General features: G+C 44.6%; 50 protein-coding genes and 3 tRNA genes (2 of these 53 cut by a window edge). 26 read left to right on the forward strand and 27 right to left on the reverse strand.

The window, feature by feature from the left end:
- Positions 1 to 135: the 3' portion of an 8-oxoguanine deaminase gene (locus GWK51_RS06815; protein WP_407925967.1), read on the forward strand. Its footprint begins 1,254 nt before the window's first position; only the last 135 of its 1,389 coding nucleotides appear in the window; its start codon lies beyond the left edge, outside the window; the stop codon is at positions 133 to 135.
- A 55-nt stretch (positions 136 to 190) separates the two neighbouring features.
- On the opposite strand, the gene GWK51_RS06820 is transcribed toward GWK51_RS06815, so the two are convergent.
- Complete coding sequence (locus GWK51_RS06820; protein WP_161933141.1) at positions 191 to 889, reverse strand: YidX family protein; 699 nt, start codon at positions 887 to 889, stop codon at positions 191 to 193.
- 333 nt (positions 890 to 1,222) lie between these two features.
- Between GWK51_RS06820 and GWK51_RS06825 the strand changes: the two genes are divergently transcribed.
- Positions 1,223 to 2,764, forward strand: coding sequence for an SIR2 family protein (locus tag GWK51_RS06825; RefSeq protein WP_161933142.1), 1,542 nt, complete (start codon positions 1,223 to 1,225; stop codon positions 2,762 to 2,764).
- A 53-nt stretch (positions 2,765 to 2,817) separates the two neighbouring features.
- Here the strand turns inward: GWK51_RS06825 and fadA are convergent, their stop codons facing one another.
- On the reverse strand, positions 2,818 to 3,990 hold the full coding sequence (gene fadA / locus GWK51_RS06830; RefSeq protein WP_142769675.1) for an acetyl-CoA C-acyltransferase FadA: 1,173 nt from the start codon (positions 3,988 to 3,990) through the stop codon (positions 2,818 to 2,820).
- A 12-nt stretch (positions 3,991 to 4,002) separates the two neighbouring features.
- Positions 4,003 to 6,156 carry a fatty acid oxidation complex subunit alpha FadB gene (gene fadB / locus GWK51_RS06835; protein ID WP_161933143.1) on the reverse strand — a complete coding sequence of 718 codons (2,154 nt, stop codon included), beginning with the start codon at positions 6,154 to 6,156 and terminating at the stop codon, positions 4,003 to 4,005.
- A gap of 669 nt (positions 6,157 to 6,825) precedes the next feature.
- Between fadB and lpxO the strand changes: the two genes are divergently transcribed.
- A complete protein-coding gene (gene lpxO, locus GWK51_RS06840) occupies positions 6,826 to 7,740 on the forward strand; it encodes a lipid A hydroxylase LpxO (protein WP_161933144.1) in 915 nt (304 codons plus the stop codon).
- Positions 7,741 to 7,854: 114 nt separating this feature from the next.
- A complete protein-coding gene (locus GWK51_RS06845) occupies positions 7,855 to 8,265 on the forward strand; it encodes a PH domain-containing protein (protein WP_161933145.1) in 411 nt (136 codons plus the stop codon).
- Between the two features lie 62 nt (positions 8,266 to 8,327).
- Here GWK51_RS06845 and GWK51_RS06850 read toward each other — a convergent pair whose 3' ends face one another.
- A complete protein-coding gene (locus GWK51_RS06850) occupies positions 8,328 to 9,329 on the reverse strand; it encodes a zinc-binding alcohol dehydrogenase family protein (RefSeq protein ID WP_161933146.1) in 1,002 nt (333 codons plus the stop codon).
- A gap of 103 nt (positions 9,330 to 9,432) precedes the next feature.
- Between GWK51_RS06850 and GWK51_RS06855 the strand changes: the two genes are divergently transcribed.
- The 4 genes from GWK51_RS06855 to pgsA all read left to right on the forward strand — a co-directional run bounded on the left by GWK51_RS06855 (position 9,433) and on the right by pgsA (position 13,314).
- Positions 9,433 to 9,822 carry a winged helix-turn-helix transcriptional regulator gene (locus GWK51_RS06855; protein WP_142769671.1) on the forward strand — a complete coding sequence of 130 codons (390 nt, stop codon included), beginning with the start codon at positions 9,433 to 9,435 and terminating at the stop codon, positions 9,820 to 9,822.
- A 93-nt stretch (positions 9,823 to 9,915) separates the two neighbouring features.
- A complete protein-coding gene (gene uvrC / locus GWK51_RS06860; protein ID WP_161933147.1) occupies positions 9,916 to 11,715 on the forward strand; it encodes an excinuclease ABC subunit UvrC in 1,800 nt (599 codons plus the stop codon).
- Between the two features lie 107 nt (positions 11,716 to 11,822).
- Entirely contained in the window at positions 11,823 to 12,617 is a 795-nt protein-coding gene (locus tag GWK51_RS06865) for a thioesterase family protein (protein WP_161933148.1), read from the forward strand.
- A gap of 109 nt (positions 12,618 to 12,726) precedes the next feature.
- The gene (pgsA, locus tag GWK51_RS06870) at positions 12,727 to 13,314 is read left to right on the forward strand and encodes a CDP-diacylglycerol--glycerol-3-phosphate 3-phosphatidyltransferase (protein ID WP_100242754.1); all 588 of its coding nucleotides are present in this window, start codon (positions 12,727 to 12,729) and stop codon (positions 13,312 to 13,314) included.
- A 263-nt stretch (positions 13,315 to 13,577) separates the two neighbouring features.
- Here pgsA and GWK51_RS06875 read toward each other — a convergent pair whose 3' ends face one another.
- Complete coding sequence (locus GWK51_RS06875; protein WP_161933149.1) at positions 13,578 to 14,351, reverse strand: IclR family transcriptional regulator; 774 nt, start codon at positions 14,349 to 14,351, stop codon at positions 13,578 to 13,580.
- Between the two features lie 436 nt (positions 14,352 to 14,787).
- Between GWK51_RS06875 and GWK51_RS06880 the strand changes: the two genes are divergently transcribed.
- The 3 genes from GWK51_RS06880 to GWK51_RS06890 are packed head-to-tail and all read left to right on the forward strand — an operon-like array spanning position 14,788 to position 18,129.
- The gene (locus GWK51_RS06880) at positions 14,788 to 16,875 is read left to right on the forward strand and encodes an FUSC family protein (RefSeq protein WP_161933150.1); all 2,088 of its coding nucleotides are present in this window, start codon (positions 14,788 to 14,790) and stop codon (positions 16,873 to 16,875) included.
- 1 nt (position 16,876) lies between these two features.
- Positions 16,877 to 17,086 (forward strand): DUF1656 domain-containing protein, encoded by a 210-nt coding sequence (locus GWK51_RS06885; protein ID WP_161933335.1) that lies wholly within the window; start codon positions 16,877 to 16,879, stop codon positions 17,084 to 17,086.
- Between the two features lie 38 nt (positions 17,087 to 17,124).
- Entirely contained in the window at positions 17,125 to 18,129 is a 1,005-nt protein-coding gene (locus tag GWK51_RS06890; protein ID WP_161933151.1) for an HlyD family secretion protein, read from the forward strand.
- Between the two features lie 40 nt (positions 18,130 to 18,169).
- On the opposite strand, the gene ruvX is transcribed toward GWK51_RS06890, so the two are convergent.
- From ruvX to recN, 3 genes are all read right to left on the reverse strand, one after another.
- A complete protein-coding gene (gene ruvX, locus GWK51_RS06895) occupies positions 18,170 to 18,613 on the reverse strand; it encodes a Holliday junction resolvase RuvX (RefSeq protein ID WP_142769665.1) in 444 nt (147 codons plus the stop codon).
- Entirely contained in the window at positions 18,606 to 19,160 is a 555-nt protein-coding gene (locus GWK51_RS06900) for a YqgE/AlgH family protein (RefSeq protein ID WP_100242748.1), read from the reverse strand. Before GWK51_RS06900 ends, ruvX begins: the two co-directional genes overlap by 8 nt.
- A gap of 111 nt (positions 19,161 to 19,271) precedes the next feature.
- Entirely contained in the window at positions 19,272 to 20,933 is a 1,662-nt protein-coding gene (gene recN, locus GWK51_RS06905; RefSeq protein WP_161933152.1) for a DNA repair protein RecN, read from the reverse strand.
- 331 nt (positions 20,934 to 21,264) lie between these two features.
- On the opposite strand from recN, the gene ppnP reads away from it, so the two are divergent.
- From ppnP to GWK51_RS06920, 3 genes are all read left to right on the forward strand, one after another.
- The gene (gene ppnP, locus GWK51_RS06910; protein WP_016168405.1) at positions 21,265 to 21,588 is read left to right on the forward strand and encodes a pyrimidine/purine nucleoside phosphorylase; all 324 of its coding nucleotides are present in this window, start codon (positions 21,265 to 21,267) and stop codon (positions 21,586 to 21,588) included.
- 138 nt (positions 21,589 to 21,726) lie between these two features.
- On the forward strand, positions 21,727 to 22,479 hold the full coding sequence (gene rlmB / locus GWK51_RS06915; RefSeq protein WP_161933153.1) for a 23S rRNA (guanosine(2251)-2'-O)-methyltransferase RlmB: 753 nt from the start codon (positions 21,727 to 21,729) through the stop codon (positions 22,477 to 22,479).
- Between the two features lie 33 nt (positions 22,480 to 22,512).
- Positions 22,513 to 23,430 (forward strand): DMT family transporter, encoded by a 918-nt coding sequence (locus GWK51_RS06920; RefSeq protein WP_161933154.1) that lies wholly within the window; start codon positions 22,513 to 22,515, stop codon positions 23,428 to 23,430.
- Here the strand turns inward: GWK51_RS06920 and coaE are convergent.
- The 4 genes from coaE to pilB are packed head-to-tail and all read right to left on the reverse strand — an operon-like array spanning position 23,427 to position 27,868.
- Positions 23,427 to 24,044, reverse strand: coding sequence for a dephospho-CoA kinase (coaE, locus tag GWK51_RS06925; protein WP_161933155.1), 618 nt, complete (start codon positions 24,042 to 24,044; stop codon positions 23,427 to 23,429). The genes GWK51_RS06920 and coaE overlap by 4 nt on opposite strands.
- 2 nt (positions 24,045 to 24,046) lie before the next feature.
- Entirely contained in the window at positions 24,047 to 24,907 is an 861-nt protein-coding gene (locus GWK51_RS06930; protein WP_161933156.1) for a prepilin peptidase, read from the reverse strand.
- The gene (locus GWK51_RS06935) at positions 24,907 to 26,133 is read right to left on the reverse strand and encodes a type II secretion system F family protein (protein ID WP_161933157.1); all 1,227 of its coding nucleotides are present in this window, start codon (positions 26,131 to 26,133) and stop codon (positions 24,907 to 24,909) included. The genes GWK51_RS06930 and GWK51_RS06935 overlap by 1 nt, the downstream gene beginning before the upstream one ends.
- 28 nt (positions 26,134 to 26,161) lie before the next feature.
- Positions 26,162 to 27,868 carry a type IV-A pilus assembly ATPase PilB gene (gene pilB, locus GWK51_RS06940; RefSeq protein ID WP_161933158.1) on the reverse strand — a complete coding sequence of 569 codons (1,707 nt, stop codon included), beginning with the start codon at positions 27,866 to 27,868 and terminating at the stop codon, positions 26,162 to 26,164.
- Positions 27,869 to 28,146: 278 nt separating this feature from the next.
- Here pilB and tpiA point away from each other — a divergent pair, with 278 nt between their 5' ends.
- The 9 genes from tpiA (at position 28,147) to GWK51_RS06985 (ending at position 35,077) form a co-directional block, all read left to right on the forward strand.
- Positions 28,147 to 28,938 carry a triose-phosphate isomerase gene (tpiA, locus tag GWK51_RS06945; RefSeq protein ID WP_161933159.1) on the forward strand — a complete coding sequence of 264 codons (792 nt, stop codon included), beginning with the start codon at positions 28,147 to 28,149 and terminating at the stop codon, positions 28,936 to 28,938.
- Between the two features lie 13 nt (positions 28,939 to 28,951).
- Entirely contained in the window at positions 28,952 to 29,281 is a 330-nt protein-coding gene (gene secG, locus GWK51_RS06950) for a preprotein translocase subunit SecG (protein WP_100242739.1), read from the forward strand.
- 53 nt (positions 29,282 to 29,334) lie between these two features.
- Positions 29,335 to 29,419 (forward strand) — tRNA-Leu (locus GWK51_RS06955).
- Between the two features lie 44 nt (positions 29,420 to 29,463).
- Positions 29,464 to 29,540 (forward strand) — tRNA-Met (locus GWK51_RS06960).
- Between the two features lie 91 nt (positions 29,541 to 29,631).
- Positions 29,632 to 29,708 (forward strand) — tRNA-Met (locus tag GWK51_RS06965).
- Between the two features lie 204 nt (positions 29,709 to 29,912).
- A complete protein-coding gene (gene rimP, locus GWK51_RS06970; protein WP_100240432.1) occupies positions 29,913 to 30,437 on the forward strand; it encodes a ribosome maturation factor RimP in 525 nt (174 codons plus the stop codon).
- Positions 30,438 to 30,472: 35 nt separating this feature from the next.
- Positions 30,473 to 31,957 (forward strand): transcription termination factor NusA, encoded by a 1,485-nt coding sequence (nusA, locus tag GWK51_RS06975; protein ID WP_100240433.1) that lies wholly within the window; start codon positions 30,473 to 30,475, stop codon positions 31,955 to 31,957.
- A 10-nt stretch (positions 31,958 to 31,967) separates the two neighbouring features.
- The gene (gene infB / locus GWK51_RS06980) at positions 31,968 to 34,670 is read left to right on the forward strand and encodes a translation initiation factor IF-2 (protein WP_161933160.1); all 2,703 of its coding nucleotides are present in this window, start codon (positions 31,968 to 31,970) and stop codon (positions 34,668 to 34,670) included.
- Positions 34,670 to 35,077 carry a ribosome-binding factor A gene (locus tag GWK51_RS06985; protein WP_100240435.1) on the forward strand — a complete coding sequence of 136 codons (408 nt, stop codon included), beginning with the start codon at positions 34,670 to 34,672 and terminating at the stop codon, positions 35,075 to 35,077. Before infB ends, GWK51_RS06985 begins: the two co-directional genes overlap by 1 nt.
- 65 nt (positions 35,078 to 35,142) lie before the next feature.
- Here GWK51_RS06985 and GWK51_RS06990 read toward each other — a convergent pair whose 3' ends face one another.
- The 14 genes from GWK51_RS06990 to GWK51_RS07055 all read right to left on the reverse strand — a co-directional run bounded on the left by GWK51_RS06990 (position 35,143) and on the right by GWK51_RS07055 (position 50,920).
- Positions 35,143 to 35,505, reverse strand: coding sequence for a Na+/H+ antiporter subunit G (locus GWK51_RS06990; RefSeq protein ID WP_100240436.1), 363 nt, complete (start codon positions 35,503 to 35,505; stop codon positions 35,143 to 35,145).
- Between the two features lie 12 nt (positions 35,506 to 35,517).
- Positions 35,518 to 35,793, reverse strand: coding sequence for a monovalent cation/H+ antiporter subunit F (locus GWK51_RS06995; protein WP_100240437.1), 276 nt, complete (start codon positions 35,791 to 35,793; stop codon positions 35,518 to 35,520).
- Positions 35,790 to 36,311 carry a Na+/H+ antiporter subunit E gene (locus GWK51_RS07000; protein WP_142769652.1) on the reverse strand — a complete coding sequence of 174 codons (522 nt, stop codon included), beginning with the start codon at positions 36,309 to 36,311 and terminating at the stop codon, positions 35,790 to 35,792. The genes GWK51_RS06995 and GWK51_RS07000 overlap by 4 nt, the downstream gene beginning before the upstream one ends.
- 2 nt (positions 36,312 to 36,313) lie before the next feature.
- Positions 36,314 to 38,125 carry a monovalent cation/H+ antiporter subunit D gene (locus tag GWK51_RS07005; protein WP_161933161.1) on the reverse strand — a complete coding sequence of 604 codons (1,812 nt, stop codon included), beginning with the start codon at positions 38,123 to 38,125 and terminating at the stop codon, positions 36,314 to 36,316.
- Positions 38,125 to 38,490, reverse strand: coding sequence for a Na+/H+ antiporter subunit C (locus tag GWK51_RS07010; protein ID WP_100240440.1), 366 nt, complete (start codon positions 38,488 to 38,490; stop codon positions 38,125 to 38,127). The genes GWK51_RS07005 and GWK51_RS07010 overlap by 1 nt, the downstream gene beginning before the upstream one ends.
- Position 38,491: 1 nt before the next feature.
- A complete protein-coding gene (locus GWK51_RS07015) occupies positions 38,492 to 41,332 on the reverse strand; it encodes a monovalent cation/H+ antiporter subunit A (RefSeq protein WP_161933162.1) in 2,841 nt (946 codons plus the stop codon).
- Between the two features lie 305 nt (positions 41,333 to 41,637).
- Positions 41,638 to 43,017 carry an ATP-binding protein gene (locus GWK51_RS07020; RefSeq protein WP_161933163.1) on the reverse strand — a complete coding sequence of 460 codons (1,380 nt, stop codon included), beginning with the start codon at positions 43,015 to 43,017 and terminating at the stop codon, positions 41,638 to 41,640.
- A gap of 24 nt (positions 43,018 to 43,041) precedes the next feature.
- Complete coding sequence (locus GWK51_RS07025; RefSeq protein WP_161933164.1) at positions 43,042 to 44,547, reverse strand: UvrD-helicase domain-containing protein; 1,506 nt, start codon at positions 44,545 to 44,547, stop codon at positions 43,042 to 43,044.
- A gap of 14 nt (positions 44,548 to 44,561) precedes the next feature.
- Positions 44,562 to 45,344: a bifunctional phosphoribosyl-AMP cyclohydrolase/phosphoribosyl-ATP diphosphatase HisIE gene (gene hisIE, locus GWK51_RS07030; RefSeq protein WP_161933165.1), complete on the reverse strand. Its 783-nt coding sequence runs from the start codon at positions 45,342 to 45,344 to the stop codon at positions 44,562 to 44,564.
- 175 nt (positions 45,345 to 45,519) lie between these two features.
- Positions 45,520 to 46,602 (reverse strand): patatin-like phospholipase domain-containing protein, encoded by a 1,083-nt coding sequence (locus GWK51_RS07035; protein ID WP_161933166.1) that lies wholly within the window; start codon positions 46,600 to 46,602, stop codon positions 45,520 to 45,522.
- A 172-nt stretch (positions 46,603 to 46,774) separates the two neighbouring features.
- Positions 46,775 to 48,394 carry an ABC1 kinase family protein gene (locus GWK51_RS07040; protein ID WP_161933167.1) on the reverse strand — a complete coding sequence of 540 codons (1,620 nt, stop codon included), beginning with the start codon at positions 48,392 to 48,394 and terminating at the stop codon, positions 46,775 to 46,777.
- Between the two features lie 18 nt (positions 48,395 to 48,412).
- Positions 48,413 to 49,081 carry a ubiquinone biosynthesis accessory factor UbiJ gene (locus GWK51_RS07045; RefSeq protein ID WP_161933168.1) on the reverse strand — a complete coding sequence of 223 codons (669 nt, stop codon included), beginning with the start codon at positions 49,079 to 49,081 and terminating at the stop codon, positions 48,413 to 48,415.
- Positions 49,082 to 49,103: 22 nt separating this feature from the next.
- Positions 49,104 to 50,048, reverse strand: a complete 945-nt coding sequence (gene ubiE, locus GWK51_RS07050) for a bifunctional demethylmenaquinone methyltransferase/2-methoxy-6-polyprenyl-1,4-benzoquinol methylase UbiE (RefSeq protein WP_161933169.1) — start codon at positions 50,046 to 50,048, stop codon at positions 49,104 to 49,106.
- 167 nt (positions 50,049 to 50,215) lie between these two features.
- Positions 50,216 to 50,920 carry an FFLEELY motif protein gene (locus GWK51_RS07055; protein WP_161933170.1) on the reverse strand — a complete coding sequence of 235 codons (705 nt, stop codon included), beginning with the start codon at positions 50,918 to 50,920 and terminating at the stop codon, positions 50,216 to 50,218.
- Between the two features lie 212 nt (positions 50,921 to 51,132).
- Between GWK51_RS07055 and pap the strand changes: the two genes are divergently transcribed.
- Positions 51,133 to 52,551: a polyphosphate:AMP phosphotransferase gene (gene pap, locus GWK51_RS07060; protein WP_161933171.1), complete on the forward strand. Its 1,419-nt coding sequence runs from the start codon at positions 51,133 to 51,135 to the stop codon at positions 52,549 to 52,551.
- Between the two features lie 46 nt (positions 52,552 to 52,597).
- Here the strand turns inward: pap and GWK51_RS07065 are convergent, their stop codons facing one another.
- Positions 52,598 to 53,104: a hypothetical protein gene (locus GWK51_RS07065; protein WP_161933172.1), complete on the reverse strand. Its 507-nt coding sequence runs from the start codon at positions 53,102 to 53,104 to the stop codon at positions 52,598 to 52,600.
- A 178-nt stretch (positions 53,105 to 53,282) separates the two neighbouring features.
- On the opposite strand from GWK51_RS07065, the gene GWK51_RS07070 reads away from it, so the two are divergent.
- Together GWK51_RS07070 and GWK51_RS07075 are read left to right on the forward strand one after the other, a co-directional pair.
- On the forward strand, positions 53,283 to 56,960 hold the full coding sequence (locus GWK51_RS07070) for an exodeoxyribonuclease V subunit gamma (RefSeq protein WP_161933173.1): 3,678 nt from the start codon (positions 53,283 to 53,285) through the stop codon (positions 56,958 to 56,960).
- 5 nt (positions 56,961 to 56,965) lie between these two features.
- Positions 56,966 to 57,671 carry the start of a UvrD-helicase domain-containing protein gene (locus GWK51_RS07075; RefSeq protein ID WP_171519153.1) on the forward strand. Its footprint extends 3,005 nt past the window's final position, so the window shows 706 of its 3,711 coding nt (coding positions 1-706); its start codon is at positions 56,966 to 56,968; the stop codon falls past the right edge of the window.

Here is a 57,671-nt window from a genome sequence, read left to right on the forward strand (position 1 = left end):
TGTGGTGCCGACAAAGCGGAACATGTGATGGTGGCAGGGCAGTGGCAAGTCAAAGCAGGACAAATTCAAGGATTGGATTTGGAAGAATTGAAATTCAAGCATCGCGCCGCGGCAAAGGCATTATTGGCGGCTTGATACGCATTGCTAAACAGAAGTCCATGCCTTGCTGCATGGACTTCATCGTATGAGATTAATCAAAGATTTTTTCGGCAGCCTGAAACGGCAGGCTAATCACATCAATGGCAACAGCAAAGGGCAGCAGCACCAGTTTCTCAAAAGGATTTAGGCTGGATTTGGACTGATAGCTTTCTTCCTGATAGCTATAAATACTGACCTGATACGGCTTACTCAGCGGTTTTAAGCTGTTCAGATTATTTGCAGCAGGGTAAACCACACCTGCTAAAGGAATATCGAAACAGAAACGTTGAGCCTGCATACGTTCATCACTGACAGTTGAACATTCTTTTGCGCCATTTTCGATAAAGAATTCGAGGTCTTTTTTACTGATGTCTTCTTTGAGTTTGATATAAGAAAGCGGCAGCGTACCTGTGAAATGACCATCATTTTTTGCTGAATAGAAGTCGAGTGCTTTGGTCATTTGAATATTTTTGGGATCGAGTTTGGTGATGAGCGTGACAAACTGAGCACCGCCTTGGGTCAAGATGTAGCTATTCTTTTGCCCTGCAATGACCAAGCTGTTGGCAGGTAGGGTGGTGAGTGCTTGGGCGGGTTTACCAAACGCAACCACTTGGTCTTCAACCAAAGTGACTTTGTTGGAGCGAGTATAGGTTTTATTGTCTTTGGTGATGAGGGTTTTGGTGGCACAGCCTGTAAAAAGTGTCGCCATTACGCCTACACCAATGAGGGTTTTAACTGGTGATGAAAACATCTGTCACTCCGAATCATTAAAAATTTATAAAGCAGATTTTTTATTGTTGTTAAGCCTATCATTAAAAGATTCAAAGGATTGTAAAAGCTTTTATCTCTTATTTTTTGTATAGCCATTGATTCATAATGGAAATTCCCTCTCCTTTTTAAGGAGAGGGTTAGGGTGAGGATTTTCTTAAACTGTCTCCTCATTCTAACCTTCTCGCAAGGGGAGAAGGAACTTTTCATATGTATTTTAATATCTAGTAAAGTTTGCTTTTAGATAAGTGGAATTTTAAATATTGTAAGTTTAATATATCTATTTTGTTGAATTTTATAATATTTAGAGGGTACTATGGATATAACTGAAAATTTGAAAGGTATAATTAAAGATAGTCCTACAGCCCCATTTTTATTTATCGGTTCTGGTTTTTCTAGAAGGTATTTAGGGTTAGAGGATTGGAAAGGGTTGTTAAGTAAATTTGGGGAAAAATTACCGACTGGATTTATTCGTTATGTAAGTGAAAGTAATGGAGATTTGGCTTTAGCAGCTGAAAAAATGGCTGAACCCTATTCTAACTATTGGTGGTCATTACCAACCTCAGAGGAAATAGCAAATCGTCCTGAATGGCATACACATATATCCTCACCGCTAAGGCATGATATTTGTGAATATTTAAAAACAGTTATGATGGATGACAAGAAATTACAACACGAGCTGAATGTTCTTACATCTAATAAAACTATTATTGATGGCATCATTACAACAAATTGGGACTTACTTTTAGAAAATATTTTTATTAATGAAAAATATAAAGTTTATATAGGTCAAAGTAATTTATTATTCTCAAATCCACAGAAAATAGCAGAAATATATAAGATTCATGGATGTTGTTCAGATCCAAAATCTTTAGTCTTAACTAAAGCAGATTATGATGAATTCCATAAGAAAAATCCATATTTAGCAGCAAAGCTATTATCAATTTTTCTTGAGCATCCAGTTTTATTCATAGGTTACTCACTACATGATGAAAATATAAAATCTATTTTGTGTTCGATTTCTGAAATGATGACGAATGATGAACATAAACAAAAACTTGCAAATAATTTAATATTTTTAAATCGTTCACATGATGGAAAAGATTCAATTTCAAAAACACATTTTGCTTTTGAGGAGGGTAAGAGTATTCCTATTACTCAAATTAAAACAGATGATTACTCAAAGGTGTATAAAGCATTCCAAGCTAGGGAAAGAAAGATTCCAGCGTATCTTTTACGTGTTTTTAGAGAGCAATTTTATGAAATTGTTAAAGGAGATGCTCCTGAAAAAAAATTATACTGTGCTACTAATGTTGATGAAATTATGGATGGAAAAAGCGAAATTGAATTTGTTGCAGGTTTTGGCTTAAGTAGAGGTAAAATAGGTGATATTGGTTTACAAGGTATTGAAGTTGAAAATTTATTAAGAGATATCATTTATGATGATATTCAATTTGAGAAAAAGGAAATATTGACTAAAACACTTCCTAGATTAAAGTCTAAAGGTAAATATATACCTATCCAGAAATTTTTAAAGAATACAGATGTAACTATAGAAGAACTAGAACAACTTGGGTTAACTGAATTAGTTGAGCGGAATAAAAATGATTATCTAAAATTAATTCCTGCAAACTATCAAAATACTTATAAAAATAGAAATTTTACAAGTATTCAAGATGTTATTAATTCAGATTTGTCCGATACTGGGAAATTTGATGTTCTTAGCTGGTGTATATTAAAAATGAAAAGTGATTTAAAGGTAGTTAATGATTTTTTAAGGGTCAAATTTGATGAACATAAAAAAAATTCATCTTTTAAAAGGTTAGTGTGTATTTACGATTTAGTTAAATATAAATAAAAGAAACCCCGCAATAAGCGGGGTTTCTTTTCATCTCAGTCTTTAATTAAACATTAAACACGTTCGATGATTGTCGCGATACCTTGACCAAGACCAATACACATGGTCGCAAGACCAATTTGCGTATCTTTCTGTTCCATCACGTTTAACAACGTCGTGGTAATACGTGCACCAGAACAACCCAATGGGTGACCCAACGCAATCGCACCACCATTCAAGTTAATCATGTCTTGCTTGTCATAAATGCCTAAGCCTTTCATCACTGATAAGCCTTGAGCAGCAAACGCTTCGTTTAACTCGATGGTTTGGATATCCGCCATCGTTAAACCAGCACGCTTAAGCGCTTTTTGCGTTGCAGGAACAGGACCGTAACCCATGATTGCTGCATCACAACCTGCAACCGCCATAGAACGAATGACAGCGCGTGGCTTAAGACCCAAAGCTTGAGCACGTTCAGCAGACATCAACAACATTGCAGATGCACCATCAGAAAGTGCAGAAGAAGTTGCCGCAGTAACCGAACCACCTTTAGGGTCGAATACAGGCTTTAACGATTGGAATGCTTCAAGGTTAGCATCTGCACGAATCACTTCATCAATGTCGCACAGGATTTTGAAACCATTGGCATCATGACCTTCAACACCAATAATTTCGTTTTTGAAACGACCTTCTTGCGTTGCAGCCCAAGCACGACGGTGAGATTCAACACCGAACGCATCTTGCTCTTCACGGGTAATCCCGTTCATGCGACCTAACATTTCAGCAGTTAAGCCCATCATATTCGATGCTTTTGCATAGTGTTTAGATGCTTCTGGGTTCAGGTCGATACCGTGCATCATACCGACGTGACCCATGTGCTCTACACCACCAATGATGAAGATGTCACCTTGGTTGGTTGCAATCTGTGCAGCAGCAGTGTGAAGCGCTTGCATAGAAGAACCACAAAGACGGTTTACCGTTTGACCTGCAACAGTTTTTGGAAGGTCTGCCAATAAACCAATGTTACGAGCAATGTTCATACCTTGCTCTAAAGTTTGGTTTACACAGCCCCAAATAAGGTCTTCAACTTCGTTAACATCAAACTGGTTACGAGCAACGAGTGCACGAACCAATTCAGCCGATAAGCTGTCAGCACGTACATTGCGGAACATACCGTTTTTGGTTTTACCCATTGCTGAACGTACGCCATCAACGATGACAACGTCACGTGGATTTAAAGTAGCCATTCACGTTGCTCCTTAACCGTAGAATTTTTTGTTGTTAGCAGCCATGTCACGCAACATTTGTGGCGCTTCATAAGCTTTACCTAAGTGTGCATATTTGTCGCAAAGTGCAACGTATTCAGCAACACCTGTTTGGTCGATGTAACGGCATGGACCACCACGGAATGGAGGGAAGCCTACACCCATAATCATCGCCATATCCGCTTCAGAAGCAGTAGCAACAATGTTGTCTTCCAAGCAACGAACCGTTTCGTTACAGAAAGCAAGCATCATGCGGTCAATGATTTCTTGAGGGTCGAATTCGTGTTTCTCAGCAGTTGTCACAGATGCCACAAGTTCATAAGCCACTGGATCAACAGTTTTAGCTTTCTTGCCTTTTTTATCCAGTACGTATTGGTAGAAACCAACATCGTTCTTTTGACCAAGACGTTTGTTTTCGTACATGGTTAAAGTTGCGCCTTTGAAGTCTGGCTTCATACGGTCAGGGAAACCTTCTGCCATCACTTCCGCACCGTGTACGCCTGTGTCGATACCGACTACGTCGATGAGGTAAGCAGGACCCATAGGCCAGCCGAATTTTTCCATCACTTTGTCAACTTGCTGGAAGTCCGCACCGTCTTTAAGCAGAAGGTCAAACGCACCAAAGTAAGGGAACAATACGCGGTTTACCAAGAAGCCTGGGCAGTCGTTGACTACGATTGGTGTTTTACCCATTTTCTGAGCAAGCACCACAGTCGTTGCAATCGCTTCAGCAGAAGTCTTCTCACCACGAATCACTTCGACCAACGGCATCATGTGAACTGGGTTAAAGAAATGCATACCTACGAAGTTTTCAGGACGTTGTAGATTTTCAGCCAAACGTGTAATCGAAATCGTAGATGTGTTCGATGCGATGATCGTGTTTTCACGAACATTTTTCTCGGTTTCAGCCAGTACGATACCCTTCACTTTAGGGTTCTCAGTCACGGCTTCAATCACGATGTCTACTTCTTTAAACTCGTCATAGCTTAAAGTAGGACGGATGCGCGCAAGTGTTTCACCCATTTGAGCAGGCTTCATTTTCTTGCGTTCAACTTGTTTGGTCAGTAAGCCATTGGCTTCTTTCATGCCCAAAGCAAGTTGTGGATTACCAATGTCTTTCATGATGATTGGTGTGCCTTTGCTTGCCGCTTGGTAAGCAATACCACCACCCATGATACCCGCGCCTAGAACCGCTGCTTGGTTAACAGGGTGAGCACCTTTTTCATATTTTTTCGAAGTTTTCTTCACCACTTGGTCATTGATGAATAAACCAATCAATGCACCTGCTTGTGGGGTAACGGCTGCTTTGGCAAAGCCTTCAGCTTCCGCTTTTAATGCGTCATTACGTGGAAGGCTTGCACCTGCTTGTAATGAATCCAACAGGAGTTTTGGCGCAGGGTATTGCGCAGGGTTTGCTTTCGCAAGAACCGCACCTTTCGCCGTGTTGAACGCCATCATTTGTTCAAGTTGGTTCAATTTCACTGGGTCAAGTTTTTCTTGACGTTTAGCTTTCCAGTCTACACGACCAGCAAGTGCTTGTTTTACCAAGTCAATTGCCGCATCTTGAAGTTTGTCCGCTGCAACGACTGCGTCTACAGCACCATCTTTTAACGCAGCAGCAGGCTTTTTCGGCGCAGCCATTGCCATCCATTCAACCGCATTGTCGATACCAATCACGCGGCTTAAACGAACAGTACCACCGAAACCAGGGAAGATACCGAGTTTGATTTCTGGTAAGCCCACTTGCGCTTGTTCAGACATGACACGGTAGTCACAAACCAAACACATTTCAAAACCACCGCCCAATGCCATACCATTGATTGCAGCAACTTTAGGAATATCTAAATCTTCAAAGCTGTTGAAGATGTCATGTACTGGCATTGCCCAGTCGATAATCGCTTTTTCACCTTGTGCGAAGTTTTCACCAAATTCTGTGATGTCTGCACCAACGATGAAAGTAGATTTACCTGAAGTAACGACCAAGCCTTTTACAGAGCTGTCTGCTTTTACAGCAGCAATAGCAGCTTTAAAATCTTCAATCGTTGCACGGTTAAATTTGTTGACCGACTCACCTTGTAAGTCAAAGCGGAATTCTGCAATTCCGTCCGAAAGCATTTGGACGGTAATGGCATTGCCAGCGTGGATCATGCCTGATCTCCTTTATTTTGGAGGACTTCTAAGTTGATGTTTTGAAGCGTGTTCGCTTGTTCTGCGCACATGAATGCTTCGCTAATCTTACGATAACTATATCCAAAAAGAACATAACAAGTTGTATCAAGCAGTGACGCAATGGTCATCAATTTTAATTTCCTTTACAGCAAAAATTATTGAAGAAAAAAGTGTGTGAAAAACTGTTCAATAAGATGCTTCTGTTTTTTATCAAAAAATTGTAATAGTTCTGCGCTTGTTATGTCTGATGGAGAATAAAAAACCACCGCTTCTCACTATGCGTTTTATGTCAAAAAAGTCAATTGTATTTTGGAAGTTTCCAGTAATTTATCTATTGTTAGGTGGATTAAGCAGTTGATGCTGCTAGAGGATAAGCGGATCAGTGAGGGTGCATCAACAGACCATTTTTCACTTGTAGGGATGCGTGATTTTATGACCGATACCTACGCAGGAAAGACAGACATTTGACTGAGATGACTACGGGAAAATTCAAAGTAAAATTCAGGTGTTTCAGCATTACAGAGTGAGGGTTTATCTGGATGGTATGAAAAAAACGGAGAGATTTGATAGAATTTCGCCAAAATTAATGTCTAGACCCATGATCATGCTGCAAAGTGTGATCATCAGAAGCAATGAAAAGAGTGCTGTATGATTAAGTGGATTATCTTGGCGATTTTTGTGATTTCAGCGTTATATATCCAAAATCGCGGTAAAGTGCGTCATTCTTTTTACCGTCAATTTTTTGACCATTCAACCCTATTGGCGCCAATTAACTTTTTGATGTACCTGTTTTCCAAGGTGCCCAATCAGCCCTATATTGAAACCCAATATTTTAAAGATTTGAAAGTCTTGGATGAAAACTGGGAAATGATTCGAGATGAAGCCAAAGCCTTGTATGAGCGCGGCGGTATTAAAGCATCCAGCAGTTATGATGATCTTGGATTTAACTCTTTTTTCAAAACAGGCTGGAAGCGTTTTTATCTGAAATGGTATGACTCGGCACATCCATCGGCAGCAGAATTGTGCCCGAAAACTACTGAATTGTTAAAGACCTTGCCGAGCATTAAAGCCGCAATGTTTACCGAACTGGCACCTGATAGCCGTTTGGTACGTCACCGAGACCCTTATGCAGGTTCATTACGTTACCATTTGGGTTTAATCACACCGAATGACGACCGTTGTTTTATTGATGTCGATGGGCAACGTTATTCATGGCGCGATGGTGAAAGCGTGGTGTTTGATGAAACCTACATTCATTATGCCGAAAACAAAACCGATCAAAATCGCATTATTTTCTTTGCCGATGTCGAGCGTCCGTTAAAGACTCGCTTGATGCAAAAATTTAATCACTGGTTTGGTAAAAATGTGATGACGGCTGCCAGCTCGCCGAATGAAACAGGTGACCAAACGGGTGGCTTGAACAAGGTGTTTGGCTATGTATATCAGTTACGTTTAAAAGCCAAAGAATTAAAGAAAACCAATCGTCAGTTGTACTATTTCTTAAAATGGTTCCTGATGCTAGGGATTTTCTTCCTGATCTTTGTACGTCCTTATGTGTTCTAAAGATTAATCGAATTTAAACGTCCTACGGGGCGTTTTTTTCTGTCTTAAATTCAACAGGGCATGCTCTTACAGCGGAGGGATTTTTGTGTAAGATAAGAGCAAATGGGGGAGAATATGCAAAAATTTCGTTCAAAAAAAGATTGGTGGATTTTAGGTTTTATCATTGCCATGACGGGCTTGCTGATTCAATTATTACTGACCATGTATGCCAAAGGCACCATGGCGCAATATCCAGTACATACCCTGACTTATGTGCTCACCATTGCAGTGTTGTGGTGGCCCGTATGGAACACGCAATATCGAGTTGAAGCAGATCAACTGATCATTACCTGTATGTTTCTGGCTTGGAAAATTCCCTTATCGAGCATTCAACAGGTGAGTCCAAGTACGAATTCGGTTTCATCGCCTGCATTGTCTTTGGATCGTCTCCGTATCGACTATCTCAAGGAAGGTAAAGCCAAATTTGTACTGGTTTCACCCAAAGATAAAACGGCATTTTGTCAGGCTTTGCAGCAACCCTCTTAATTCATTCATTTCAGTTTGCCATCCAAAGCCCTCATCCTTTCTAGTATGAGGGCTTTTGTAGATTAGAATCCTTCAAGCACCAGTTTACCCTGGGTGCGTTCCGATTCAATTGCACGGTGCGCTTGACGAATATTGGCGGCATTAATACTGCCCATGACCTGATTCAAGGTGGTTTTAATTTTTCCTGTTTCAATCAATTGTGTGACTTGTTGCAGCAGATGCGCCTGTGCAGACATATCCGCGGTTTGGAACATGGAGCGGGTGAACATAAATTCCCAATGCACTGCCACCGATTTCCGTTTAAACAGATTAATGTCTAGTTGTTCAGGGTCATCAATCAGACCAAACCGTCCTTGTGGGGCAATCAGTTCTGCAATTTGAGTCAGATAACTGCCTGTATGCGTGGTGGAAAGCACATAGCGCGGTGCAGTTAAGCCTTGTGCCTGAATTTGTTCAGCCAAAGGCTGGCGATGATCCAACACTACATCTGCCCCCAACTGTTTTACCCAAGCCTGCGTTTCAGGGCGCGAGGCGGTAGCAATGATTTTGAGTTGGGTTTTGGCTTTCAGTAATTGAATTGCCATAGAACCGACACCACCTGCACCGCCAATGATCAGGATCGATTCTTGCGGATGATCATGCTGTTGTACTTGCAAACGATCAAACAGCATTTCCCATGCAGTAATGCTGGTGAGGGGTAAGGCTGCTGCTTCGGCAAAGGACAGATTTTGTGGTTTTAGGCTGATAATCCGTTCATCCACCACATGAAATTCGGCATTGGTGCCTGCTTTGGTCAAGTCACCCGCATACCAGACCTGATCACCCACTTTAAAGTGTTCTACTTCTGGACCCACGTCGACCACTTCACCTGCGGCATCCCAACCCAAGACCTTAACTTGTCCCTGTTCAGGGGAGACGCGAGTACGGATTTTACAATCGACAGGATTGACCGAAACCGCTTGAACTGCCACCAAGACTTCTCTGTTTTTTGGCGTTGGTACGGGTAGTTCAACATCTTGTAGTTGCTCGGCATCACCGGCCTGTAAATATCCCACAGCTTTCATATTTTTAATCTCGGATTAGTTTATGATTAAAATCTTAGCGTAGTTTTAAATTGAGTCTATACGGTTAAATTTCGCATATAGTGTAGAAAAGGATACTATTGAAATGAGTAAAGCAAAGCATTCGCGCTTTAATTGCAGTCCAGGGTGTGCGGTGGAAGCCGCCATTGGCATTCTGGATGGGAAGTGGAAAAGTATTATTTTATGGCATTTATTGACCGAACATACGCTACGTTTTAGTGAAATTCGTAAACGGATTCCGAACGTGACGCAACGCATGCTAACCAATCAACTGCGTGAATTAGAAGAAGATGGCATTATTCACCGCCAAGTCTATCCTCAGGTGCCACCCAAGGTGGAATATAGTTTGACGCCTTTGGGCCTGAGTTTACGAGAGATTTTAATGGCGCTAAAAGCATGGGGCGATGAGCACATGGATTTGTATGGACAAGTCAAACAAGAGCAGCCACCAGAAAAATTAACCCTAGAGCTGTAAATGAATAACGCACAATGGATTTAGCAGGGCGGCTTGAAAAAGTTGCTTTGCACATCCACATCATTGAATAACTTTCCAAGGTTTTAACGCACTGTGAACGAAAACGCCCGTGAACATATCGAAAAGATTTTAGCCAACATGACCACCTTGCCCGGAGTGTACCGTATGCTGGGCAAAGACGGCGAGTTACTCTATGTCGGCAAAGCCAAAAATCTGAAAAATCGGGTGTCGAGTTATTTTGTCAAAACTATTGAGCATCCCAAAACACAGGCGTTGGTGGCACGGATTTATGACATTGAAACCTTGGTGGTGCGTTCCGAAACCGAAGCGCTATTGCTCGAGCAAAACCTGATTAAGCTGCATCGTCCGCCGTATAACATTATGCTGCGCGATGATAAATCCTATGTATATATCTTTATCTCGGCAGATAAACCTTATCCGCGGATTGCCAGCGGACGTGGCAAGGGTAAACATCAGGTCGGCAAGTTTTTTGGACCATATCCGAGTGCCTATAATGCCCGTGATACGCTGCTGGTATTACAGAAACTGTTTAATGTCAGACAGTGTGAAAATAGCTATTTTTCGCAGCGTAAGCGTCCCTGTTTACAGTATCAAATCAAACGCTGTTCTGCACCTTGTGTGGGTTTGATTAGCCCTGAGGATTATCAGGAAGATGTCAATAATTCCATTCGCTTTTTACAGGGCGATACCCGAGAGCTGAATCAGGAATTGATTCAGAAAATGGAAGCGGCGGCAGAAGCATTGGAATTTGAAAAGGCTGTGTTCTATCGGGATCGTATGGCATTACTGCGTGATGTGCAGGCACAGCAAGCGATTTATAAAATTAAGGGCGAAGCCGATATTTTGGCGATTGCCTATCAAGCTGGTGTGACCTGTGTTCAAATTATGCATGTGCGGAATGGCAAAATGCTGGGGGGTAAAGCCTATTTCCCTGACATGTTGGGCGATGATTTGGGCGAAATGCTGTCAGAATTTATGGCGAATTTCTATTTTCAGGTGGCGGATGAAGTGCCGAATGAATTGATTGTCAATGTGGCAATTCCGAATCGTAAGGAACTCGAACAAGCCTTGCAGCAGCATTTTGAACAGAAAATTCAGATTAAACACAATGTCCGCGAGACTCGTGCCGAGTGGCTGGAGTTGGCACAGATGAATGTGCAACATGCCATTAAAGGCAAACTTGCCAATCACTTGGAACTGAATGAGCGCTTTCATCAGTTGGAGCAAGTGGTGGGTCGCCCGATTGATCGGATTGAATGTTTCGACATTTCGCACACCATGGGCGAAGCTACTGTAGCATCTTGTGTGGTGTTCGATGCGGGTGGCGCGCGGAAACGGGATTACCGTCAGTTCTCCATTCAAGACATTACCGAAGGCGATGATTATGCGGCAATGCGACAAGCGCTAACACGACGTTATAAAAAGCATATGCTGCCCGATTTATTGCTGATTGATGGGGGTAAGGGACAATTGCACATGGCGATGCAGGTGATGCAGGACTTGGCGCTGGATGCCTTTATGGTTGGGGTCTCCAAGGGGGAGGGGCGTAAACCGGGCTTGGAAACCTTGCACTTTACCGATGGCACCAAAATTCAATTGCCCGAAGATCACAAGGCATTGCACCTGATTCAGCAAGTGCGTGATGAAGCGCACCGTTTTGCGATTACCAAACATCGTGCCAAACGCGATAAAAAGCGTGGCTCATCTATCTTGGAAGTGATTCCGGGATTAGGGCCGAAGCGTCGCCGTGATTTACTGACCCATTTTGGTGGAATTCAGGGGGTACTGAAAGCCTCAGAAAATGAGCTGACTTTGGTGCCGGGCTTGGGTGAAGTCATGGCACGCACCATTTATAAAATTCTGCATGAATAAGCAGGGTAAATAGCAAAAATGCTCATTGACGCAGCAGTCACATAGCATTCACAAACGCTCGAACTTGGTGAACAATATTTCCCAAAGGATAAAATAAGAGAACATACATGTCACTGCTAACGGTGTATCAGGCGCTTGAGCAAAGTGAATGGATTGACATCCCAGAGGGTTGGTTACAGGGGCGGACCATTTATGGTGGCGTGGTCGCAGGACTGATGATGCAAAAAGCCCTGCTCAGTATTGCCGATTCAAGCAAGCGCTTGCTGAGTACCAGTGTGACTTTTGTGGGGCCTGTGCAGCAGGGCGCGGCGCGAATTACTGCGGAAATCTTGCGTCAGGGCAAATCGGTCACCACTGTAGAAGTGCGTTTATGGCAGGATGATGCGGTACAAAGCATTTTAATTGCCAGCTTTGGTACAGCCCGATCTTCCGAAATTCATGTGCGTCAGGAGCGCGCAGCACCGAATTATTTGCCCCCCGAGCATTTATCAGGCATGCAAAAGCATGCAGATTTCCCGCAATGTTATCAGCAGTTTGATGTGCGCTGGGCAGAAGGTGCTGTGCCTTGTACTGCCAGTAGCCAAAGTGACTTTGGCGGCTGGTGTCGCTTTGAACCTGAAAAGCATCAGGATCGAGCTTTTGGGGTGGCCGATTTGATGACGCTTTTTGATATCTGGCCGCCAGGGGTGCTGCCTTTGTTTAAGAATTTGGCACCCGCCAGTTCTTTGACTTGGCATGTAACGTATGTAAATCCATTACAGCAAAATTTGCATGATTGGTTTAAATATAAAGTTTTTACCGACTATGCTGCCGAAGGCTATGCCACCGAATATGCGCATTTGTGGGATGCAGAAAATCGCTTAATTGCCATTTCTAGACAAACCGTTACGGTGTTTGCCTAGTGACACTGTACGCCAATTCGTATAAAGTGAGCCCTAAATACGATGAGTAAAATGTGTTAATCAAATACATCAACTCATCGCACTTAAAGGGGAAAAGTTGGCGGTGTCTATGACAGCAGGTCGAATCCTGAACATTCCAAATATCTTGACCTTGGCGCGTATCGCCTTGATTCCTGTATTTTTATTAATTGCTTATTGGCCACCTGCCATTGGGGTTGCGGGGCATGATGGCGGTTTGACGCGGCACATGATCCTGACTGCGATTTTTGTCTTGGCAGCCGTCACGGACTGGTTCGATGGCTATTTGGCCAGAACCTTAAACCAGACCTCGGCATTTGGTCGTTTCCTTGACCCTGTTGCCGACAAGCTGATGGTCGCAGCGGCATTGATTGTATTGGTACAATGGCAGCCGTCAATTTCCATGGCTTTTGCCGCGATTGTAATTATCTCGCGTGAAATTACCGTTTCTGCATTAAGAGAGTGGATGGCTGAACTCGGTGCCCGCACCAATGTGGCTGTATCGACTGTCGGTAAATACAAAACCGCGTTTCAGATGATTGCGATTTCAGTATTTTTATTGAATTGGCAACCGCTAGAAACCTTGGCGTATTTACTGTTGTATACCGCGGTGGTTTTGACCTTGTGGTCGATGTTTATTTATTTAAGGGCGGCGTGGCCGTACTTAAAACAGCCTTAATTGCGAATTCTAAAAAAACTCCAGTACTGGAGTTTTTTTATGCCTGAAATTTTTAAACTTAAAGCAGGAGGTACAGACATTAAAAAGCCCAAGACGGTGCTTGAGCTTTCTAACAACAACTTCTGAGGGAGAATAGGGCGTATTCATGTCATGGAAACATAAAGCCGCTGAAGAACTATAATCATATTATGAGAATTTGTTGCTGGATTCAATAAAATATCCCCCATCAGTTTGTTCAATTCTTGTATACGGCTTGCAGTGTTTTAGAGTGCGTTTTCACTAGACAAGGCAATGAACTTTTGTTCAATCAAGGCAGCATTGCTGTGTAAAACTTCGATCAGTTTATCTAAATTGACAAATTCAAATCGATTTCTGGAACCGAGCACAGTTAGTGCCAAAGGCGGTTCTTTGCTGGAAAATTTGATGGGTACAGACAGACCAGACACATTCGGGTCGACTTCACCATTGGAGAAGTAATAGCCCTGCTTTTTGATCTTTTTCATTTTGCTCAAGAATTCTTGTTCATCATGCGCAAAACCCACCTCATCAAGTTGCACTGCAAAACGCTGGTAATAATCCAGAATTCCTTGTTTCGGTAAATGCGAAATGATGGTTTTCGGTGAAGAGCCAGCATAGACAGGGCGAGGACAGCCACGACCATAAGACAATAACGTCACACCTTTGGTTACTTCATGATGTAAGTCAATACAGGAGTCATGATTGAGATGGGTCAACAGACAGCAAAATTCCGTCCGTTCCGCAATTTCCTTCATGAAAGGAATACTGATTTGAATCAATGGATTCGATTTGTGCGAAATATAATCTAAAACGGCAATTTTTGAGCCAAGGGTATAGTCCCCAGAAGTGCCACTCAGGCGTTGTAATAGTTCAGCAGAGACCAATTCTTTTAAATAGCGATAGCTGGTTGGTTTAGAAAGGCCAAGTTCTTCACTAATGATATCGACATTAATGATCGGGCGAGACACTGAAAACAGGTCTAAAACGGTGAGAATTTTACCAAAACTAGAAAGTGTCATAACAAGCCACAACGTCAAAAATAAAAAGACATTTAAAGTAATGTTATAACAAATTGTGGGTTGGCTTGCAGGGCTTTTGTAATAAAACGACGGGAGAGTCAAAATTCGGCATGTGGCGATAATTTGTCTTTCTAATGTATAAAATTATAAAAATAATTAAATCAAATTATCATAATGAGATATTTTATTTGACTTTGGTGTGGATTATTCGCAAAATAGCCGCATTGAATTTCTCACTGTAAATTTTGCAGCTCAAAATTTACGCATGAATTGCAGCCATGACGTTTCTCCCACGTTACGGTCTGCACCCTCATTTAAATCATTATTTTTGTCACCGTGATTGCGCGGAATGGACAGATCTTGCATATTGATATTGTCGACATTGGTGTGACTTTGAAACAGCTCAGCAGTCTGATTTCGTCTAAAGGATGGGACGATGTTATTAATTAAACCGATATTGGCTTTTCGCCCTAGTCGCATGGATTTGGTTTTTGCAGTTAAAACCTTTATTGCGATGTTATTGGCGCTGTTTATTGCATTTTCCCTTGATCTGACCTATCCGATGTGGGCGGCAGGCACAGTGATTATTGTGGCACATCCTTATGCCGGGATGGTGTCCTCGAAGGCAGTTTATCGCCTGCTTGGCACATTCATTGGCGGGATTGTTGCCATTGTACTGACGCCTCAATTTATCGATCTTCCCATCTTTTTCACCTTGGTTTTGGCAGGCTGGGTCGGCGTGTGCCTGTATATCTCCTTGTTAGACCGTACTCCGCGCAGTTATGTGTTCATGTTGGCAGGCTATACCACGGTGATGGTGGTCTGTAGCTCGATCAACAGTATTAGTACCCATAGCGTGTTTGATATGGCGCTGGGGCGTATCTTGGAAATATCGGTGGCGGTACTGTGTAGCGCCGTGGTTTCCAGTACGCTGTTTCCTGTGCATTTAGGCAGTTTGCTACAAAAGCGTGTGCAAAAAACGCTGGATGATACACGTCAGGTGTTTCGCCGTATTTTGACCGATCCTGAGCACAGTAGCAGTTATACCCAACTGTTGGCGGGCATTACCCGCGACACTTCAGATATTCATGCCTTAGCCGTTCATTTAAATTATGAGCGTAGCGCTTTACAGGGCATGACCAAGTCACTACAAGAACTCTTGCATCAGGTCAGTATGACCGTTGCCAACTTGGTTGCGATGTCGGAACGTATTGCCCAGCTGGATCAAATCGATACCCGTTATCGACAGGTGTTACCGCTCTTGCATGAGCATGTACTGCAATTTTTACAATCGCAGCAGCACGTACAGGCCGAGCAGTTGAAGCAGTTGCCAGATAGTTTTGAACAAGATTTCGCTGCTTTGTCGGATCTGGCAACGGCTGAACAACAGACTGCATTAAATGCGCTCAAAATGGATATTCGCCACTTTATGGAAAATGTGGTGACCATCAAGTGCCTGTGGGATCTGATTCAACGTGGCGACAAACGCATTCCAGAGCAAATCGTGACCTTGACCACCTCCTATCCGAGTTTACATCGCGATCATGGGGTAGCAGTGCGTAGTGCGGTCGCAGCAAGCATCGCCACGATCATCTCATTCTTGCTGTGGATTTATAGTGGTTGGCATGCGGGTTATATGATGGCGCAGTTGACGGCAGTCAGCGTGTGTATCTTGTCTGGTCTGGACAATCCTGTCCCTGCATTACGCCTGTTTGTGCGCGGTTCAGTCTATGCGGCATTTATTACCATGTTCTATGCCTTTGTGATTATGCCCGAGGTGCATGAGTTCTGGCAGTTGGCCTTTGTACTGGCGCCGCTGTCATTGTATTTATTGAGCATGTTCCCGAATCCGCCGTTGATGGGTTTGGCTTTACCGATGTTGATCAACTTCATTATGAGTTTGAATCTGCAAAACCGTTATAGCACGGATGCGGTGTTGCTGATGGATACGGCAATGGCAGGTGTGGTTGGTCCGATCATCTCCATTTTGGCAATTTATTTTATTCGAGCCATGTCGCCAGAAACCAGTGCCAATCGTATTTTGGCATTACATTATAAAGCGATGCGTGAAGCCTTATTTATTCCATATGGAGTACAGTTTCGGATTCATTTACGCAGCATGTTAGATCGCATTGGTGTACTGAATACCAAGCTGGTGCAATCAGAACATATCAAACGGGCGATGAATTTGGCCTTAATTGAGACCAGTGCCGTGATCAACCTGAGTCGTCTGGCGGAATTTGTGCAGAATCCGAAGCTTAATAGGACTTTGCAACAGGCGTTGCTGACGTTACAACAGAGCTTGGAACAGGCCTTTTTAGCACAAGAAAAACAACAGATTTTACCCGAAGCACTGAAGCAACAAGTGTTTATCGACTTAAAGCTTGTAGAACAAAGCTTAAAGGATGAGTCGAATGCTGAAATTTGTACGCGGGTCAGCATGAATATTAATAATATTCGCAGCAGTATTTTTCATGAACATCCCCCTGTAAAGGCAGGGCATGCAGCAGAAAAAGGAGCCTGAGATGGGAGAATTGAATGTCTATGGAATTTATATTCCTGTTTTTCTCATGCAGGCCATTTGTGCTTATGTTGTTTTTAAATTGGTTTCCATCTTGAGCGATAGGTGGATTGATCAAGGGTGGATTGCTTTACCAGGGGTCTTCAATCTTTGCCTCTATCTCGTTTTATTGATGGGCGTGCATGAAGTGTTTTTGGTGTTTTGGGGTATTTAGGCCGTACAGATGATTGGATTAGTGAAGAGGAAACAGACATGAATACCTTGGATACGCGTAAGGTCATACGACCGATCGTGACAGCCGTAATGTTGCTGGCAGCGATCTACGTGGTGGTGCATTTATGGAATTATTATAATTCAGCACCTTGGACACGTGATGGCCGAGTCCGAGGAGATGTCATGCAAGTGTCTTCGGATGTTTCTGGTTTGGTGACTCAGGTTTTAGTAGAAGATAACCAAACGGTGAAAAAAGGGCAGGTGCTGTTTAAAATTGATGTGGCACGTCAGTCACTGGATGTCGAACAGGCAAAATCCGATTTAGCCAAAGCCCATGCGGGATTAGCTGAAGCTGAGGCCGCCTTGGCACAAGCCAAAGCCAATCTGGTGAAGTCTAAAGCCAATGCCAATCTGGCAGATAAAAATGCCAGCCGCTACGCTAATTTAATGGATGGCGCGATTTCAAAACAAGAGCAGGATCAGATCTTTGCAGCACGAGATCAATCACATGCCGAACATGAGCAGATGTTGGCGGCCATAGAACAGGCACAAGCCAATATTGTGCAACAAAAAGCACTGATTGAAGTGGCTAACAGTAATTTGCATTTGGCGCAGCTCAATCTCACCCGTTCTGAAGTGGTTGCACCTGCGGATGGCAGCTTATCCAATTTTGGTTTGCAAGTCGGTAATTACGTGAAAACTGGTGATGCTGTGGCTGCCTTGGTCAATCGTCAGCAACTGTATGTGGTGGGCTATTTTGAAGAAACCAAATTGAACCATATTCAAATTGGTGACCCTGCAACGGTGCAGTTAATGGGCGATGATCAGAAAATTAAAGGTCATGTGCAGGGCATTGCTTCGGGCATTGAAGACCGCGAGCGTTCCAGCAGTTCTACCTTGTTGGCCAATGTGAATCCAACCTTTACGTGGGTGCGTTTGGCCCAGCGCGTACCTGTGAAAATTGTGCTGGATGAAATGCCGAAAAACCAGTTGGCATTTGTAGCAGGTCGAACAGCGACCATTCATATTCAAACCAAGCAATAACAACATGGAAAAGGAGTTTTCTCCTTTTCCTGGTCAGGTTTTAAGGCTGTACACCTTCGGGATGGCGATACCAGCTCTCAATCAAGAGTGCGGCAGCCAGACTGTCGGCAGCCAGCTTTTTGCCCCGACCTTGGGCTTGATAATGATCCAGCTCATCGCGTGCTTCGCGGGTGGTGAGACGTTCATCGACCATTAAGGTTTCAATATTGGTTTGATGACGCAAGCGACGGGCAAACTTGCGGGCACGGGTGGAAAGTTCCGATTCGCTGTCATCCATGTTTAACGGCAAGCCAACCAAAAATAAATTCGGTTGATGTTGTTTGACCACTTTCAGCAAATTGTCCCAGTGTGGAATGCCATCTTTCATTGGAAACAAAGGCAGGGGATTGGCACTAGAAATAATCGACTGTCCAACCGCCATGCCCATTTTCTGTGTGCCAAAGTCAAATGCCATGATTAATTGGGGTTGAGCTAATTCAGGCATGACCAATCTCTGAAGATAACCAGGTACGATCAACGCCCATTTTCTTATAGGCAGCATCCCAACGTTCGCCGTATGGAAGATTGAAGATCAGATCCATATCCGAATCGCAAATCAGCCAGTCACCGCGGGTGATTTCATCTTCCAGTTGGTGCTTTGCCCAGCTGGCATAGCCCAGTGCAATTTGGTAGCGTCCGACCCCTTCATTATGCGCAATGGCATCTAGAATATCTTTGGATGTGGTAATGCAGACATTTTCACCAACCGCAATCGATGAATGCCACGTCGGTTGCCCTGTATGCAACACAAAGCCTGCTTCAGGGCGCAATGGACCGCCCTGTAGAACATCATGGGGATGCACATTATCGGCATCAATTTCTAGATCATTAAGTAATTCTTTTACGGAAATGCCAGAAGGTCGATTGATAATAATGCCTTGCGCACCTTCATCATCATGACGAGCCAAATAAATGACGGTATGAGCAAAAAACTCATCTTTCATTTCTGGCGGGGCAATCAGGCAACGATGCGTGAGATATTGTTTGGTCACCTAAGCATTTCTCCTTAAACATTCATGGATGTGATGATCACGGTCTGTATGCTTTCAACTTACAAGACTTTGTCGTATTCACCAATCTTTTTTATCGCTTTGATATTAAATTTATGCCGTTTGAAACTTTAATTGGCGCAGCTGTTTGGCATGCTGCAGCGTGGTTTCACTAATTTCCACGCCACCGGTCATGCGTGCCAGTTCTAGAATACGCTGTTGTTCTTCTAGGGAAATAATGGTGCTGCTGGCAGGATCGGTTTGCTGTTTTTTCACCAGTAAATGCTGATCTGATTGTGCTGCCACTTGTGCCTGATGGGTAATACAGAGAATTTGCACGTGTTGAGCCAAATCTGCCAGTAAACGTCCGACAATTTCCGCAGTACCTCCACTGATCCCTACATCAATTTCATCAAAGACCAAAACTTCGGCTTCGGTTTTCTCTGCATTCATGACCTGCATCACCAGAGCAATACGGGACAATTCACCGCCCGAAGCGACGCGCGCCAAAGGTTGAGCAGGGATGCCTTTATTGGCTGTAAATAACAGTTGAATAAAGCTGAGACCATCGGCAGAGGCTTGTTCCAGCGGTTCAAACTTAAATTCGAAATGCGCTTCAGGCAGCGCCAATTGTTTGACTTGTTCGGTTAATTGTTTGGCTAATGGGGTCGCTGCTTCACGTCGAATGTCATCTAAATGCTGGGCTTTGGCTAAAAAGTCCTGATGTGCCAGTTCAACTTGTTCTGCTAAAGTTTCAGGGTCTTCCAGTGCATGTAATTGTTCTAATTCAGTTTGCCAGCCTTGGTATTCAGCTTTTAAGGCTTCAGGCTGAGTACGGTATTTGCGTGCAAAACGGTGGAAGGCTTCAAGTTGGGTATTTAATTCTTCCATTCGTTCAGGGTCATAGCTTTGACGGTCAATAAACTGACGTAAATTTGCGGTTGCATCATCCAGTTCACTTTGCGCATTTAAAATAGATGTATGAATTTCAGCCAACTGTTCACTGCGTCCCGCATGGGATTCTAGACGACGGATCAGTCCAGACAATTCCTGATTAATATTTTGTTCGGCTTCATCCAGTGCATTTAAGGCATAACTACAGTCCTGCATGATGTGTTCATGGTGACTAAGTCGATCAAACTCTTGTTCAATTTCCTTATATTCCAGTTGCACCACGTCTTCTAATTCTTCGAGCTGCAATTCAAGCGTTTCAATCCGTTGCTTGCGGGTCGCTTGCGCATCCAGTGCCGCCTGATGCAGACGAATGGTTTGCTGCCAGTTCGCATAAGCATCTTTGACCTGTTGCACAGGTTGGGTAAAGTTGCTGTAACGGTCTAACCAGTGTTTAGGATAAGGTGGCTCTAAAAGTTGTTGCTGACTATGCTGACTGTAGAGTTGTACCAGTAGTCGTCCCAACTCTTTCAGTTCGGACAAGCTACTTGGGCGTCCATTAATCCAGGCTTTGCTACGCCCTGTGGCAAACACCACGCGTCTTAAATGAATTTCGCCCGAATCATCATCTAACTCATGTTGCGCTAACCAGTTCGCTTCGGGACTCTGCGGCTCATAGCTAAAGACGGCTGTAATATCCGCCTTATCGGCGCCATAACGCACATAATTGGTATCGGTACGTTCGCCCAAGCAAGCCGAAAGTGCATCTAGGAGTAAGGATTTTCCTGCACCTGTTTCACCAGTGAGAACATTAAAACCTTGATCAATATCAATGGCTAAGTGATCAGCTAAGGCAAAATTGATGAGAGTTAAATGTGTCAGCATAAACGCGTCCAAGCTGCGAAAAGTTTGGTTTCTGTAAGATAGTCAAGTTTTTTAATTATCACAAGATACAAGCTGGGCTGTCACTGTGTTGGATTCTATATTAGCGTAAATTTTTCAATTGCATAGTAAAGATTTAAGACTAAAGCAATTTGAGTCTGAGACCTCAATCAGATACACTTTTTCTGTTAAAACATGGGGGCTGTAAAAGTGTGACTCTAGGTTTTCTAGGAAAAATGCTATTTACAGAGAAACATCGATTGATTAGTTGTAATTGCCTATTTAAACTACATCAATCATTAAGATATTTATGCGCATCATCTGGAGAATACGCATGTCAGCTCAGTTTGATCATGTATCAGTTATCAAAAAATCGAACGTTTACTTTGGCGGTTTGTGTATCAGCCATACGGTTCAATTTGAAGATGGAACCAAAAAAACCCTAGGCGTAATTCTTCCAACTGAACAAGCCTTAACGTTTGAAACGCATGTGCCTGAGCGTATGGAAATTATTTCTGGTGAATGTCGTGTCAAAATCGCGGATAGCGAAGAAAGCGAATTGTTCCGTGCAGGACAATCTTTTTATGTCCCAGGCAATAGCCGTTTTAAAATTGAAACAGATGAAGTTTTGGACTACGTTTGCCATTTAGAAGGCTAAGTCTAGGACGGATAAGCAAAGCTATTTTAACTAAAATCAGTTAAACTATGGCTTATGTCAAAATCCTGTAAAGGCAACTTTGCAGGATTTTCTTTTTTTTTCATTTCTCCCTGTCATTCTGCTTGCTCGAGGTTGTTCATGGCAAAACCTGAATATTATTATGGCGTTCATTCGGTAGAGTCTCTGTTAGAATTGGAGCCTGAACGTGTTCTGACTTTGTTCACCTTAAAGGGGCGTGACGATCAACGTTTAAAACGTGTACTTGAGTTGGCCGAACCTTTTGGGATTAGCGTACAACAAACTGGTCGCGATCGATTGGAAAAAATGGCGGGTTTACCATTCCATCAGGGGGTCGTGGCTGCAGTCCGTCCTAATCCAGTTTTAAATGAAAAAGATTTAGAAGAATTATTAAAGCAATCGCCGAATTGTTTATTGCTAGGTTTAGACCAAGTCACAGATCCGCATAATCTAGGCGCATGTATTCGTACCGCAGCAGCCATGGGTGTTGAAGCCGTGATTGTGCCGCGTGATCGTTCAGCAAGCTTAACCCCGACCGCACGTAAAGTAGCAGCAGGCGGTGCCGAGAAGGTCAAATTTATTCAGGTCACCAATTTGGCACGCACTTTGGGGCAGATTAAAGAGCAATTTAATGTCCGTGTGGTCGGAACCATGCTGGATGAAAAGGCATTACCGCTACAAAAATTTGATTTTACAGGTACGGCTGTGTGTGTGGTAATGGGCGCTGAAGATACGGGTTTACGTCCTGTGACCCAGTCACAATGTGATCAGACGGTTTATATTCCAATGGCGGGTAACCTGCAAAGCTTGAATGTCAGTGTTGCAACAGGCATGGCACTGTATGAAGCTTGTCGCCAACGCCAAAGTGTTTGATTCACCGTTATTCTCTAAAATATTGTTTAAATCATGATTTCACACCGCTCCCAAGGTTATTTATTTGTTGCTATAACAATGTGCATTTGGGGTGGTTTCACTTTAACCTCCCGTTTAAGTGCGCAATGGCATATCAGTGCATGGGATATTACCGCATTACGTTTTGCACTGGCATTTTGCATTCTAATGCCGATTTTAATTTATAAGAAAGACACGGCATTCTTGTGGCATAAGCAACCTGTGATTTTAGCGCTTATTGGTGGTGTGGCGTATTGCCTGACCTCCTATAGCGCTTTTCATTACGTGCCAGCGGCACATGCCGCAATTTTTCTAAATGGTTGCTTACCTTTATGTACAGCGATTGCTGCTTATCTTCTGTTTCAGCAACCTTTTGATCGGCATACATGGTTAAGTCTGTCAATTATGTTGACCGCAATTGGCTCAATGGCCTATCTGATGTATCAGGAAACAGGGGTTGCCTTTGGTTTCGGAGATTTGCTGTTTTTACTCAGTGCCATGTGGTGGGGGATTTTTACGGTACTATTACGGCAGTGGAAACTCTCCGCTTGGCATTCTATGGCGAGTGTGGCGATTTGGTCTGCAATCATCTATTTGCCGATTTATGTATTATTCTTACCGAAACATCTTGATCAGCCAGAGCCAATGCATTTGGTGCTGCAAACACTCTTCCATGGCATCTTTGTGGTGATTGTTGCAACCCTGACTTATGTGGAAGCCATTAAACGTTTAGGGGCCTTTAAGGCTGGCAGTATTGTCACTTTAGCGCCCTTTATTGCTGCGATTCTGGCAGTTCCATTACTCAATGAGCCTCTCAGCATCGCAATTATGTGTGGTTTATTCGGTATGGCTATTGGTGCTTTACAGCCATGGCGCTGGTTACGGAAAGATTCATTACAGGAACGACTCGATCAACAAAAGAAGTCGTCCTAAATTGACTTCTTTTGTTGTGCCAAGCTGAGATATTGTTGATGTAATGGTTCCAGGTGGGCATAAAGATGCTTGAGATGACCGTCATTCAGCACAATATCGTGCGCCAGTTGCTGTTTTTGCGTTCTCGGCATTTGTGCTTGAATGATCTGTTGAATTTGTTTAATGCTTTGCCGATCACGTTGACTGGCACGTTCAATCTGTAGATCTTCTGAGGCATCAATCAGCAACACGCGATCAGTGAGTTCATGTTGATTGGTTTCCAGTAACAGGGGAGAGACCAAAATCACATAAGGGCTAGTGGCAGCTTGTAGCTGCTGAATAATAGACTGGCGAATGGCAGGGTGGGTGATGCCTTCTAAAACTTTTCGTGCATCAGCATGCTGAAAGATATGTTCGCGTAAGGCTTTACGATTCAGTGCTCCTGTTTTATCGAGCACCCAGTCTCCAAAAGCAGTTTGAATCGCATGCAGGGCGGGTTGATCAGGTTCAACCACTTCTCGTGCCACCACATCGGCATCGATCACTTGAATGCCTTGGCTTTCAAACCAGTGGCTGGCAGCGGATTTCCCGCTGCCAATTCCGCCTGTTAGGCCTAGAATGAATGGAGTTAGCATCGCTATTGTCCCAGATAAACTTTCATGATTTGCTCACCCCATAAAAAGGCAATCCAGCCTGCAATCGCAATATAGGGACCAAATGCAAAAGGTTGGTTTTCCTTACGGACTTTGAGAAGAATGATCCCGATAATAGCACCGACCAATGAAGACAATAGCACAATCAAGGGTAGCATTAAGGGTCCCATCCACGCGCCTAGAGCGGCCAGTAATTTAAAGTCACCATAGCCCATGCCTTCTTTACCTGTAATGATTTTAAACAGGTAATACACAATCCAAAGGCAAAGAAAACCAATGATGTAGCCCCAGATGGCAATGCTTGGAGAGGTATAAATAGAATAACTGTTGATCCCTAGTCCTAATGCTGCCAATGGAAGGGTGTAGCGATCTGGTAAAAGCTGGGTATCAAAGTCGATAAAAGTCAGTGCAATCAACGTGTAGGTTAGGATTAAACCAAACAGCATCTGAAGGGTTGGACCATAAATTGCTACAACTGTTAAGGCACAAATTGCTGTGAGTAACTCCACAAGAGGATAACGGATACTAATCGGATTGCTGCAGGTCCCGCATTTACCGCGTAGTACTAACCAGCTAATCACGGGGATATTCTGATACCAGCGGATTGGAGTTTTACATTTTGGGCATGTCGAAGCTGGTTGGCTCAGGCTGAGCTTTTCATTATCAATAATCGCTTGTTCTGGATGTAGCAATAATTGGCAATCTTGACGCCATTCATGTTCCATCATTTTAGGCGTGCGGTAAATCACCACATTCAGAAAGCTGCCAATACATAAACTAATAATCCCAACCACAACATAAAGTGCAGTTGGGTTTTGAACCAAATAATTGATTAAGTCGTACATTAAACCACAGAACCCATTTGGAAGATTGGTAAGTACATGGCAATCACGAGACCACCAACGAGTACCCCGAGTACTGCCATAATCAATGGCTCCATCATCGATGTTAAGCCATCAACTGCATTATCCACTTCATTTTCATAATGAGTCGCAACTTTGTCTAGCATGGCATCTAGCGCGCCTGACTCTTCACCAATCGCGACCATTTGAACTGCCATAGATGGAAATTTGTCGGTGACGCGCATCGAGAATTGAAGTTGTTGACCTGTGGCGACATCTTCTCGAATCTTCATTACAGCTTGTTCATAGACCACATTGTTGGTTGCTCCTGCCGTCGATTCTAAGGCATCAATCAATGGAACACCTGCTGCAAACGTGGTCGCTAAGGTACGACTGTAGCGGGCGATAATGGCCTTATAGACGAGATCACCAAAAATTGGAGCTTTTAATGCGGTCTTATCTAAGAAGTCGCGAAATTTTTTACTACGCTTCTTTGCTTCAAGAAAAGCAGCAATTACAATACCAATCGCAATAATCAGAATGAACCAGTATTTTTGCATCCATTCCGACATATTCACCACCATTTTGGTAAATGCAGGAAGGTCAGCACCAAAAGAGGTAAATATTTCTTGGAATACAGGTACCACTTTCACCATCAAAATAATCGTCACAATCACTGCAACGACGATGACCGTGGCTGGATATTTCATGGCTTTTTTGATTTTTTGTTTCAAGAGTTCGCTTTTTTCTTTATAAATGGCGACGCGATCGAGCATGGTTTCCAGTGCGCCAGATTGTTCACCAGATTCGACTAAGGAGCAAAATAGGTTATCAAAATACTGAGGATATTTACGTAAGGCGCCTGCAAAGGTATTACCACCCTCAACCTCGCCTTTAATGCCTAAAACGACTTCACGCATGGCGGGGTTTTCTAGACCTTCAGCCACAATTTCAAAGCTTTGTACTAAGGGTACACCTGCTTTCATCATGGTTGCCAATTGTCGAGTAAAAATGGTGATATCTAGCGTGCTGACTTTCTTTTTAAGCAAGCCTTCTAGAATATTCTTCCGTTTTTCCCGAATGGTTTTAATGGTCACACCCTGCTTGCGTAATGTGACTTTTGCTAAAGCCATATTTCGTGCAGGTAAGTCCCCTTTAATTTTTAGCCCTTTGCGGTCAACTCCTTCATAACTGAAGGTTGGCATCATCTGTGCTTTTTTGACAGCCATGCATTTATCCTTATTTTAAATACTCACTTTATTCGCTGGTCACACGATTGACTTCTTGAAGAGAAGTTACCCCTTGCATGACCTTCTTTAAGCCTGAAATACGTAGATTATTAAACCCCGATTTTGCCGATGCTTCTGCAATTTCAATTGCATTACCATCTTCCATAATAATCTTGGATATCTCAGGTGTAACTTTCATTACTTCATATATTCCGACACGTCCTTTGTAACCTTCTCGACATTCAGAACATCCGACAGGTTGAAAAATCTTAAAGTCAGGATGTTGTATATCCTGTTCAGTAAAGCCCATTTCTAACAGGCTATTTTGAGGTATTTCAACAGGTGTTTTACATTGTGAACAGAGTCGTCGAGCCAGACGTTGTGCAATTACCAAGTTTACAGAGGTTGCAATGTTAAAGGAAGGGACGCCCATGTTTCTTAAACGTGTGAGTGTCTCTGGCGCACTGTTGGTATGTAGGGTTGACATCACCATATGACCTGTTTGTGCGGCTTTAATCGCAATTTCTGCAGTTTCCAAGTCTCGAATCTCACCGACCATGACAATGTCTGGATCTTGGCGTAAGAAGGATTTTAATGCCGCGGAAAAGGTGAGACCAACTTTATTATTCACGTTGACCTGATTGATGCCCTCTAAGTTAATTTCAACTGGATCTTCCGCGGTGGAAATATTGGTATCTTCTTTATTAAGAATATTCAGGCCAGTATAGAGCGAGACGGTTTTACCTGAACCTGTAGGACCTGTAATGAGCAGCATCCCTTGCGGTTTTTCCAGTGCCTCCATAAATAAGGCTTTTTGTTCAGGTTCATAACCTAGGGCATCAATCCCGAGCATTGCACTAGAGGGGTCTAGAATACGCAGTACAATTTTTTCACCGAACAGTGTAGGAAGGGAGTTAACACGGAAATCAATGGCTTTGGTCTTGGAAGTTTTAAGTTTGATACGACCATCTTGCGGCACACGTTTTTCAGCAATATCCATTTGTGACATAACTTTTAGGCGTGAGGCTAAGCGAGTGGCTAACTGTAATGGGGGATTTGCGATTTGACGTAAAACACCATCTACACGATAGCGTACACGATAGACTTTTTCATAAGGCTCAAAGTGTAAGTCGGATGCACCCATACGAATCGCATCAATCAGTAGTTTATTGATATATTTAACAATCGGAGCTTCATCTTCTTGAGGTTGATCATCATTATCTTCTTGATCGGTATTTTCCTCATGCACGTGTAGTTCAAAGTCATCATCAAATTCGAAGGTGCTGTCTTCTGCATAATTTTGTTCAATGATTTTTTCTAATTTGTCATGTTCAACAATAATGACTTCAATGTTGAGTTTACTGTTGAAACGAATCGCATCCATAGCTTCAATATTCGTGGGATTGCTGGTTGCCACAAATAAAAGATGCCCACGTTTGAAAATGGGCAATATTCTGAATTTAGTAATAAGTTTATCTTCAACGATATCTTTTAAAATATGTGAAGCATCATAAGTTGAAAGATCAAATAAGGGTTCGCCAAATTCTTCAGAAATTTTTTCGGCAATCACGAGTGGATTAAGCTTCGAGTTCTCAATCAGATAAGGAACAATATCTTGGTTGGCTTTCTTGGCATTGGTTACTGCAATATGCATATTTTCAGTAGAAACTAGCCCATCTTCGACCAAGCGGCGAATAAAACCTGTAAATCGTGGAGAACTTTGTAGTGCTGTCATTCGCAAATGCCTACTTCAATTAAATTGTTTATAATTGGTATCGTAAAATTATACTTTTGTTGTATAAAAATACCATATCTGAAAATGTTGTGTTGGGCTAAGTATTGATGAAAAGCATGAACCAGTCTAATGAAACTGTCATTTTTTCGATGTGACTAACTGAAAAAAATATAAAAAAGTAAAGATCATACCAAACCGTCAAGAAAATTATCTTCTCGCTCAGCAATTCCGTGTAGAATGTCGCCGTTTAAATCAATTGTTTTGTGAATGGGTTAAGTATGTCGGATTCGACGATCATGCCTTGGGTTGTGGGTAATTGGAAAATGAATCCAATGCAGGCCAATGCCAAACAACTTATAAATGAATTTAAAGAATTATTGAATAAGAATGAAATTTCTCCAGCGCAATGTCATTTAGCGGTTGCGCCAATTTCAATTGCCTTGAGTTGGGTACAGGATGAATTTAAGCAGGCGAGTCGTCCTGTGCATGTGGTTGCACAAGATGTATCTCGTATGTCGGGCACGGGAGCCTATACAGGCGAGGTGAGTGCATCTTTATTAAAAGACAGTGCCATTGAGCATGTGTTGATTGGTCACTCTGAACGTCGTGAGTTCTTTGGCGATAATCCTCAGGTGATTATTGAAAAAGTGGAACATGCGCTCGCGGCAGGACTCACAGTGATTTATTGCGTGGGTGAAAGTTTGCAGCAGCGTGAAAGTGGTCAAGCTGAACAAGTGGTATTACAACAAATTTGTGATATAGCCAGGAGTGTAAGCACTGAACAATGGCAGCAGATTGTCATTGCTTATGAACCTATTTGGGCAATTGGTACAGGTAAAACTGCCTCACCAGAAGATGCGCAAACTATGCATGCCAAAATTCGTGAAGGTTTAAAACAGTTGACAGCATTCGGTGCAAGCATGCCAATCTTGTATGGTGGTAGTGTTAAGCCTGAAAATGCAGTAGAGTTGGCAGCCTGTCCAGATATTAATGGCGCCTTGGTGGGTGGAGCATCGCTGAATGCTGCATCTTTTTATCAGATTGCTCAGGCGTTTGCGCTGAAGAAATAACGAGGAGTTCATCATGCATACTTTTGTGCTGGTGGTGCATATTATTCTTGCTGTATTGATGATCGGCTTGATTCTTGTACAGCATGGTAAGGGCGCTGATGCGGGTGCCTCTTTCGGTGGTGGTGGCGCTGCAACCGTATTTGGAGCTTCGGGTTCTGGAAACTTCTTAACGCGTTTAACTGCAATTTTGACGGCTTTGTTCTTTATTACCAGTTTGACCTTGGCGGTATTTGCCAAACAGCAAACCACCGAAGCCTATAGTTTGAAATCCGTACAAACGACTGCACCTGCAACAACCAATTCGGGTGAAACTTCACCAACTGCACCAAAAACTGGCGAATAAGCTGAAATAGTGCTTTCTTTTTTATGTTGTTGCGCATAGAATGCGTCACAGCTGCGGTGGTGGTGGAATTGGTAGACACGCTACCTTGAGGTGGTAGTGCTTTCGGGCGTGGGGGTTCAAGTCCCCCCTTCCGCACCAAACTATAAAACCAGATAGTTTGGTGTATGCAGTGAATATGTTGATGCGGGATGGAGCAGTCTGGTAGCTCGTCGGGCTCATAACCCGAAGGTCGTTGGTTCAAATCCAGCTCCCGCTACCAATTTTAATTAAGATGCAACTTAATTAAAGCAAAATGAAAAAGATTTTCCTTGAAGATTTTCTAAATTTTGTATATAATTTTGCAACGTTAATGCGGGATGGAGCAGTCTGGTAGCTCGTCGGGCTCATAACCCGAAGGTCGTTGGTTCAAATCCAGCTCCCGCTACCAAGTTTCTAAAGAGGCTCACAATAAGGTGGGCCTTTTTGCACAGTGGATATTGATTTTCTGTGTAATAATGGGGGCGATTGCGCCCTTTTTTATTGGCTATCGTGTAGTGTCGACATCAATTGGTCAAATAGTCATGCTTCACTATAGTAGGTCTGTTTCATCGGTCAACATGGCCATTGAATCGCACAAAAATGACGAGAGTAAATGAAGTTATCAAATAAAACCCAAGCACTCCAAGATTTAATCGCTCCTGCAGTGCAAGCTTGTAATGTAGATCTTTGGGGGATTGAATTTATCCCTCAAGGCAAACGTTCGTTATTGCGTATCTATATTGACAAAGCTGTTGATGAAAATGTAGAACCAATTATCAATGAAGACGGTGAGGAAGAGCTCGGCCGTGGTATTGGCGTTCAAGACTGTGTGCGTGTCACTCAACAAGTGGGTGCTATGCTTGATGTACATGATCCGATTTCAGGGGAGTATGCGCTAGAAGTGTCATCTCCAGGTTGGGATCGTCCATTTTTCCAATTGGAGCAGATGCCTGCATATATTGGTCAACAAGTCGCATTACGTCTGATCAGTGCTGTAGAAAATCGTCGTAAGTTTCAAGCCAAATTGGTTGCCGTAGATCTGGAAAATGAAGTGATTCAGGTTGAAGTGGAAAAGCAACAGGTGCTTGAAATTGATAGTAACAATATCGACAAAGCAAATCTGGTCTATCAAGATTAATTCAATTTATAAGAATCTGAACAAATAGGTGACTTATGGCACGCGAAATCCTTACCGTCGTTGAAACGGTTAGTAACGAAAAAGGTGTAGGTCGCGAAGCAATTTTCGAAGCGCTTGAACAAGCTCTCGTTGCAGCGACGAAAAAGAAATTTTATGAAGGCACGCATTCTGAAGAAGCACGCTTACGTGTAGAGATTGATCGTAAAACTGGTGACTATCGTACTTTCCGTCAATGGGAAGTGGTTGCAGATGAAGATCATGAAATGCCTGCATGCCAAGATGCGATTTCTGATGTTGATCCTGCGAAATGGTCAATTGGCGACATCCGCGAATTGGAAGTTGAGTCGATTGATTTCGGTCGTATTGCTGCGCAAATTGCGAAACAAGTGATTGTACAAAAGATTCGTGAAGCTGAGCGTGCATTGGTTGCTGATGCTTATGAATCTAAAGTTGGTGAGCTGATCTACGGTGAAGTGAAAAAGCAAACTAAAGACGGTTTTATCATTGATCTAGGTGATAATGCTGAAGCCTATCTTGCGCGTGAAGAAATGATCGCTAAAGAGATTTTACGTCCAAAACAACGCGTCAACGCGATTTTGTTTAACGTGAATCGTGAAGGTCGTGGTGCACAATTGTTATTGTCACGTGCCCGCCCTGAAATGCTGATGGCATTGATGAAAAAAGAGATTCCTGAAATTTCTGAAGAAATCATCGAGATTAAAGCTGCAGCGCGTCAACCTGGTGTTCGTGCTAAAATTGCAGTGAAAACCAATGATCACCGTATTGATCCTGTGGGTGCATGTATTGGTATGCGTGGTACGCGTATTCAAGCGGTACAACAAGAGTTGAATGGTGAGCGTATTGATGTGGTGGTTTGGTCTGATGATCCTGCACAGTACATCGCAAGCGCATTAGAACCAGCAGATGTTTCGGGTATCGTGATTGACGAAGAAGAACGTACTGCGGACATCATTTTCGCGACCAGCGATCAATTGGCGCGTGCCATTGGTTCACAAGGTCAAAACGTACGTTTGGCGTCTGAATTAACAGGCTACAAACTGAATATGATGCTTGAAGAAGAGTATCATGCACGTCAGCAAAACGAAGCTCAACAATACCTAGACTTGTTTGTTACACGTTTAGATATTGAAGAAGATTTGGCAATGGCTTTGGTTGAGATGGGCTTCACTTCTTTAGAAGAGATTGCTTATGTTCCAGCTGAAACCTTTGATGAAATCGAATTAGATGCTGAAACTGTTGAATTACTGCAAAGCCGTGCGAAAGAAGTTGCATTGGCAGATGCATTACAACAGCAAGAAAATATCCAAGATCCAAGTGCTGAACTTCTTGCAATGGAAGGAATGACACAAGAAATCGCGTATGCATTGGCTGCACGCGGAGTAGTGACAGTTGATGACTTGGCAGACCAAGCGACTGACGATATCTCTGATATTGAAGGTTTAGGGGCTGAACAAGCGGGTCAATTGATTATGAAAGCGCGCGAATCATGGTTTAACTAGGAGGTAATATATGACGGACAAGTCGATTCAAGAGTTAGCACTCAGCGTAGGACGTCCTGTAGACAAGCTCCTAGAGCAGGTTCGCGATGCAGGTTTACCGCAACGTAAAGCTGACGACATTATTTCCACTGAACAACAAGATACCCTCGTTAACCATTTGAAGAAAGTTCATGGTCAGGACGTAGGGCAAGCAGGACAAATCACGTTGAAACGTAAAACGACAGGTACTGCCAAAGTGGCAAGTACCTCAGGTAAGGCTAAAACGATTAATGTTGAAGTTCGCAAGAAACATACATTTACCAAGCCAGATCCTGAACAAATCAAAGCAGAAGCTTTGGCAAAAGCACAAGCTGAACAACAAGCACGTACAGCTGTTGATTCTAAAGCGAAAGTTGAGACTAAAGCTGAAGCTCCAGTAAACAAAGCGGCTGCAAACTTAGAAGCGATGCGTGCTGCTGCGAAGCAAGAAACCACAAAGCAAGAAACAGCGAAAGCTGCGGTTGTGGTGAAGCGTAAATCAACTAATAAGCCGATTGTAAAAGCTCAAGTTAAAGTGATTGAGACGCCTGAGCAGAAAAAAGCGCGTGAGGCTCAAGCAGCACAGCTTAAAGCAACTGAAGAAGCAGCGCGTCGTAAAGCTGCTGAAGAAGCACAACAACGTACGCTTGAACAGATGCGTCAGATGGCTTCGAAATATTCTTCTGACGATGCAGCACCGACAATTCGTGTGATTGATGACTCTCCGCTTGCAGCAGGTCTCGTTGGTCAAGCCTACGAAGATTCTTTCGCGAAAGAAGACCGTGAAATTAAGCGTGGTACAAGCACGACGAATACACGTTCATCGAAGAAAGGCGGTCGTCGTGGTGAAGAGCAATCATTCCGTGATAACTCTCATAAGCGCGGTTTGAAGTCTAGCCAAGCGAACAAGCACGGTTTCGAAAAACCTGTTAAAAAACAGGTTTATGATGTAGAAATTGGTACCACGATTGTGGTGGCGGACTTAGCTGCAAAAATGGCAGTTAAAGTACGTGAAGTCATTAAATCACTCATGAAAATGGGTGAATTGGTTACACAAAACCAAGCGATTGACCAAGAAATTGCTGCACTTGTGGTTGAAGAAATGGGTCATAACCCAGTTTTAGTTTCTGAAACTCAAGCAGAAGACAATCTATTAGAAGCAGCTGAAGAAGCGCGTGGTGTTCAATCGACTCGTGCGCCAGTTGTTACGATTATGGGTCACGTTGACCATGGTAAAACCTCATTACTTGACCGTATTCGTCGCTCGAAAGTGGCTGCGGGTGAAGCAGGTGGTATTACTCAGCACATCGGTGCTTACCATGTGACAACGGACAAGGGTATCATTACTTTCCTTGACACACCTGGACATGCGGCATTTACTGCAATGCGTTCACGTGGTGCGAAAGCAACGGATATCGTCGTGTTGGTTGTTGCAGCAGATGATGGTGTAATGCCACAAACTGCAGAAGCAATTGACCATGCACGTGCAGCGGGTACGCCTATCATTGTTGCAATCAACAAGATGGATAAAGAATCTGCTGATCCAGATCGCGTATTGAATGAATTGACCACGAAAGAAATCGTACCTGAGCAATGGGGCGGTGATGTTCCAGTTGCAATGGTATCTGCACATTCTGGTATGGGTATCGATGAGCTTCTTGACCTGATTTCAATCCAAGCAGAAATGTTAGAGTTGAAAGCATCTGAAGAAGGTGCAGCACAAGGTGTGGTTATTGAAGCGCGCGTAGACACTAGTCGTGGTGCGGTGACGTCTATTCTTGTTCAAAACGGTACTTTGAAAGTGGGTGACCTTGTCCTTGCAGGTTCATCTTATGGTCGCGTTCGTGCGATGACTGATGAAAATGGTCAACGCATTAAGTCGGCAGGTCCATCGATTCCAGTGGAAATTTTGGGTCTTCCAGAAGCGCCAATGGCGGGTGATGAAGTTCTTGTTGTGAGCGATGAGAAGAAAGCGCGTGAAGTTGCTGATGCACGTATGGATCGTGAACGTCAAAAACGTCTTGAGCGTCAAAGCGCAATGCGTTTGGAAAACATCATGGCGTCAATGGGCAAGAAAGATGTGCCGATTGTTAACGTGGTATTGAAAACTGACGTACGTGGTACTTTGGAAGCATTGCACGTAGCCCTTGCTGAACTTGCGACGGATGAAGTTAAAGTTCGTATTATTGGTTCAGGCGTGGGTGCGATCACTGAGTCTGACGTTACCTTGGCTGAATCTTCAGAAGCGGTATTGCTTGGCTTTAACGTTCGTGCGGACAACACTGCGCGTCAAAAAGCCGATGCAGATGGTATCGACATTCGTTACTATTCAGTGATTTACCAATTGATTGACGATGTGAAAGATGCAATGAGCGGTAAGCTTGCGCCAGAACATCGTGAAACGATTCTGGGTGTGGCTGAAGTTCGTGAAGTGTTCCACTCAAGTAAGTTTGGTGCAGCAGCAGGCTGTATGGTTCTTGAAGGTCACTTACACCGTAATAAACCGATTCGCGTATTACGTGATGACGTGGTGGTGTTCCAAGGTGAGCTTGAATCTCTTCGTCGCTATAAAGATGTGGTTGAAGAAGTTCGTGCGGGCATGGAATGTGGTCTTGCAGTGAAAGGTTATAAAGACATCAAAGTCAAAGATAAGATCGAAGTCTATGATGTTCAACTGATTAAACGGAGTCTTTAATGGCGGGTAGTCAGCGTCTGAAGCGAATGGCAGATACAGTACAGCGTGAGTTGTCTGATTTAATCCGCCAAGAGCTGAAAGATCCACGCTTAGGTGGTCTTGTGACCATCTCTGCGGTGAAGGTCAGCCCAGATTTAGGCTATGCAGAAGTCTATGTCACTGTGATGGGACGTGAACTAGGCGATGAGCAAAGTGCCGTGGCAAATAAAGAAACTTTGGATGTCTTGAATAAAGCATCAGGTTTCTTACGCCATGAACTCAGTCGTCGTATTAAGACACGTATTACGCCACGCTTGCGTTTCCATTATGACAAGACCAATGCCTATGGTAACTATATGTTTGGTCTGATTGCTGAAGCAGTCAAGGATTTACCTGCTGCTGAAGCAAAGCAACAAGATGATGAATAAGCTCAATTAAAATATTGAGTGAAATAAAAAAGCCACCTTCGGGTGGCTTTTTTTATGTCTAGGATTTAGTCACGACGGCGTTGGCGCTGCCAAGGCAATGGTCGATTTAAAGCTTCAGGTACATCACCACTCATGGAGCGCAAGCGTAAATGTAATGCGGCTTGTGCCATGAGGTTGGCGGAGACAGGTGCGGTGATGAAGGCGAGCAAGGTCAGTAGAATTTCGGCAAAGCCGATACGTCCTTGAAATGCTGAGTAAATCATGGCGGCAATCAGGAAGCTACCTAAGCCTAAAGTACTGGATTTGGTCGGTGCATGCAGTCGCATAAACAAATCGGGTAGACGCACCATACCAATGCCTCCAACCAGCATGAAGAATGCACCGATCAGCAAGAAAATAGAAACCAGAATTTCCATGAGTAATTGCATTAAAGGTTCTCCTTAATCGATGACATGGCCAGAGGTGAAGTAGCGCGCCAAAGCCACGGTTGAAACAAAGCCGAGCATGGCGACCAGTAGTGCCCCTTCAAACAGTGAAGTGGTGCTCCAGTAAATACCCAAAACAACAATTAGGCAGGTCGCATTCAGGAACAAAGTATCCAAAGCCAAGAGACGATCGACAATTGATGGTCCAATAATCAGGCGACCCAGACACATCAACATCGACAGCGTAATCGCCACCATGCAAATCCCTAAAGCATAAGGCAAAATGGTCATGTGGCATCTCCTGAGTTGACGTGGAAGATTTCCAGTAAAGGCTTTTCATAGCGGTTCTTGATGTCTTGAATATCAATCTCCGCATCATCCGTGCTTAAGGCATGTACCAAGATATCACCACGGTCTTGGTCAATTCCCGCAGAAACTGTACCAGGCGTGGTGGTGATGATCATAGCCAGTAAGCTATTCACTTCATCGTGCTGGGTTTCCAAAGGCACGCGATACCATTTTGGATGCAAGCGATCCATCGGTCCCAACACTAATTTTGCAATACGAATGTTGGAAATGATGATATCCCACAGCACCACAAAAAACAGTTTAATCGCCGCTGTCCAGTTGATGTTAGGGGTTTGCTGAATAAACGGTTGTACCAGACGAGGAATGATCACAGCCAGTAAAGCCGCCATGACCAAGGTGGCGGCATCTAAGCTATGCGCCAGCATAATCCAAGTGATGGCAACCAAAACCGAAACAAAAGGATGCGGCAGCCATCGACTAAGAAAATTTGTTTTTTGCATGGTTATGGCTCCACTGGTTTAAGTTGAGCATCATCAGGAATCAACATTTCTTGGGTCTGCTGTTCTTGAATTTGACGTAACTTGTACGGTGAAATATGTTCACCAGACAAGGTGTCTTCACTGATGGCATACGGAATTAAATGCGCATTTGGATCGAGTGTTTCACCACCATATTTGGTTTCAGGCAAATTTTCAGGATCGAAAGGCTGCACACTAATCACTTGATTGAGTTCATCCTTTTTCAAAATTGTCGCTTCGTACAAAGCATTATTTTGAATCTGTAATGCTGCATTCTGGGTGTATTGCTGGATCGGTCCAGCCGCAACCATATACACCATTAAACCTGCCAAGAGCATGTAAATTGCCGCATCATTACGTGCTGGAGCTTGCTCAGGTGTGGCTTGATAAGCGATATAATCTGCTTCGGTATGGGTCAATTCTTCAGGTTTGCTGGCACGCCAGAACAGGATAAAACCGACACGGGTAAAGGCAATAATGCTTAACAGGCTGACAATCAGAATCACGGCAATAATGAGCCCTTGATAAGGTTCATTAGCCGTCGCTTGTAGAATGAAAACCTTGCCCAAGAAGCCGCTGAAGGGTGGTAAGCCTGCCATCATCAAGGCAATCAGGAAATAGCAGAGCGAAAGCACATGATGCTGCTTCATTTGCGGTGCAATTTTCAGATGGTCTTTATAGACCCCACGTTGTGAGGTAATCCAGCCACAGAGCAGATAAAATGCCGCTGCAATCAGGGTACTGTGTACCAGATAATACAGTGTAGCTGACCATGCCTGCGTATTCGTCATTGAGATGGCAATCAGCAGGGTGCCAATCGAAGACAACACCATAAATCCGACAAAGCGACGTAAGCGTTCCGCACCAATGGCACCAATTACACCATACAGTGAAGTGATCAAACCAATCGGTAATAACCAGTTCTGTAAAATGGATTGGCTCAATTCATCATCAAACACCGTCCCGTTGACCCGCAAAATCGCATAAATTCCGACTTTGGTCATGATGGTAAAGATGGCGGCAACAGGTGTGGTGGCAACAGCATAGGTCTTGGGTAGCCAGAAACCGACAGGGAGCATGGCGGCTTTAATGCCAAACACCACAAACAGTAGCAAACCACCCGCAACCGCGAGCTTGTGCTGATCAGGCTGTAGACTTGGGATGAGTCGTGCGACATCTGCCATATTCAAGCTACCAACACTGCCATAAATCATGCCCAGACCGATCAGGAACAGGGCAGAAGCCAACAGGTTGATGGTGACGTAATGAATGCCAAGCTGGAAACGTGCTTTGCCTTGTCCGTGCAAGAGCAAGACATAAGAAGCCATCAACAGGATTTCGAAGAAAACGAACAGGTTAAATAAGTCACCGGTTAAGAAAGCACCACAGAGTCCCATCAGCAAGAAATGGAACATGGCATGGAAATAGCGACCACGTTCGTCCCATTCACGGCTGGCAAACCACAACACAGGTACGGCAAGAGCGTAGGTTAAGACCAGCATTAAGGCGGAGAGCTGATCCAAGACCAAAACGATACCGAAAGGTGCCGTCCACTCGCTCAGGTTATAACTGCTGATTTGTCCCTGACTGGCGATGATTAAATAGCTTACCGCAGTCACAAGTCCCAGTAAGGACGAAATAAGACTGATGCCACGTCGCCATGGCTGACGCCAGTCGTAGGCGAGCGAACCTGAACCCGGATTGCCCAGTAAAACCAGTAGGAAGCCTGTGAAGGCAGGAATGATGATGCTAAAAATTGGTGTATGTTCGGCCCAAAATTGGATGAAATTATGCATTAAGGCTCATCCTCACGCGGGTCGACAAGACTAATCTCTTCTTTGGAGTCAACGTGGTCTGTCCCAGATTCATAACGGCTGCGTAATGCCAGCTGTACAATAAAGGCGGTGGTGGCAAAACCAATCACAATTGCGGTCAGTACCAGTGCTTGCGGTAATGGATCGGTGGATTTAGTCGCTTCGGTTAATACCGCTGGGGCATCGACCTGTACTCGACCCATGGCAAACAAGAACACATTGACGGCATAACCAATCATGGCTAAACCGAGCACGACTGGAAAAGTACGTGCCCGTAGAATCAGATAAATGCCTGTTGCAATTAATAGTCCAATCGCAGAGGCAATAAGAAATTCTAGACTAATCATATTATTTCCCCTTTGGTAATGGACCAGACATGCTGGAGTGACGTGAGTCGCCCAGTACCGAGATCATCAGCATGGTTGCACCAACCACAGTGATATATACCCCGACATCAAATGCTGCGGCAGAAGCCAAATGCATTTCACCTAAAATTGGCGGTGAAACATAAATGTGCGCGCTGGTCAGGAAAGGTCGTCCCCAATACCAAGCCGCCAGTGCAGTTAAGCCAGCGATGCTTAAGCCTGTACCAATCCAGATTTCATATAAACGCCCAGATTTGGCTTTCAGCATTTGCTCGGCTTGGTCCTGACCTAAAGCAATATACTGAATGATCAGCGCCAAGGAGGTGATTAAGCCTGCAATGAAGCCACCGCCAGGGTAATTGTGTCCGCGTAGAAAAATATACAGGCTGATCACCAGTGCCAAAGGCAAAATCCAAGACGAAGCGATACGCAGCATTAAAGGGGAGGGGTTGAAACGATAGGTTAAGCCCTGAGTCATGGTGGTGCCATGCGTACGCATCCCATCCATCAAACATAGGGTTCCAATCCCAGCAATGCCCAATACGGTAATTTCCCCGAAGGTATCGAAACCACGGAAATCGACCAGAATCACGTTGACCACATTGGAGCCGCCACCCAACGGAATAGACTGTTGCAAGAAGAACCACGAAATCGAATTATGATCACGGGTGAGGATTAGCCAAGTGATCCAGCCAATCCCGACACCACCCGCAATCGCAATAATGGCATCGCGCCAACGACGTGCCTGCGTAGATTCATAAGGGGTGAGCTGTGGTAATAGTGAAAGGCTCATCAGTAGCAATACGGTTGTTACCACATCGACAGTGATTTGGGTCAATGCCAAATCAGGCGCTGACAAGGTCACGAACACCATAGTGACCACTAAGCCGATCGCACCACTGATCAGTACGGCTTTAATGCGTTCATGGTGGAACCAGAGCATCATCCAGCACGCCGAGAACAACAGCAGCCACAACACAATGGCCAGCATTGGGGCATGAGTCAGTTCGCGTGTACCTGTGGTCAGACCCTGACCGATTAAAGGTACAGCCACCATGACAATACTGAATGCCACAATCCAGATCAGATAGGTCTGTAGGGAACCTGTTTCGGTTTTGCGTTTAATCTTGCGTGAAGTCAGTAATAAATGTTTCAGGAAAGATTCAAAGAGAAGCTTGCCTTGAAATGGACCCAAAGCAGGATCTAAATCGATACTGCGTAGTTTGCGGTTTTTAGCCAGTGCGAAGTAAAAACTTAACCCCCCGACCAGTGCAATCAGACTCATTACCAAAGGCAGGTTAAAGCCATGCCAGATGGCTAAATGGGTTCCTGAAAAATCATGCAGTTGGGTGCTGGCACGTGCGGTGCTATTAACGATATGTTCAACTGTCAGAGCAGGGAAAATACCTACCACAATACATAAAATCGCCAAGAAAATGGCAGGGGCACGCATGCCAATCGGCGGTTCGTGTCCTTCTTTATTGGGGACTTGTTCACCCAGTGGACCGTCAAAGAACACACCGTGCACCAAGCGTACCGAATAGGCCACTGCGAAGATCCCTGCAAAAGTGGCAATGATTGCAGCCAAAATCAGGACAGGACCATTCAAGTTTGCCAACAATTCGGTAAAGAACATCTCTTTGGACAAAAAGCCGTTGGTCAGTGGTACACCTGCCATAGCTGCGGCTGTGACCATGGTCAGGGTCGCTGTGAATGGTAGTAATTGCCAGACCCCACTCAGCTTACGTAAATCACGTGTTCCTGTTTCATGATCAACGATCCCCGCAATCATAAACAACGCGGCTTTAAAGGTGGCGTGGTTGATGATATGGAAAATGGCCGCAGCAACCGCCAGCGGTGAACCGATACCCAACAGGCATACGATTAAGCCGAGATGACTGATGGTGGAGTAGGCCAACAAACCTTTGAGATCTTCTTTGAAAATGGCAAAGAAAGCTGCCATACACAGGGTAAACAAGCCGACAAAGGTCACAATATTGTGATACAGCGCAGCCCCTGCAAAAATTGGGAGCAAACGTGCCAGCAGGAAAATCCCGGCTTTCACCATGGTGGCTGAATGCAGATAAGCGGAAACTGGGGTGGGCGCCGCCATGGCATTGGGTAGCCAGAAGTGGAACGGGAATTGCGCACTTTTGGTAAATGCGCCCAATAAAATCAGCAATAAGGTCGGAACAAACAGCGCATGACTTTGAATTTGTTCTGACATGGTCAGAATCTGGTCAATTTCATAGGTGCCCGTAATTTGTCCTAGCAGCACAAAGCCCCCCAGCATTGCCAAGCCACCCATGCCCGTAATGGTCAGAGCCATGCGTGAGCCGCGCTGTGCAACGTCATAGTTGCTCCAGTAGCCGACGAGCAGGAAGGAAGAAATACTGGTGAGTTCCCAAAAAATTAACAGCAAAATTAAATTATTGGAAAGAGAGATGCCCAACATCGCGGCCATAAACAGCATCAGCAACAGATATAGTTTGCTTAATGAGTTTTTAGGACTCAGGTAATAATAGGCATAAATAAAAATGAGGGTACCGATACCGGTAATCAGCAAAGAGAAGAGGAGACCTAAGGCGTCGAGTCGAAAACTCAGATCAATCCCCAGTTGTGGTAACCATGACCAGCTTTGAAGGATGACTTCACCATGAAAGACCTGCTTTGCTTGAGTCAGTAACAGAATTAAACTACTTAAACTGACTCCGATAGCCCCGAAAGCCGTTACCCCGCGCGAGAATTTCTTCAGCCACGAGACAAGGGTTGTGCCAAGTACTAACGGTAACAAGATAATAATTGGTAGCACACTTGTATCCATTGTCGTGATAGGTCGAAACCTAAGGGTGAATCTTATCTTTCAAGGATTACAGGACAGCAAAGAGATATCCAAAAATACTCAATCTTGAAAGCCGTAAAGAAAATAAAAAACGAAAAACAAGTTGTGTTGCGCAACTTGCAAAATTATAGCAAAACAAAATTTTACTATAAAAAAGGCAAATAAATCTGATCTTATTACATGAATAAAACAACATCAAACCATTTCGCGCACACCTGTCCGATTATACGCGCAGAACACTGATTTGAGGTTAAAACTTAGCTGCTGAATGCAGTCCAAATCGGCAACTAAGAGGAGGGATCCTTGAAGGAAGAATCTTTCGGTTGTTGCCAAAGTTGTTGTAATTCGGTTTGGGCTTCGGGTGAAAGTTGCTGAATCTGCGCATACAGTTGCTGTGCGGCAGACAGCGCAGGTTCATCAGACAATTGTTCCAATGTTGCAGCCCCCGACAAGGAAATTTGGCTGAGTTCAGCATAAATCTGATCAAATTGCTGCTGCAATGGTTGCAGCATAATGTCCTGTACACCTTGTGGACCCAGTTGCAGACATTGGTAGGCAGCGGCATTTTCGAGGAGTTCGGTGCGGTTGCCTGTGGCGATAATTTGCAAGCGTGGAAAAGCCTGATGTAAATGTTGCAAAATCTGGCTGCAGTGGTTTTGATCGAGTTGTTCATCAATGGCATCAATCATTAATACCCCATCACCTTCCAAGCAAGGATATAGACTGAGGGGATTGAGCAAGCACATGCGACGAACAATATCGCCAATCAAGGCAATCCAGTTCTTTTGACTGCTAGACAGCTGTTGAAATTGCATGACCTTGCCTTGGTAGTTCACCATCAATTGCAGTTTCGGCTGATACTGTACGAAAATATCCTGTAGTTCAGGTACAAGGATTTTCAGGCTATCTTTCAAAGCTTTTAAACAGGGCGCGTGCAGTTGCACATGCGCCTGAAACAAGGTGTTGGGGACATTTTCAGGCTGTAAATGCGGTCCTAGATGTAATTTATCCCGCATCAGTTGCTGGAACAGTTGTGCAGTTTGGGCATTTTCCAGATCACTGATTTCACGAAACCATTCGAAGAAACGACTAAAGGTGGTAAACGGGATGGCTGCCACTTCATAGGCATGTGCTGCTTGAAATACAATCGGATTGTTTTTACTCAGCAGATTGATTTCATTGACAAAGCGCTCAGCAGGGTAATAGGCAATCAAGGGCAAACCCTGCATCGGGTCTTGTTGTAGTGCCCGATGGTAGAGCTGTACCAGTTGTTCCAGTTGATCGGTTTCTGCTTTGCTGAGTCCAATGCCTTGCTGATTCAGGGTTTTATAGAGTTGCCAACTGCAACGATTAGAGGCTTCGGCTTGTGCCGTTTCGGATTCTGCGATGGTGCCGATGTCCGCAGGGATTTCGACACTAATCTGGACTTTGGATTGCAGGCGACTGTACATGATGTCCTGATCAAGCATCACCACACCTGCACTGCGCAAATCTTTGTAGCGGGCAGAAAACCACGTCAGCGCTTGATAGGCATGTTTTAAAATACTGGTTTTGCCTGTCGCCTGATCACCTAGAATGAGGGTGATCGGCTGATCATGATACTGAAATTGCAGTTGTAAATTGGCAAACAGATTGGTGTGTTTGAGCTGTAACGATTCGATTTTCATAGAAGCCCCGCATTCGTGCAACGGTTAGCCTGCTGCTTGGCGTAATGAGCTAGGCATCCTATTTTTCAGTTGTTGCATCAAGTCGTAAATATGGTGAATATTTAGACTTACTTTAGCACGAGTGCAAGCGACATACAGCAATCTTAACTCTTCGTCACTAATTTTATGATCTTGCTCAGTCAGCTTAAATTGATAGTCATCTTCAATGTGCACACGGTCCCATTCCAGTCCTTTGGCTTTGTGTGCCGTAGAAATAATATAGTCGGCATGTTCAATCGGGGTGATTTTGGCTAAAGCACGTTTCAGCGGATCGGTGCCATGATCATCCACCAGTTTCACCAACGGTTTAATGTCACTGCCTTCATTGGTTTCACAATATTCATGCACATCATGCCAAGAATTAAACCATGCCAGTTCAGGGACATCGGTCACGCGTTTGCCTTGTTTCAGCATGCTGGCGGCATCGACAAAACGATTGAGTTTGACGTGGTCGGCTTGCAGGCTGACTTTATCACCATGCACCAAACCCGAAAGCAGTAGTTCCATGGCGCGGGCATTGGTACGACATAAAATTGCGTCACGCATTTTGGTGTGCGGTTTATTCACGACTTTGGAATTGAGTAGAGGATTACCTAAAAGTGGTACTTTTTCATTCAGTGCGCCCAAAATCGCATTGGCATTTTGCGCGATGCTTTCGCCAAAGCGGAATGAGGTGGTCAAACGAGATTCGGGCAAGGGCAGTTGCTGCATGGCATTGACGGCACCACGCCAAGCATAAATTTGCTGATGCGCATCACCAACATAAATCACTTGGGTATTCCGTTGCCGCAGCAAAATGCCCAACATTAACGGGTCGGCATCCTGTGCTTCATCAAACAAGACATAATCTGCAGGAATATTGGGTTCAGACAACGCCCAAAGTTTCAAATAAATATCATGCCCAATGCCGGCTTGATGATTGGGATCAACCGATTCTAGCCAGCGTCGTTCAACCGCAGGATAAAGGTGCTTTTGTAGCGTTTCGATATCATCGGGATGCAACCAGTTCGGTGCTTGCAAATGTCGCGGCGCAGGGTACTGTGAACTGGTCGAGCAGAAATAGCTGACGGCATTCGCCACTAGACTGGCAAGACGACTCGGCATCAGCACGTATTTTTCATACCGTCCGCCCATCATGCGTCTTAAGGTAATCGGTTCTAGGCGATACTCTTTGGCAATGAAGCTGGGGCTGAGTCGGGGTAAACGTAGTTTGTCGGTAATTCCACGTGGAACACTACGAAAGGCTAACGAGTGAAAGGTGCGGCAATCCACATTGGAGTGGAACTTTTGCTGGGCTTCACTGGCAATGGCTTTGTTAAATGCGAGATACATGCCACGTCGTTGTGGCATGGCATCACTGATCATTTGCAGGGTGGTGGTTTTACCTGTGCCCGCATAGGCAATCACTTTAAAGGATTGTCCCAGACGCGCGTTATCAATGGCAGTCGCCTGCTCATAGGTTGCGCTCGGTTTTGGATGTTGATTGGACACAGGCAAAGAGGGCTTTAGTGGCTACGGTTGGCTTTTTCGACCAAACCTGACAGTCCTTGGCGACGCGCCAATTCATTCAATACCAGTTGCGGATCCAGGTCGAAATGACCCAACATTACAATGGTATGGAACCACAAATCTGCAACTTCATAAATTAGGTCATTTTTATTGTCTGCATTGGCCGCCAGTTGGAGCTCTTTAGCCGCCAAAATGCTTTCGACACTTTCTTCACCGACTTTTTCTAGAATTTTGTTCAAGCCTTTGTGATACAGCTTTGCCACATAAGACGAGTCTGGATCTGCGGCTTTGCGTTCAGCCATCATCTGACCGAGATAAGACAGCACTTCGACCTGTTCCGATTGTGCATTTGATGCATTCATGGCGAGGGTATGCGGGTTACTGGATTTTTCGCCATAAATTGCGTTTGGATCTTTCAGTTGTGCATCCACAATTTCCCAACCTTGCGGAGTGAGTTTGCGGTAGAAGCACGATTCACGACCCGTATGGCAAGCAATGCCACCACGCTGTTCAATTTGCAGCACAATCACATCGGCATCGCAATCGAGGCGAATTTCATGCACGGTTTGAAAGTGTCCAGATTCTTCCCCTTTGTGCCACAACTTGTTGCGTGAACGGGAAAAATAAACCGCCTGATTTTTTTCCGCAGTGAGTGCCAAGGCTTCGCGGTTCATCCACGCCACCATGAGCACACGTCCTGTTTGATGATGCTGTGCAATGGCAGGGACTAAACCTTGTTCGTTAAATTTTACTTCATCGAGCCAGCGCACGTTGTTCATAGGGACTTCACCAAAATCAGTTAATCGAAAAGAATATTCAAGTTGATGCGAAAAACATCAGGCTATAGTGTAGGGGATCGGGCTGGATTTGTGTTAATTATCTTTCATCAATTTGCCCAGTCTGGGCGTTGCAACATGAACTTGGCACCGTTCATTCATGTTGCAGATCTGAGGTTTAAAGCGTTTGCATGACCTCGGCAAAGCGCTGTTTTTCAACCAGTTCTAAGAACTCATCGCCCAGACGTTGGCTTTCAGCCACACACTGTTTCCAGAGCTGGATACGACGCTGCGGTTCCAAGCCTTTCAGGATGAAGTCTTTACGATCTGGTAAACGCCCCAAGGGTAAACTGGCCAGATATTCCAGTGAAGGTGAAATCAGCAGAGTGCGTGCTTGATTCGTCGGATTGGCTTTGCGCGATTTAAACATCTTGTCGAACCAGCCCGGGGTAATGCTATCGCTAAAATGTGGGTAGAGCACAATTCCTTGGCTTTCAAAGGGTAAATCGATGTGATAGTCAATTAAACCACCATCGCGATAGGCACCTTGCGGGGCATCACGGATATTTTTGACCGCAGGCGTTACCCCCGGAATCGAACCTGAGGCCATGAGCCAGTCTGCAACATTGTCAGCGTTGAAGTTGAGATAATGAGTGGTGAAGCTATCCTCTTTAATTTTAAATTGTGGAAAATTCTGCGGCTGGCAAATCACGCGATGCATAAATAGATTTAAATACTGACGTGCAATGGCATTGCTCCCGACAATACCGAGCAATGAGCCATACAGAGCAAGACGCTGATCACTTTGGAATAAATGTTGGGCTTTGGCCGCAATGATGGTCAGGTGATAGTCGGGGTGTTCAACCAATTTTTGGGTTTGCTGATTTAAAATGCCTGCCAGCATGTCGCGTGAAATTTTTTCGATCTCGGCAATTTTCATCTTTTTATGAAAAGGCAGATGGATATACAGCTCCGCCAATTGCTCAGGACCCAGCGTTTCACCTTGCGCCAAAATCCCTGCAAAACGCCATGCACCGACAGAAGACCCTACCAAAAAGCGGCGCTGTTTGGCTTGCGGCAGAAAACTACCAAAGATGGCTTGATCAAGACCTGTTAAACCGATGCCTTTGGGGCCACCTGCTGCACCGGGTAAAATATCGACCTGTTGGGCATGGAAGCCTTCTTGTTGGATCAGTTGGCGAGCCAGATGACCAGCACGAATGTTCAGGGCGGGAGAGCGCTTTTCAAGAATTTGAATCATGGTGCAATTATAAATATACGAATGTGCACTCAGTTTAAAAGTTCTGTCTAGGGTCTCAATGGCGTGGAAAAACTTTAGGTGACTTTGCAGTCACTTTAGTGAAGTGAGTTAAAAACAAACAAATCTGTGGATAACTCTCGGGCTATCCACAGTATGTTTTATCCGCAAGTATTTATTTAAACAGGCGCCAGAACGACAACAAACTGGCACAGACAATCAAAATAATAGAGATGTACCACGGGGCAATAATCGCAATTGACAGGAAAATGGCCATCAAGCTGCCAAAAATCCAACTGCGTTTTTGTTGATGTTCCATTTGCAGACGCAGGCTTTGCAGTTCATTCAGTTGTTTTGCATTCCAAGCTGACTGATTTTTTAAGCCATTTAAGCTGTCCACCAACAAGGTTGGGAAGTCCTGCGCACCCAAAAGTAAATCAGGGATTTTCTGCCCGAGTTCTTTGAGGTTTTTCTGTGGGTTCATTTGCGCTTTGATCCAATCGGTCAGGATTGGTTTTGCCAAGCTCCAGATGTCTAATTCTGGATACAGGTCAGTGCCCAGACCTTCTACATGTACCAATGTTTTCAGCAGTAACATCAATTGCGGGGGAATTTCCAAATGGAAACGACGCGCAATATCCATAACCTGAATCAGAATGCCTGCAAAGTCCAATTCGTGCATCGGTTTCGAAACCATTGGTCCTACCGTACGACGCATTTCACGCGCCAAGGCATCTTGGTCGGTGCCCGGTGGAATCCAGCCTGCTTGATACACAATCTGAATCAGCTGCATAAAGTCACTGTTCATCACCGCCAGTAACATGCGCGCTACGGTCATTTGGTCGTGCTTGGACAGCTCGCCCATAATCGCACAGTCCAGTGCAATAAAGCGTGGATTGCTCGGATTGATGGTTTCCACAAACACGTTGCCTGGATGCATATCCGCATGGAAGAAGTTGTCGCGGAACACTTGGGTAAAGAAGATGGTTAGACCTTTTTCAGCCAGATCTTTACGATCCATGCCCATGCGGTCGAAAGTCGCCGTGTCAGAAATCGGCACGCCAGTAATGCGTTCCGCCACCATCACTTCTTTACTGTCCATATAGACTTCAGGCACGTACATCATGCTTGAACCAGTAAAGTAATGACGCATGCGACGGGTGTTGTCTGCTTCTAAAGTCAGATCCAATTCGTTCAGGATAATTTGACGATAATCTTGAATAATCTCAGAAAGATGCAGCGCACGTGCTGCTTCTAAGCGCTTTTCTAAAGTTGCACCGAGCCATTCTAAAATTTCAAAATCTTGCAGAATCTGGCTACGAATATCAGGACGGGTAACTTTTACCACCACTTCACGACCATCATGCAGGGCAGCAGTATGCACTTGTGCAATTGATGCTGCGGCAAGTGGTTGTTCATCGAAGCGGCTGAACAGGGTGGCAACATCGGCTTTCAACGATTGTTGAATACGTGTTTTTGCGACATCGCTACCAAAGGGTTTGACGCGATCTTGCAACAACACCAGTTGCGCCAGCACTTCAGGTGGAATCAAGTCACGACGGGTCGAGAGCAATTGACCCAGCTTAATCGCCAGCGGTCCCATATCTTCAAGCGCTTGCTTGAGTTTTAGTGGATTTTTACGTTCTTTACTCGACCATGCCGCTGGGTGCATGCGAATAATCGCCAGTGCATGACGTGCCTTTTCAGGTAATTCTTCCGCAGGAAACAACGTGTCGAGTCTATAGTGCGCAGCAATGCGCCAAAGTTCGAGTAAACGTGAAACGTGCGGAATCATAAAGTGTATTACCTAAATTTAAAGAGAGTCTGGAAGGGCATCAATTTGACGTTGCAGTTGCTGGATTTTGGCTTCTGCACGGTCAAGGTTCTGATTCAAAAGACGGGTGTCTTGTTGCAGGTCATCCATTTGCCAGCGTGCAGCAAACAAGCCTGAATCTTCTTTGAGGGCATCTTCAGCAAAGAATAGATGGCTCTGTAAAGAGCGCTTTAGATGTTTGGGCGCAAGCTGGATTTTGCCCAGTTCATGCGCCAAGGCAGGTCCAACCCAAGGACTGAGATGCGCAGCCAAATCGGGTTCAGCCTGTTGCATGATTCTTTGGAGATCTTGCAATAAATGATAGTCACCTTGTACAGGAATAGTGCCGACATCTTCTGCTAAAAAGAGTTTCAGTAGTTCGACCACATTTTTAACCTGTAAGGTGGCTGTTGCAGCAGTAATGGTTTGCTGCGGATCAAACGGGCGTTGCTCAAAAATGGACGGACGCTCGGCCTGACCTGTAACACTCGGTTCAAGACGCACTTTGTCTTGATCAAAGAAGACATCCACCGAGAGCTGTGGTGACTCGAGCACCACGCGCAACATTTTACCTTGCAGTTGATTGAGCTGAATGCGCGTGATGGCATCCAGATCAATCACATGGTGAATCAAGCGTTCAACTGCACCAAGTGCCAGAATTGACCACATAGCTTAACCTTCACCAGTCCGTTTAGAGTTTAAAACCACGGTGAACAGCCACGATACCGCCTGTCAGGTTATGGTAGTCACAGTTCTGGAAACCCGCCTGTTCCATCATGCCTTTCAGGGTACGTTGGTCTGGATGCATACGAATCGATTCAGCCAAGTATTTATAGCTTTCAGAGTCATTGGCAATGATTTTGCCCATGATTGGCAGTGCTGTGAAGGAATACAAGTCGTAAAGTTTTGAGAATGGCTCAAACACAGGCTTCGAGAATTCCAACACCAGTAAGCGACCACCTGGCTTAAGCACACGGTACATGGCTGCCAGCGCCGCATCTTTATCGGTCACGTTACGTAAGCCGAAGCTGATGGTAAGCAAGTCAAAGCTGTTGTCAGCAAAAGGTTCCAAGGTTTCTGCATTCGCCAAAACGAAGTCGACATTGGTACAGCCTGAATCAATCAGACGGTCACGACCGACGTTGAGCATCGATTCGTTAATATCTGAAAGCACCACATGACCTGTAGGACCGACTTCACGGCTAAAGACTTTCGCCAAGTCACCCGTACCGCCTGCAATATCTAACACGTGTTGACCACGACGCACACCCGACATGTTAATCGCAAAGCGTTTCCAGAGGCGGTGAATACCAAAAGACATCAAGTCATTCATGATGTCGTATTTGCTGGCAACCGAATGGAACACTTCCGCAACTTTCTGTGCTTTGTCTTCACTGTTCACGGTTTGGTAACCGAAGTGAGTGGTCGCACCGACGTTGCCTGTATTGGCACCGCGTGGCAGGTTGTATTTGGGTACTGTGCCATTCACAGGCGTATCAGTTAATTGTTGTTGTAAGGATTGTTGCTGCCCTTGAGGGATACCCTCAGGAAGTGGGCTGTTTAGGAAGGGGCTGACTTTGTCTGTTTGTTGAGCCGACTCAGGTGTAGGGGTAGGCGTTTGATTTTCATTAGACATTCAAGTCACTCCTAACATAAAAATAGGGTTAATGTTGCAGTGCAAGCATGATGACAGATTCTCAGCCGATGTACAGCAATCATCATGCAATTGTTATGAATAATATACAGAAAAAATGACCCTTCCTGTACCTACGTGCACGATTTAATCCCGCTGTGAATGCGCTGTTATTGGAACGGATGCAGATCACCTGCATGTACTTTGGCAATAATTTGACGTTCAATCGCGGTAAAGTCTTTGACAAACTGCTCTGCCGATTTTAAGGGTTTCATGGCCAAAAAACCGTCCTGCATAAATTCGTACATCACGTCGAAATGGTGTTTATACGCCACCCCTTTACACATTTTGAACGCGGTATAGACCATGAATGAGCGCATGTATTTGTCGAGGCTGGCACCCAGTTGATCCAACAATTCCAGTTGATGTAAACGGGGTTGTCCTTGATCGAGCTTTAAATAGCTGAGGCGCATCATTTCATCGGTCAGTGGGGTGTTCGGGGCATAGTCCTCGAGCAGTTGCAGGGCCACTTGTTCATCCAACTGAACGGCAAGGATCGCCAATTCCACCCCTGCGGTGCCTGTTCTAATCGCATTTTCTGGAATCAGTTTTTCGGCTTTGTGCACATATTTCATCATGCGGGCTATTTGTTTGGCCAAAGCATCAAAATCGGGACCACCGTATAAACGGTTCAAAAAGTACTGCGCCATTAATTGGTTATTTTTCACTGCGAAGTGCTGTTGATGGGTGCGTTGCATCCGCTGTTTTTGCCAGATTTGCACATCGTGCAGACGTTGAAATAGCTCAGCATTATGGTGATATTGCAATTGATAATACTGTTCTAGTAGGTCATCTAGTACTGCAAGTTTAGACATGAGCTATCTCAATTTGAAACGTGTGCAAATCTTAGAGCTTGTTGCACGTTCCCGCCATGACAAAATGATCGAATACGACATGAAAATCAGCCAATTTGTCATGAAATTATACAAAGATCTGCAAAAATGAACTTTCGGCTTGTTTTATACTGAAACAAAACAACGGCTTTAAAAGACCGAACTGATATCAATCAACTGATGGCGAGACAAAAATGGCAAAACAACAACTAGAACCAGCCTTGGTAGATGAAAGCCAACTGTCACTCGATTTAATTGATGCGCAATACGCCTTAAAAGACACCAAAGATCAGCCCAATGCTAAAAGTTTAGTGGTGTTGGTCAGCGGCATCGAACTGGCGGGCAAAGGGGAGTCGGTGAAGCAATTACGGGAGTGGATGGATCCGCGTTATTTACGCGTCAAAGCCGATGCCCCCGTAATGTTTAATAATACCCAAACCTTTTGGCAGCCTTATGCACGCTTTATTCCCAGTGAAGGGCAAATTGCGGTGTTGTTTGGAAACTGGTATGGAGACTTGCTTAGCACTGCCTTACATGTGTCACAGCCGCTGGATGAAACGCTTTATGATGAATATGTCGACAACATGCGTGCTTTTGAGCAAGACCTGAAAAATAATCATGTTGATGTAATTAAAGTCTGGTTTGACTTGTCTTGGAAGTCGCTACAAAAGCGGCTGGATGAGATGGATGCCAGTGAAATACATTGGCATAAATTGCATGGTTTAAATTGGCGCAATAAAAAACAATATGAACGCTTGCAGAAGTTACGTCAGCGTTTTACCGAAGACTGGATTATTATTGACTGTGAAGATGAGCAATCGCGTGATCAACAATTTGCACAGCATGTTTTAAGAGCCATGCAGCATTGCCCGGATCATGTGAAGTCGGCACAACATAAATGGAAGCAAGTTGAAATCCCAGCCATTCTAGAACAACCACCCACCCTTAAAATTGATAAGACCGAGTACAAAACCGAGTTAGAGCGGCTGACCCGCAAGGTTGCAGACACCTTACGTTTTGGCGAACGCAATGTGATTATTGCTTTAGAAGGGATGGATGCCGCGGGCAAAGGCGGTGCCATTAAACGGATTGTGAAAAGTCTAGATCCGCGGGAATACGAAATTCACAGTATTGCGGCACCTGAAAAGTACGAATTACGTCATCCGTATCTCTGGCGCTTTTGGGGCAAGATTCAACCCAATGATCGGATCACCATTTTTGATCGCACGTGGTATGGACGTGTGCTGGTGGAGCGGGTTGAGGGTTTTGCCAATGAAGTCGAGTGGCAACGCGCTTATGAAGAAATTAACCGCTTTGAAAAAGATCTGACCAATAGTAATACCGTTGTGGTGAAAATTTGGCTGTCGATCAGTAAAGACGAGCAATATGCCCGTTTTAAGGAGCGTGAAGAAACACCGCATAAACGCTTTAAAATCACACCAGATGACTGGCGCAATCGAGAAAAATGGGATGAGTATTTGCATGCCGCAGCAGATATGTTTGAGCGAACCCATACCGATTATGCCCCGTGGTACATCGTTGCCAACGATGATAAATATGGGGCACGGCTAGAAATTTTAAGAAGTATTCTGAAGCAACTCAAAGCAGAATAGTCTGGGCTGAGTTGCTTGCTGGAATCGGGCTTTCACTGGGTTAAGTTTAAGCAGTGGCTTGCAGGTTTTGCTTGTGTCGGATGGATTTGGCGAGTTTGTAGCAATCTTCCACATGTGCCTCAGCCACTTTTTTCATCACGAAATAGCCGAGACTTGCCGCCACCAACTGACCACCCAAGGGAATATATTTAGTCACTTGTTTGGTGATCATTTTAGACGCGACATTGTGTAATGAATTTTTGACCGCAGTACGTGCAACCACCAGACCTGAGAACTCAAAGCCACGTTTGCGCAGTTCTTGCCAGTGGACTTGTTTGGTTTCCAAATCAAACACGCTGATTTGTTCAGGTGCAAGCCCAAAACGGGCATTAATTTCTGGAATCAGTTGCGACAAGATGCCAACATCAACCACCACATCAAAAAAAGGCACAGGAATGACGGCAGCACCCGCAGAAACATAGGCGCGCTTTTGCACCAGTTCAAGGCATTCGGCGCGGATTTGTTCTAGATTTAACGAGGCATCAATTGAGTCGGGAATATTGTCTATTTTCATTGTCTAGTTTAAACCTTGTATCCATTTTTATATTGAAGCATCTTTAAGCATCGATTTTCAAAGTCATTTTTAAATCGATATTGTGCTATACCGTGACATAGACAGTACACCAAGTATAGTCAATAATCTTTATGCTTTTGTAGATTGTCGTTCATTTATCGTCGGAGAATAAATATTCATGGCCATTCACGTGATTCAAAGTCAACGGATTGATGTTTTGTTACAGGCCATGTTGAAAACGATAAAATCTCAAAGTCGCAATGCCTTGCACGTGCTCAAAACCCAGCATTTTATTGTGCCATCACCAGCGGTAGAAGCTTGGTTGACCCAGCAGTTGGCAGAACAAAAAGGCATTAGTGCCAATACCCAGTTTCACCATCGCATTCGTGGTTTTCAATGGTCTGCCTATCAGTGGGTGCTGGATCAAGACAAAGAGCAGGTGCGTAAAGCCAATATTCCACGGATTATTATTAAATGGCGGGTCTATCAAGCCTTGCTGGCGTATATTCAGCCTGAACATTGCAGCTTAGATGCGGAACATCCTCTGACCCCGATTGTGCAACGCATTTATGCCAGTGCCGATCAACTGCAACAAGGCAGTGAAAAACAGCTGAAGAAGCAGCGCATGCTGTATTGGGTGGCAGAACAGGTGTCTAAATTATTCAGCCATTACATGGAATATCGCGGGCATTGTCAGAAAAATTGTCCAGCCCATCAATGTTCCTGTGCCACCAACTGGTTGCAGCGCTGGGGCAATGATCAAGCCTTAGCCATTGAGCAGATGTTCTTTCAGACCAATACCGAAATTTCGGCCTTTGCCCTGAATCAGGCACATGAACTAGAAGCGTGGCAGCGCTGGCTATGGCAGGTGGTGTTTCATCAGGATTTTATGGAAATGCAGCAGATTGATGCGGCATTTTGGCAGACCTTGGGCAGTGTGGAAGCACCGAATACAGCAGCGCTGAAAAAACTGCCACAGCCCTTGGTGGTGTTTACCTTGCTGGACTTACCACCGAGCCAGTTACAGTTTTTGCAGCGTTTGGGGCAATACATTGATATTTATCTGTTGCATTACAATCCATCACAGGAATATTGGGCAGACAGTGTCGATCCGAACTGGAAAGCACGTTACGACTTACGCGTCAAAGAGCGTTTTATTGCCAAACATCCGCAAGCCACCGATGAGCAAATTCAACAGTTCTTTCAGGATTTCACCCTGCATTTTAATGCTGAGGTTCGTGAATCACGCCATCCGCTGTTGACCCGCTTTGGCAAGCAAGCACGTGATCACTTTTCACTGCTTTCGGGACTTTCTTCAGGGGAGGATGGGGTTTGGGCAGATGTGTTTGTGGATGAATATCAGCCGACCTTATTGGGTAAAGTCCAGTCGGATATTTTGTATTTGGTGGAACCTGAGCAACATCAATTTGCACTGGATGCACAGGATGATTCCATTCAAGTGCATGTCTGTCACTCCAGTTTGCGTCAATTGGAAGTATTGAAGGAGCAATTGATTGCATGGTTGGCACAAGGTTCTAAAGAGCAGCCGCGCCGTCCGAGTGATATTTTGGTACTCAGTCCGAATTTAAAAGAAATCGAACCGCATATTCGGAGTGTATTTGCGCCGCCCGTGCGTGAACGTGAAGATGCGGGTGCCAGTTCGGGGCGCATTAGCCAAGACAGTATTTATCTGCCTGTGAAAATTGCAGGGGTAACGCAATTGGATGCAGCCAATGCGTGGCGTGCAGTATTGGGGCGCATGCAATTGACGCAAGGGCGTTTCCGTCTGGATGACTTTGCCGACTGGTTGGGTTTGGCAGCTACACAGCAATGCTATGCTTTAGACATGAATGCCGTCGAACGCATGTTGGAACTGCTTGAACAAGCGGGCTTTAAGCGTGGACTGGATGCAGCACATTTGGCTCTTAGTCTGACCGAAGGCGATTGTGACTACCGCTTCAGCTTTAAATTTGCACTGGACCGTTTGGCTTTGGGCATCGCCATTCCAGAACATACCTTATTTGCAGACACCCTAAGTTTTGCCGAGGTGATGCCGAGTGATTTTGAGCTGATTGCGAAGTTGATTCAGATTTATCAAGACTTGGATGCGCGCCGTGACTGGTTGCTGGCACATGAACAACAGCAGCCCAAACAGGTTGAGCAATGGCTGAAAATTCTGATGCAGGAAGTCGCGGAATTTGTGCAGGCAGGCGTTGAGGTTTTAGCTACGGTTGCGCAAATTATTAAAAAACAAGAGCGGATGCTGACTCTGTCCAACTTCTATGAGGGGCAGGATCAGTATGGTCTGGATCAGTTAAGCTTGCCGTTGGCGTATTTGTTGGATGAAATTCAAACCACCTTGGATGCACAGCTGGATCAGGCAGAACCAACAGGACAAATTACCTTTAGCCAGTTGGGGCAGATTCGTCCGATTCCGTATCGCCTGATTGTGATGCTGAATTTGGACAGCGGCAAGTTCCCAAGTCGCAATCAACATTTACCTTTTGATTTGATGGATATTCTAAAACCGCAATTGGGCGATCGCTCGCGTTTAGAGGATGATCAAGGGGCATTTTTGGATGCCTTGTTGCTGGCACAGCAAAATTTGTGGCTGTTTTATAATGGTTTTGATGTCAATGATGGTGAAGTACGTGAGCCATCCACCGCCTTGCAGGAACTGATTCAGCATCTGGCGTTGATTACCCAGAAAAATGAAGCGGAAGAAACGCGCCAGAATCTGCAAGGCTTAGATGTACCTGCACAATTGCAGTCGCTGTATCAGATTCATCCCTTACAGCCTTTTGATGTTGCAGGATTTACCCAGCCGAAGCCGACACGCTTTCAGGATCATTGGTATCGGGTGGCACAACAGATTGCGGCACCAATGGGGCAACGTCAGGCATGGCAAGATACCTCATATTTAGCGACGCAAAGTGATTTTCTCAGTCTGCAAAGCCGACAATGGATTCAGGATGTTTGCTTCCCCGCGCGTCTGTATCTGAAAACACTTGGGGTGGAAAATTTAAAACCTGAAGACTTGCCCGATGAAGTGGAACCTTTGGTTTTAGATGGTTTAGGACGTTATGCGGTGCGCCATTTCTTGCAGCAGCAAGGGCAACATACTCAACCTGAGTTGCTACTGGATCAATTACCGGTTGGTAAAATGCAGCAGGCGGCTTGGCGAATCAGTGTGATTGAGCAGCAACAATTACAGGCACGTTTGCAGCGTTATGCAACAGAGGTCACGCCTGTCACGCAGCAGCTCTGGAATATGGACGCAACGATCCAGTTTCAGATTAGCGTTCCCGCGCAATCAACGCAGCAATGGGTCAGTCTGGAAGCTTCTAGCGCGCGTGCTAAAAGACGGGTGCAACTCTGGTTAGAGTATCTGTTCTGGCTGGCACATGCCAATTTGGGCGATGCAGGGCAGGACTTGGCGCGATTGGTGGTGTTTAGTGACCAGACCGTATTGTGTAGTGGGGTGACTTCCAATCAGGCACGAGAACATCTTCTTGCATGGTTTCAGATGTGGCAACAAGGACAGATCCAGCCTGTAGTCTTACCCGCAGCGTTATTGTTTAAGACAGCAGAAAAAGGCAAACAGCTGGATTGGCAGTCGGATGAACAAGGTAGACCGCAGATCAAAGACTGGGACAGTTTGCTAAAAGACTGGCAGGATGATGGACGTTTTGCAGGTTTCTCCGTACTGGACAATGAAGCCAGTCAACAGCATCGGGATTGGCAGTTTATTTTGCAGCAACAAGATGCCACGGCTTTGTTAGCCCAAGCCTGCCAGCAATATGCCTATGACTTATATGCCCCGATTTTTCAGTATCAACAATTGATTAAGGAATAATGCAGATGACCACTTTAACTCTACCTGCTTCAATTTCTTATCATCCCATTGTAGATATGCAATTTAAAGGGCTGCATTGGATTGAGGCTTCCGCAGGCACAGGCAAGACCTTTACCTTGTCCAGTTTGATGGTGCGGATTTTCTTGGGCGATTATCTGCCGAATCAGGTGATTGCCACGACCTTTACCCGTGCTGCGGCGGCGGAGCTAAAAGGGCGGATTCGTAGTCGTTTGGTCGATACCTTGCGTTATTTTGAAACCTGCCAAACGCTGACGCAATCCGAACTGCAACAGAAAATCGCAGCAGAGTCGGATCCCTTATATCAAAAGCTATTGCAGGATTATGCACCACGCGTGGATTATGCGCGTGAACGGCTGAAATTGGTGATTGATCAGTTAGATGAACTTTTTGTCGGGACCTTGGATAGCTTTAGTCAGAAGTTGCTGCGTGAATTTGCCTTTGAAAGCGGCAAAATTGAACGCGCAGAAATTACTGATGATGCCAAACAATATACTCAGCAACTGATTCATGATGTGCTACGCGAATGGATTCAGCAGCAACCACAAAATATTTTGGACTATCTGCTGTTGAACAAGAAATTAAAGTCGCAGCAGGCCTATGTAGCCGTAGTGGAAAACAGTCTGAATTTTGCCTCTGCACATTTTCAGGCGGTGGCAGCTCCCGAAGTCGATGTGGATGGCTTTAATAAGC

It is taken from the genome of Acinetobacter kanungonis (assembly GCF_009939195.1).
GTDB classification, from domain to species: domain Bacteria; phylum Pseudomonadota; class Gammaproteobacteria; order Pseudomonadales; family Moraxellaceae; genus Acinetobacter; species Acinetobacter kanungonis.

Excerpts from the sequence above, each read along its gene's own strand:
- GWK51_RS06820 (WP_161933141.1), bottom strand. The coding sequence starts at position 889 with ATGTTTTCATCACCAGTTAAAACCCTCATTGGTGTAGGCGTAATGGCG.
- GWK51_RS06825 (WP_161933142.1), top strand. The coding sequence starts at position 1,223 with ATGGATATAACTGAAAATTTGAAAGGTATAATTAAAGATAGTCCTACA.
- fadA (WP_142769675.1), bottom strand. The coding sequence starts at position 3,990 with ATGGCTACTTTAAATCCACGTGACGTTGTCATCGTTGATGGCGTACGT.
- fadB (WP_161933143.1), bottom strand. The coding sequence starts at position 6,156 with ATGATCCACGCTGGCAATGCCATTACCGTCCAAATGCTTTCGGACGGA.
- lpxO (WP_161933144.1), top strand. The coding sequence starts at position 6,826 with ATGATTAAGTGGATTATCTTGGCGATTTTTGTGATTTCAGCGTTATAT.
- GWK51_RS06845 (WP_161933145.1), top strand. The coding sequence starts at position 7,855 with ATGCAAAAATTTCGTTCAAAAAAAGATTGGTGGATTTTAGGTTTTATC.
- GWK51_RS06850 (WP_161933146.1), bottom strand. The coding sequence starts at position 9,329 with ATGAAAGCTGTGGGATATTTACAGGCCGGTGATGCCGAGCAACTACAA.
- GWK51_RS06855 (WP_142769671.1), top strand. The coding sequence starts at position 9,433 with ATGAGTAAAGCAAAGCATTCGCGCTTTAATTGCAGTCCAGGGTGTGCG.
- GWK51_RS06865 (WP_161933148.1), top strand. The coding sequence starts at position 11,823 with ATGTCACTGCTAACGGTGTATCAGGCGCTTGAGCAAAGTGAATGGATT.
- pgsA (WP_100242754.1), top strand. The coding sequence starts at position 12,727 with ATGACAGCAGGTCGAATCCTGAACATTCCAAATATCTTGACCTTGGCG.
- GWK51_RS06875 (WP_161933149.1), bottom strand. The coding sequence starts at position 14,351 with ATGACACTTTCTAGTTTTGGTAAAATTCTCACCGTTTTAGACCTGTTT.
- GWK51_RS06880 (WP_161933150.1), top strand. The coding sequence starts at position 14,788 with ATGTTATTAATTAAACCGATATTGGCTTTTCGCCCTAGTCGCATGGAT.
- GWK51_RS06885 (WP_161933335.1), top strand. The coding sequence starts at position 16,877 with ATGGGAGAATTGAATGTCTATGGAATTTATATTCCTGTTTTTCTCATG.
- GWK51_RS06890 (WP_161933151.1), top strand. The coding sequence starts at position 17,125 with ATGAATACCTTGGATACGCGTAAGGTCATACGACCGATCGTGACAGCC.
- ruvX (WP_142769665.1), bottom strand. The coding sequence starts at position 18,613 with ATGCCTGAATTAGCTCAACCCCAATTAATCATGGCATTTGACTTTGGC.
- recN (WP_161933152.1), bottom strand. The coding sequence starts at position 20,933 with ATGCTGACACATTTAACTCTCATCAATTTTGCCTTAGCTGATCACTTA.
- ppnP (WP_016168405.1), top strand. The coding sequence starts at position 21,265 with ATGTCAGCTCAGTTTGATCATGTATCAGTTATCAAAAAATCGAACGTT.
- rlmB (WP_161933153.1), top strand. The coding sequence starts at position 21,727 with ATGGCAAAACCTGAATATTATTATGGCGTTCATTCGGTAGAGTCTCTG.
- GWK51_RS06920 (WP_161933154.1), top strand. The coding sequence starts at position 22,513 with ATGATTTCACACCGCTCCCAAGGTTATTTATTTGTTGCTATAACAATG.
- coaE (WP_161933155.1), bottom strand. The coding sequence starts at position 24,044 with ATGCTAACTCCATTCATTCTAGGCCTAACAGGCGGAATTGGCAGCGGG.
- GWK51_RS06930 (WP_161933156.1), bottom strand. The coding sequence starts at position 24,907 with ATGTACGACTTAATCAATTATTTGGTTCAAAACCCAACTGCACTTTAT.
- GWK51_RS06935 (WP_161933157.1), bottom strand. The coding sequence starts at position 26,133 with ATGGCTGTCAAAAAAGCACAGATGATGCCAACCTTCAGTTATGAAGGA.
- pilB (WP_161933158.1), bottom strand. The coding sequence starts at position 27,868 with ATGACAGCACTACAAAGTTCTCCACGATTTACAGGTTTTATTCGCCGC.
- tpiA (WP_161933159.1), top strand. The coding sequence starts at position 28,147 with ATGTCGGATTCGACGATCATGCCTTGGGTTGTGGGTAATTGGAAAATG.
- secG (WP_100242739.1), top strand. The coding sequence starts at position 28,952 with ATGCATACTTTTGTGCTGGTGGTGCATATTATTCTTGCTGTATTGATG.
- rimP (WP_100240432.1), top strand. The coding sequence starts at position 29,913 with ATGAAGTTATCAAATAAAACCCAAGCACTCCAAGATTTAATCGCTCCT.
- nusA (WP_100240433.1), top strand. The coding sequence starts at position 30,473 with ATGGCACGCGAAATCCTTACCGTCGTTGAAACGGTTAGTAACGAAAAA.
- infB (WP_161933160.1), top strand. The coding sequence starts at position 31,968 with ATGACGGACAAGTCGATTCAAGAGTTAGCACTCAGCGTAGGACGTCCT.
- GWK51_RS06985 (WP_100240435.1), top strand. The coding sequence starts at position 34,670 with ATGGCGGGTAGTCAGCGTCTGAAGCGAATGGCAGATACAGTACAGCGT.
- GWK51_RS06990 (WP_100240436.1), bottom strand. The coding sequence starts at position 35,505 with ATGCAATTACTCATGGAAATTCTGGTTTCTATTTTCTTGCTGATCGGT.
- GWK51_RS06995 (WP_100240437.1), bottom strand. The coding sequence starts at position 35,793 with ATGACCATTTTGCCTTATGCTTTAGGGATTTGCATGGTGGCGATTACG.
- GWK51_RS07000 (WP_142769652.1), bottom strand. The coding sequence starts at position 36,311 with ATGCAAAAAACAAATTTTCTTAGTCGATGGCTGCCGCATCCTTTTGTT.
- GWK51_RS07005 (WP_161933161.1), bottom strand. The coding sequence starts at position 38,125 with ATGCATAATTTCATCCAATTTTGGGCCGAACATACACCAATTTTTAGC.
- GWK51_RS07010 (WP_100240440.1), bottom strand. The coding sequence starts at position 38,490 with ATGATTAGTCTAGAATTTCTTATTGCCTCTGCGATTGGACTATTAATT.
- GWK51_RS07015 (WP_161933162.1), bottom strand. The coding sequence starts at position 41,332 with ATGGATACAAGTGTGCTACCAATTATTATCTTGTTACCGTTAGTACTT.
- GWK51_RS07020 (WP_161933163.1), bottom strand. The coding sequence starts at position 43,017 with ATGAAAATCGAATCGTTACAGCTCAAACACACCAATCTGTTTGCCAAT.
- hisIE (WP_161933165.1), bottom strand. The coding sequence starts at position 45,344 with ATGAACAACGTGCGCTGGCTCGATGAAGTAAAATTTAACGAACAAGGT.
- GWK51_RS07035 (WP_161933166.1), bottom strand. The coding sequence starts at position 46,602 with ATGATTCAAATTCTTGAAAAGCGCTCTCCCGCCCTGAACATTCGTGCT.
- GWK51_RS07040 (WP_161933167.1), bottom strand. The coding sequence starts at position 48,394 with ATGATTCCGCACGTTTCACGTTTACTCGAACTTTGGCGCATTGCTGCG.
- GWK51_RS07045 (WP_161933168.1), bottom strand. The coding sequence starts at position 49,081 with ATGTGGTCAATTCTGGCACTTGGTGCAGTTGAACGCTTGATTCACCAT.
- ubiE (WP_161933169.1), bottom strand. The coding sequence starts at position 50,048 with ATGTCTAATGAAAATCAAACGCCTACCCCTACACCTGAGTCGGCTCAA.
- GWK51_RS07055 (WP_161933170.1), bottom strand. The coding sequence starts at position 50,920 with ATGTCTAAACTTGCAGTACTAGATGACCTACTAGAACAGTATTATCAA.
- pap (WP_161933171.1), top strand. The coding sequence starts at position 51,133 with ATGGCAAAACAACAACTAGAACCAGCCTTGGTAGATGAAAGCCAACTG.
- GWK51_RS07065 (WP_161933172.1), bottom strand. The coding sequence starts at position 53,104 with ATGAAAATAGACAATATTCCCGACTCAATTGATGCCTCGTTAAATCTA.
- GWK51_RS07070 (WP_161933173.1), top strand. The coding sequence starts at position 53,283 with ATGGCCATTCACGTGATTCAAAGTCAACGGATTGATGTTTTGTTACAG.